Annotated in this window: 56 protein-coding genes (2 of these 56 running past the window's edge); 36 read left to right on the forward strand and 20 right to left on the reverse strand. The window is 56.6% G+C overall.

What is annotated here, in order from left to right:
• Positions 1–214, forward strand: the end of a protein-coding gene (gene topA, locus NYE85_RS15295; RefSeq protein WP_259005591.1) for a type I DNA topoisomerase. 2,384 nt of this gene lie to the left of the window's left edge; 214 of the gene's 2,598 nt are visible here — the last part of the coding sequence; its start codon lies beyond the left edge, outside the window; it ends in the stop codon at positions 212–214.
• Between the two features lie 365 nt (positions 215–579).
• On the forward strand, positions 580–1,554 hold the full coding sequence (cysB, locus tag NYE85_RS15300) for an HTH-type transcriptional regulator CysB (RefSeq protein WP_259005592.1): 975 nt from the start codon (positions 580–582) through the stop codon (positions 1,552–1,554).
• Positions 1,555–1,811: 257 nt separating this feature from the next.
• Here cysB and gstA read toward each other — a convergent pair whose 3' ends face one another.
• Positions 1,812–2,444, reverse strand: a complete 633-nt coding sequence (gene gstA / locus NYE85_RS15305; protein ID WP_259005593.1) for a glutathione transferase GstA — start codon at positions 2,442–2,444, stop codon at positions 1,812–1,814.
• Between the two features lie 110 nt (positions 2,445–2,554).
• Between gstA and NYE85_RS15310 the strand changes: the two genes are divergently transcribed.
• Both NYE85_RS15310 and acnA read left to right on the forward strand, forming a co-directional pair.
• Entirely contained in the window at positions 2,555–2,899 is a 345-nt protein-coding gene (locus NYE85_RS15310) for a helix-turn-helix domain-containing protein (RefSeq protein WP_259005594.1), read from the forward strand.
• 232 nt (positions 2,900–3,131) lie between these two features.
• Positions 3,132–5,804 (forward strand): aconitate hydratase AcnA, encoded by a 2,673-nt coding sequence (gene acnA / locus NYE85_RS15315; protein ID WP_259005595.1) that lies wholly within the window; start codon positions 3,132–3,134, stop codon positions 5,802–5,804.
• A 49-nt stretch (positions 5,805–5,853) separates the two neighbouring features.
• Here acnA and ribA read toward each other — a convergent pair whose 3' ends face one another.
• On the reverse strand, positions 5,854–6,447 hold the full coding sequence (gene ribA, locus NYE85_RS15320) for a GTP cyclohydrolase II (RefSeq protein ID WP_259005596.1): 594 nt from the start codon (positions 6,445–6,447) through the stop codon (positions 5,854–5,856).
• A gap of 266 nt (positions 6,448–6,713) precedes the next feature.
• On the opposite strand from ribA, the gene pgpB reads away from it, so the two are divergent.
• Positions 6,714–7,478 (forward strand): phosphatidylglycerophosphatase B, encoded by a 765-nt coding sequence (gene pgpB, locus NYE85_RS15325; protein ID WP_259005597.1) that lies wholly within the window; start codon positions 6,714–6,716, stop codon positions 7,476–7,478.
• Positions 7,479–7,496: 18 nt separating this feature from the next.
• On the opposite strand, the gene NYE85_RS15330 is transcribed toward pgpB, so the two are convergent.
• Complete coding sequence (locus NYE85_RS15330) at positions 7,497–8,291, reverse strand: DeoR/GlpR family DNA-binding transcription regulator (protein WP_259005598.1); 795 nt, start codon at positions 8,289–8,291, stop codon at positions 7,497–7,499.
• A 406-nt stretch (positions 8,292–8,697) separates the two neighbouring features.
• Between NYE85_RS15330 and NYE85_RS15335 the strand changes: the two genes are divergently transcribed.
• The 11 genes from NYE85_RS15335 to lapB all read left to right on the forward strand — a co-directional run bounded on the left by NYE85_RS15335 (position 8,698) and on the right by lapB (position 19,546).
• Positions 8,698–9,501 carry a transketolase gene (locus NYE85_RS15335; RefSeq protein ID WP_259006341.1) on the forward strand — a complete coding sequence of 268 codons (804 nt, stop codon included), beginning with the start codon at positions 8,698–8,700 and terminating at the stop codon, positions 9,499–9,501.
• Between the two features lie 2 nt (positions 9,502–9,503).
• Positions 9,504–10,412, forward strand: coding sequence for a transketolase family protein (locus tag NYE85_RS15340; protein ID WP_259005599.1), 909 nt, complete (start codon positions 9,504–9,506; stop codon positions 10,410–10,412).
• Between the two features lie 10 nt (positions 10,413–10,422).
• Positions 10,423–11,223 (forward strand): GolD/DthD family dehydrogenase, encoded by an 801-nt coding sequence (locus NYE85_RS15345; RefSeq protein ID WP_259005601.1) that lies wholly within the window; start codon positions 10,423–10,425, stop codon positions 11,221–11,223.
• 62 nt (positions 11,224–11,285) lie between these two features.
• Positions 11,286–12,218 carry a D-ribose ABC transporter substrate-binding protein gene (locus NYE85_RS15350; protein WP_259005602.1) on the forward strand — a complete coding sequence of 311 codons (933 nt, stop codon included), beginning with the start codon at positions 11,286–11,288 and terminating at the stop codon, positions 12,216–12,218.
• A gap of 62 nt (positions 12,219–12,280) precedes the next feature.
• Positions 12,281–12,910, forward strand: coding sequence for a DUF2291 family protein (locus tag NYE85_RS15355; protein WP_259005603.1), 630 nt, complete (start codon positions 12,281–12,283; stop codon positions 12,908–12,910).
• Positions 12,907–14,406: a sugar ABC transporter ATP-binding protein gene (locus NYE85_RS15360; RefSeq protein ID WP_259005604.1), complete on the forward strand. Its 1,500-nt coding sequence runs from the start codon at positions 12,907–12,909 to the stop codon at positions 14,404–14,406. The genes NYE85_RS15355 and NYE85_RS15360 overlap by 4 nt, the downstream gene beginning before the upstream one ends.
• Positions 14,407–14,416: 10 nt before the next feature.
• Positions 14,417–15,481, forward strand: a complete 1,065-nt coding sequence (locus tag NYE85_RS15365) for an ABC transporter permease (protein WP_259005605.1) — start codon at positions 14,417–14,419, stop codon at positions 15,479–15,481.
• Positions 15,474–16,991, forward strand: a complete 1,518-nt coding sequence (locus NYE85_RS15370) for an FGGY family carbohydrate kinase (RefSeq protein WP_259005606.1) — start codon at positions 15,474–15,476, stop codon at positions 16,989–16,991. The genes NYE85_RS15365 and NYE85_RS15370 overlap by 8 nt, the downstream gene beginning before the upstream one ends.
• Positions 16,988–17,785, forward strand: coding sequence for an SDR family oxidoreductase (locus NYE85_RS15375; protein ID WP_259005607.1), 798 nt, complete (start codon positions 16,988–16,990; stop codon positions 17,783–17,785). The genes NYE85_RS15370 and NYE85_RS15375 overlap by 4 nt, the downstream gene beginning before the upstream one ends.
• Before the next feature lie 279 nt (positions 17,786–18,064).
• Entirely contained in the window at positions 18,065–18,367 is a 303-nt protein-coding gene (locus NYE85_RS15380; RefSeq protein WP_259005608.1) for a LapA family protein, read from the forward strand.
• Between the two features lie 6 nt (positions 18,368–18,373).
• Entirely contained in the window at positions 18,374–19,546 is a 1,173-nt protein-coding gene (gene lapB / locus NYE85_RS15385) for a lipopolysaccharide assembly protein LapB (RefSeq protein WP_259005609.1), read from the forward strand.
• Between the two features lie 38 nt (positions 19,547–19,584).
• Here lapB and NYE85_RS15390 read toward each other — a convergent pair whose 3' ends face one another.
• Positions 19,585–19,881 (reverse strand): Arc family DNA-binding protein, encoded by a 297-nt coding sequence (locus NYE85_RS15390; RefSeq protein ID WP_259005610.1) that lies wholly within the window; start codon positions 19,879–19,881, stop codon positions 19,585–19,587.
• Between the two features lie 163 nt (positions 19,882–20,044).
• Positions 20,045–20,305, reverse strand: coding sequence for a YdgH/BhsA/McbA-like domain containing protein (locus NYE85_RS15395; RefSeq protein ID WP_259005611.1), 261 nt, complete (start codon positions 20,303–20,305; stop codon positions 20,045–20,047).
• A gap of 327 nt (positions 20,306–20,632) precedes the next feature.
• Between NYE85_RS15395 and pyrF the strand changes: the two genes are divergently transcribed.
• Both pyrF and yciH read left to right on the forward strand, forming a co-directional pair.
• Entirely contained in the window at positions 20,633–21,361 is a 729-nt protein-coding gene (gene pyrF, locus NYE85_RS15400) for an orotidine-5'-phosphate decarboxylase (RefSeq protein WP_259006342.1), read from the forward strand.
• Between the two features lie 11 nt (positions 21,362–21,372).
• Positions 21,373–21,699 carry a stress response translation initiation inhibitor YciH gene (gene yciH / locus NYE85_RS15405; protein ID WP_259005612.1) on the forward strand — a complete coding sequence of 109 codons (327 nt, stop codon included), beginning with the start codon at positions 21,373–21,375 and terminating at the stop codon, positions 21,697–21,699.
• 188 nt (positions 21,700–21,887) lie between these two features.
• On the opposite strand, the gene osmB is transcribed toward yciH, so the two are convergent.
• Positions 21,888–22,106 (reverse strand): osmotically-inducible lipoprotein OsmB, encoded by a 219-nt coding sequence (gene osmB, locus NYE85_RS15410; RefSeq protein WP_004962538.1) that lies wholly within the window; start codon positions 22,104–22,106, stop codon positions 21,888–21,890.
• A gap of 399 nt (positions 22,107–22,505) precedes the next feature.
• Here osmB and araD point away from each other — a divergent pair, with 399 nt between their 5' ends.
• Positions 22,506–23,201 (forward strand): L-ribulose-5-phosphate 4-epimerase, encoded by a 696-nt coding sequence (araD, locus tag NYE85_RS15415; RefSeq protein WP_259005613.1) that lies wholly within the window; start codon positions 22,506–22,508, stop codon positions 23,199–23,201.
• A gap of 42 nt (positions 23,202–23,243) precedes the next feature.
• Here araD and NYE85_RS15420 read toward each other — a convergent pair whose 3' ends face one another.
• On the reverse strand, positions 23,244–23,990 hold the full coding sequence (locus NYE85_RS15420) for a DNA-binding transcriptional regulator YciT (protein ID WP_259005614.1): 747 nt from the start codon (positions 23,988–23,990) through the stop codon (positions 23,244–23,246).
• 335 nt (positions 23,991–24,325) lie between these two features.
• Here NYE85_RS15420 and fsa point away from each other — a divergent pair, with 335 nt between their 5' ends.
• A complete protein-coding gene (gene fsa / locus NYE85_RS15425; RefSeq protein WP_259005615.1) occupies positions 24,326–24,991 on the forward strand; it encodes a fructose-6-phosphate aldolase in 666 nt (221 codons plus the stop codon).
• Positions 24,992–25,225: 234 nt separating this feature from the next.
• Positions 25,226–26,209: a 2-keto-3-deoxygluconate transporter gene (kdgT, locus tag NYE85_RS15430; RefSeq protein WP_259005616.1), complete on the forward strand. Its 984-nt coding sequence runs from the start codon at positions 25,226–25,228 to the stop codon at positions 26,207–26,209.
• 108 nt (positions 26,210–26,317) lie between these two features.
• Here kdgT and NYE85_RS15435 read toward each other — a convergent pair whose 3' ends face one another.
• From NYE85_RS15435 to NYE85_RS15445, 3 genes are all read right to left on the reverse strand, one after another.
• Positions 26,318–28,384: a carbon starvation CstA family protein gene (locus NYE85_RS15435; RefSeq protein WP_259005617.1), complete on the reverse strand. Its 2,067-nt coding sequence runs from the start codon at positions 28,382–28,384 to the stop codon at positions 26,318–26,320.
• A 250-nt stretch (positions 28,385–28,634) separates the two neighbouring features.
• The gene (locus tag NYE85_RS15440) at positions 28,635–30,569 is read right to left on the reverse strand and encodes an exoribonuclease II (RefSeq protein ID WP_259005618.1); all 1,935 of its coding nucleotides are present in this window, start codon (positions 30,567–30,569) and stop codon (positions 28,635–28,637) included.
• A 136-nt stretch (positions 30,570–30,705) separates the two neighbouring features.
• Complete coding sequence (locus NYE85_RS15445) at positions 30,706–33,012, reverse strand: FdhF/YdeP family oxidoreductase (RefSeq protein ID WP_259005619.1); 2,307 nt, start codon at positions 33,010–33,012, stop codon at positions 30,706–30,708.
• Positions 33,013–33,273: 261 nt separating this feature from the next.
• Here NYE85_RS15445 and dacD point away from each other — a divergent pair, with 261 nt between their 5' ends.
• Positions 33,274–34,443, forward strand: a complete 1,170-nt coding sequence (gene dacD / locus NYE85_RS15450) for a serine-type D-Ala-D-Ala carboxypeptidase DacD (protein WP_259005620.1) — start codon at positions 33,274–33,276, stop codon at positions 34,441–34,443.
• A gap of 63 nt (positions 34,444–34,506) precedes the next feature.
• On the forward strand, positions 34,507–35,403 hold the full coding sequence (locus NYE85_RS15455) for a LysR family transcriptional regulator (RefSeq protein WP_259005621.1): 897 nt from the start codon (positions 34,507–34,509) through the stop codon (positions 35,401–35,403).
• Here the strand turns inward: NYE85_RS15455 and NYE85_RS15460 are convergent.
• The 7 genes from NYE85_RS15460 to sapA form a co-directional block, all read right to left on the reverse strand.
• Positions 35,395–36,597, reverse strand: a complete 1,203-nt coding sequence (locus NYE85_RS15460; RefSeq protein WP_259006343.1) for a peroxidase-related enzyme — start codon at positions 36,595–36,597, stop codon at positions 35,395–35,397. The two genes, NYE85_RS15455 and NYE85_RS15460, sit on opposite strands and share 9 nt — an antisense overlap.
• 225 nt (positions 36,598–36,822) lie before the next feature.
• On the reverse strand, positions 36,823–37,611 hold the full coding sequence (gene fabI / locus NYE85_RS15465; RefSeq protein WP_259005622.1) for an enoyl-ACP reductase FabI: 789 nt from the start codon (positions 37,609–37,611) through the stop codon (positions 36,823–36,825).
• A 43-nt stretch (positions 37,612–37,654) separates the two neighbouring features.
• Positions 37,655–38,467 carry a putrescine export ABC transporter ATP-binding protein SapF gene (sapF, locus tag NYE85_RS15470; RefSeq protein WP_004962583.1) on the reverse strand — a complete coding sequence of 271 codons (813 nt, stop codon included), beginning with the start codon at positions 38,465–38,467 and terminating at the stop codon, positions 37,655–37,657.
• Position 38,468: 1 nt separating this feature from the next.
• Positions 38,469–39,461 (reverse strand): putrescine export ABC transporter ATP-binding protein SapD, encoded by a 993-nt coding sequence (gene sapD / locus NYE85_RS15475; RefSeq protein WP_004962587.1) that lies wholly within the window; start codon positions 39,459–39,461, stop codon positions 38,469–38,471.
• A complete protein-coding gene (sapC, locus tag NYE85_RS15480; RefSeq protein ID WP_259005623.1) occupies positions 39,461–40,351 on the reverse strand; it encodes a putrescine export ABC transporter permease SapC in 891 nt (296 codons plus the stop codon). The genes sapD and sapC overlap by 1 nt, the downstream gene beginning before the upstream one ends.
• Positions 40,338–41,303, reverse strand: coding sequence for a putrescine export ABC transporter permease SapB (gene sapB, locus NYE85_RS15485; RefSeq protein WP_259005624.1), 966 nt, complete (start codon positions 41,301–41,303; stop codon positions 40,338–40,340). The genes sapC and sapB overlap by 14 nt, the downstream gene beginning before the upstream one ends.
• A complete protein-coding gene (sapA, locus tag NYE85_RS15490; protein WP_259005625.1) occupies positions 41,300–42,955 on the reverse strand; it encodes an ABC transporter substrate-binding protein SapA in 1,656 nt (551 codons plus the stop codon). The genes sapB and sapA overlap by 4 nt, the downstream gene beginning before the upstream one ends.
• 217 nt (positions 42,956–43,172) lie before the next feature.
• Between sapA and folE2 the strand changes: the two genes are divergently transcribed.
• Positions 43,173–44,102: a GTP cyclohydrolase FolE2 gene (gene folE2, locus NYE85_RS15495; RefSeq protein WP_259005626.1), complete on the forward strand. Its 930-nt coding sequence runs from the start codon at positions 43,173–43,175 to the stop codon at positions 44,100–44,102.
• Positions 44,092–44,652 carry a carbonate dehydratase gene (locus tag NYE85_RS15500; RefSeq protein WP_259005627.1) on the forward strand — a complete coding sequence of 187 codons (561 nt, stop codon included), beginning with the start codon at positions 44,092–44,094 and terminating at the stop codon, positions 44,650–44,652. Before folE2 ends, NYE85_RS15500 begins: the two co-directional genes overlap by 11 nt.
• Before the next feature lie 270 nt (positions 44,653–44,922).
• Here the strand turns inward: NYE85_RS15500 and pspF are convergent, their stop codons facing one another.
• On the reverse strand, positions 44,923–45,957 hold the full coding sequence (gene pspF, locus NYE85_RS15505) for a phage shock protein operon transcriptional activator (RefSeq protein ID WP_259005628.1): 1,035 nt from the start codon (positions 45,955–45,957) through the stop codon (positions 44,923–44,925).
• 184 nt (positions 45,958–46,141) lie between these two features.
• On the opposite strand from pspF, the gene pspA reads away from it, so the two are divergent.
• The 7 genes from pspA (at position 46,142) to tyrR (ending at position 52,207) form a co-directional block, all read left to right on the forward strand.
• A complete protein-coding gene (gene pspA, locus NYE85_RS15510; protein WP_259005629.1) occupies positions 46,142–46,807 on the forward strand; it encodes a phage shock protein PspA in 666 nt (221 codons plus the stop codon).
• Positions 46,808–46,867: 60 nt separating this feature from the next.
• On the forward strand, positions 46,868–47,095 hold the full coding sequence (gene pspB / locus NYE85_RS15515) for an envelope stress response membrane protein PspB (RefSeq protein WP_039992081.1): 228 nt from the start codon (positions 46,868–46,870) through the stop codon (positions 47,093–47,095).
• Positions 47,095–47,454, forward strand: a complete 360-nt coding sequence (gene pspC / locus NYE85_RS15520) for an envelope stress response membrane protein PspC (RefSeq protein WP_004962613.1) — start codon at positions 47,095–47,097, stop codon at positions 47,452–47,454. Before pspB ends, pspC begins: the two co-directional genes overlap by 1 nt.
• Positions 47,455–47,544: 90 nt before the next feature.
• Complete coding sequence (pspD, locus tag NYE85_RS15525; RefSeq protein ID WP_259005630.1) at positions 47,545–47,787, forward strand: phage shock protein PspD; 243 nt, start codon at positions 47,545–47,547, stop codon at positions 47,785–47,787.
• Positions 47,788–47,867: 80 nt separating this feature from the next.
• Positions 47,868–49,265, forward strand: a complete 1,398-nt coding sequence (locus NYE85_RS15530) for a YcjX family protein (RefSeq protein WP_259005631.1) — start codon at positions 47,868–47,870, stop codon at positions 49,263–49,265.
• The gene (locus NYE85_RS15535; RefSeq protein WP_259005632.1) at positions 49,262–50,323 is read left to right on the forward strand and encodes a YcjF family protein; all 1,062 of its coding nucleotides are present in this window, start codon (positions 49,262–49,264) and stop codon (positions 50,321–50,323) included. Before NYE85_RS15530 ends, NYE85_RS15535 begins: the two co-directional genes overlap by 4 nt.
• Before the next feature lie 312 nt (positions 50,324–50,635).
• Positions 50,636–52,207, forward strand: a complete 1,572-nt coding sequence (gene tyrR / locus NYE85_RS15540) for a transcriptional regulator TyrR (protein ID WP_259005633.1) — start codon at positions 50,636–50,638, stop codon at positions 52,205–52,207.
• Positions 52,208–52,245: 38 nt separating this feature from the next.
• On the opposite strand, the gene tpx is transcribed toward tyrR, so the two are convergent.
• Positions 52,246–52,749 (reverse strand): thiol peroxidase, encoded by a 504-nt coding sequence (gene tpx, locus NYE85_RS15545; protein WP_259005634.1) that lies wholly within the window; start codon positions 52,747–52,749, stop codon positions 52,246–52,248.
• Between the two features lie 209 nt (positions 52,750–52,958).
• On the opposite strand from tpx, the gene ycjG reads away from it, so the two are divergent.
• The gene (gene ycjG, locus NYE85_RS15550) at positions 52,959–53,933 is read left to right on the forward strand and encodes an L-Ala-D/L-Glu epimerase (protein WP_259005635.1); all 975 of its coding nucleotides are present in this window, start codon (positions 52,959–52,961) and stop codon (positions 53,931–53,933) included.
• Positions 53,934–53,951: 18 nt separating this feature from the next.
• Here the strand turns inward: ycjG and mpaA are convergent, their stop codons facing one another.
• A complete protein-coding gene (mpaA, locus tag NYE85_RS15555; RefSeq protein ID WP_259005636.1) occupies positions 53,952–54,659 on the reverse strand; it encodes a murein tripeptide amidase MpaA in 708 nt (235 codons plus the stop codon).
• Between the two features lie 173 nt (positions 54,660–54,832).
• On the opposite strand from mpaA, the gene NYE85_RS15560 reads away from it, so the two are divergent.
• From NYE85_RS15560 to NYE85_RS15570, 3 genes are all read left to right on the forward strand, one after another.
• Positions 54,833–55,783 carry an NADP-dependent oxidoreductase gene (locus tag NYE85_RS15560; RefSeq protein ID WP_259005637.1) on the forward strand — a complete coding sequence of 317 codons (951 nt, stop codon included), beginning with the start codon at positions 54,833–54,835 and terminating at the stop codon, positions 55,781–55,783.
• Positions 55,784–55,847: 64 nt separating this feature from the next.
• On the forward strand, positions 55,848–56,198 hold the full coding sequence (locus NYE85_RS15565) for a hypothetical protein (protein ID WP_259005638.1): 351 nt from the start codon (positions 55,848–55,850) through the stop codon (positions 56,196–56,198).
• A gap of 155 nt (positions 56,199–56,353) precedes the next feature.
• Positions 56,354–57,000: the start of an ABC transporter substrate-binding protein gene (locus NYE85_RS15570; RefSeq protein ID WP_259005639.1), read on the forward strand. Its footprint extends 985 nt past the window's final position; only the first 647 of its 1,632 coding nucleotides appear in the window; the start codon lies at positions 56,354–56,356; the stop codon falls past the right edge of the window.

Consider the following 57,000-nt stretch of genomic DNA (forward strand, 5'->3'; position numbering starts at 1 on the left):
GCTGGTGGAAGAGTTGCAACGCTTCAAGGATCGCCTGCCAGAAAAGCTGCGCTACCTGGCCGATGCGCCGGTTGCCGATCCGGAAGGTAACAAGACGCTGGTGCGCTTCAGCCGCAAGACCAAGCAGCAGTATGTTTCTGCCGAGAAAGATGGTAAGGCTACCGGTTGGACCGCATTCTATATCGACGGCAAGTGGGTTGAAACCAAGAAATAAGTGTTGCTGATGGCAACAATCTTAAAAACCAGCCCGCGAGGCTGGTTTTTTTTGACTTGAAAAGAGCGTCCAGGGTATGGCCCGATTGATTTTCGTGCCTGCTCGGCAGTTTGCGCGTTGATAACCATGCGGATTAATCGTTATCATTGTGTGACGGGGATCTATACTTGAAGCTGTAGCATGTTATAGTAGTTATATAAAAACATTTCTTATGATTAAAGCTTATTAACAACGGCGTTTTCTTCAGCATCTGGGTAAACACTGTGTTTATAGCGCGTAAACTCATCAGCCTTCAGCATACCGGGAAACACCGATATATCTGATTGCGGCCCGGCCGCAGTGTTTAACCTAGGATGGTATAAGTTATGAAATTGCAGCAGCTTCGTTACATTGTGGAAGTGGTTAATCACAACCTGAATGTGTCTTCGACAGCAGAAGGGCTTTATACCTCGCAACCCGGTATCAGTAAGCAGGTGCGGATGTTGGAGGACGAGCTGGGCATTCAGATTTTTGCCCGTAGCGGCAAGCATCTGACCCAGGTGACGCCAGCTGGTCAGGAAATCATACGCATCGCGCGTGAAGTGCTATCTAAGGTAGAAGCGATTAAAGCCGTCGCCGGCGAGCATACCTACCCGGACAAAGGCTCGTTGTATGTTGCTACCACTCATACGCAGGCACGATATGCGCTGCCGAACGTCATCAAAGGCTTTATCGAACGCTACCCGCGCGTTTCGCTGCATATGCATCAGGGCTCACCGACGCAGATCGCCGAAGCGGTGTCCAAGGGCACGGCTGATTTTGCCATCGCCACCGAAGCGCTGCACCTGTATGACGATCTGATCATGCTGCCATGCTATCACTGGAACCGCGCGGTGGTGGTGAAACCCGATCACCCTCTGGCCGGCAAAAGCCAGATCACCATCGAAGAGCTGGCAGAATACCCGATTGTTACCTACACCTTCGGTTTTACCGGTCGTTCGGAGCTGGATACCGCCTTTAACCGTGCCGGTCTCACGCCGCGTATCGTTTTTACCGCCACCGATGCCGATGTTATCAAAACTTATGTGCGGCTGGGGTTGGGGGTTGGAGTGATCGCCAGCATGGCGGTGGATCCGGTTCAGGATCCGGATCTTGTCACCGTTGATGCGCGTGATATCTTCACCTACAGCACCACCAAGATCGGCTTCCGCCGCAGCACCTTCCTGCGTAGCTACATGTATGACTTCATTCAGCGTTTTGCACCGCATTTGACCCGTGACGTGGTTGATACCGCCGTTGCACTGCGTTCGAACGAAGACATTGAAGCGATGTTCAAGGACATTGTGCTGCCAGAAAAATAAGCCGTTAAATCAACGGCTATATCATGCTTCAATCATCTGGCGTGCTCAGCTGTTTCGATTTGCTTGATCTCGCAGGGATGCCGGATTCAACGGGAGAGGCGTTCAACTCTCCCGATACCACTTTACGTTAGCGCTTTTTACCCCTCTTGTTGACCCCGTTATTCCTTTTCAGCTATTCCTCGCGTTACCCCGCTAACGTGGCGACGCTAAAGCGGTTTGCGGCCAGAAAAATAATCGCCGCGGCCGCGGCCGACATCTCACAACGCCAATCCTTCCGCCTTGATTGCCGCCTGCACCGTCGGTCGGCGCATGATTCTGCTGTGCCAGGCTGCCAGATGGTCGAGCGAGGACAAGTCCAGCTCTAACCCATATACCGATACCATCCAGTCGGCCTTTGCCCAGTTGGTCAGGGCAAACAGGTAACAGTCGGCAATGCTGAAACGGTCGGATGACAGATATTCTCGCTGCGCCAACTGTCCGTCTAGCCATTTAAATTGATTAAACAGCTTCCGTTGTGCGATGGCAAAATAGCTGCCCGCGCTGGCGCCATGAAAAATGGGCACAAATCCCTTATGGATCTCGCTGGTAAGAAAGTTCAGCCATTCAAGTAACCGATAGCGTTCGATGGTGCCATTGGCCGGTGCCAGGCCTGAGGTTGGCGCCAGATCGGCAATATATTGAATCAGCGTTACGCCTTCTCTGAATACCTCGCCGTTTGCCAGCTCCAGCGCCGGCACGTAGCCCAGCGGATTGATTTGATAATAATCCTTGCCGCCATCATAGGTGTGGGTTTTGGTATCTACCGGTACCAGAGTAAATGCCAGGCCGGCTTCGCGTAGCGCAATGTGGGGGGACAGCGAGCAACTTCCTGGGGCGATGTAGAGCTTCATGTATCTTCCTTATCCGTATCAGTGCGACCGCAGCTTAACAATGCTGGTTGTTATTAGGAAGAAGGCACATTAATGTAGCGTAGGTACAAAAAGTATACTTGGTGAAAAACATGAAACAGGTTATTTCCGGTTGTTCAATCGAAGAGGCGATGAATCTGATTGGTGGGCGCTGGCGTTTGCTGATCGTTTCCTATCTGTTCGAACGACCAAAGCGCTTTAGCGAACTACGACGCGATATTCCGTCGATTTCCCAGCGCATGTTGACGATGGATCTACGGGCGTTGGAGGCCGCTGGCATCGTGCTGCGTACGGTATATCCTGAAGTGCCGGTGCGGGTGGTTTACAGTCTGACGTCTGAGGGGCGACGGTTGGAAAAGGTGGTCGATGCGGTGAAGGAACTGGGATTATGGCTGAAAACAAGGCCGGCAGAGACTCGCTCAGAGCACCATGATTAGATTGGGGTTAATTTGAGCCGAATGCCGCTGCAACGCAATCGTCGCCGGTATTGCCTGCGGCGGCCTAGCGTGCTAAGCCATTATCTTTGCTGAAGATTAACGCCGTTAATTGCTATTGCCTATCACTGTGATCAAATCGTGTTGTTATCAAAACGTTACGGTCTGTATGTGTTATCTTTAAACAAGACCTCAGTGATTACCCTGTTTTAGACATAATAAAAATGGAGGAGCTATGTCGTCCGATCTTCGTGAAACGAGTATGGATACGCTGGTTGCGCTGAATAGTAAGTATCACTATTACAGCTTGCCGCTGGCGGCAAGAACCTTAGGTGACATTGATCGGCTGCCAAAGTCGATGAAGGTGCTGTTGGAAAACCTGCTGCGCCATATTGATGGTGAAACGGTACTGGAACAGGACTTGCAAGCGCTGGTCGACTGGCTGCAAACCGGTCATGCCGATCGTGAAATTGCCTACCGTCCCGCACGCGTGCTGATGCAGGACTTTACCGGCGTACCGGCGGTGGTCGACCTGGCGGCGATGCGTGAAGCGGTACTGCGTCTGGGGGGCGATGTCGAACAGGTGAACCCGCTGTCGCCGGTCGATCTGGTGATTGACCACTCGGTAACCGTCGACGAGTTCGGCGATGACCAGGCGTTTGATGAGAACGTCCGTATCGAAATGGAGCGTAACAACGAGCGTTACACCTTCCTGCGCTGGGGGCAAAAAGCCTTCAACCGCTTTCGCGTGGTGCCGCCGGGCACCGGTATCTGTCATCAGGTAAACCTCGAATATCTGGGGCAGACAGTGTGGCATACCGAAGAGCAGGGTAAACGGATCGCATATCCGGACACCTTGGTCGGTACCGACTCGCATACCACCATGATTAACGGCCTGGGTATCCTTGGCTGGGGTGTCGGCGGTATCGAGGCCGAAGCGGCGATGCTGGGACAACCGGTATCAATGCTGATCCCCGACGTGGTCGGTTTCAAGCTTACCGGCAAGCTGAGTGAAGGCATCACTGCAACCGATTTGGTATTGACCGTTACGCAAATGCTGCGCAAACATGGCGTAGTGGGCAAGTTTGTAGAATTTTACGGCGACGGGCTGGCGCAGCTGCCGTTGGCCGATCGCGCCACTATCGCCAATATGGCGCCAGAATATGGTGCGACCTGCGGTTTCTTCCCGGTGGATGAAGTGACCCTAGGCTATCTGAAACTGAGCGGCCGGAGCGAAGAGCAAATCGCGCTGGTAGAAGCCTACGCCAAGGCGCAGGGTATGTGGCGTTATCCGGGCGATGAGCCGGTGTTTACCAGTTCGCTGGCGTTGGACATGGCAACGGTAGAAGCCAGTCTGGCCGGGCCGAAGCGGCCACAGGATCGGGTGGTGCTGTCCGGCGTGCCGCAGGCGTTTGCCGCTGCCACCGAACTGGAAATCAGCACGCAGAAGAAAAAAGCCGAATCGATGCCTTTTACCCTCAATGGGCAGACGCATGAGTTGCATAACGGCGCGGTGGTCATTGCGGCGATCACCTCTTGTACCAACACCTCGAACCCCAGCGTAATGATGGCGGCGGGTTTGCTGGCGAAAAACGCGGTGAAGAAGGGCCTGCGGGTCAAACCCTGGGTGAAAACCTCGCTGGCACCCGGCTCCAAAGTGGTTACCGACTATTTCGACAGCGCAAAACTGACCCCTTATCTGGAAGAACTGGGTTACAACCTGGTGGGCTACGGTTGTACCACCTGTATCGGCAACTCCGGCCCGCTGCCGGATCCGATCGAACAGGCGATCCGCGCAGGAGATTTGACGGTCGGCGCGGTGCTATCCGGCAACCGTAATTTTGAAGGGCGCATCCACCCGCTGGTGAAAACCAACTGGCTGGCATCGCCGCCGCTGGTGGTGGCCTATGCGCTGGCCGGCAGCATGAAGGTGAATCTGGCTAGCGATCCGCTGGGCATTGGCCGCGACGGCAAACCGGTCTACCTGAAGGACATCTGGCCGAGCAATACCGACATCGCCCATGCGGTGGAGGAAGTACGTACCGATATGTTCCATAAAGAGTATGGCGAAGTGTTTGACGGCGACGAGATCTGGCAGTCGATTCAGGTTGCCGGCTCGGCAACCTACCCATGGCAGGAAGATTCCACCTATATACGCCATTCGCCGTTCTTCAGCACCATGCAGGCGCAGCCTGATGCGGTACAGGACATCAAATCGGCACGCATCCTGGCGATTCTGGCCGACTCGGTCACCACCGATCATATTTCGCCGGCCGGTAATATCAAGCGCGACAGTCCGGCGGGACATTACCTCAGCGATCGTGGGGTGGAAGCCATCGATTTCAACTCCTATGGTTCACGCCGCGGTAACTATGAGGTGATGATGCGCGGTACTTTTGCCAACATCCGTATCCGCAACGAAATGGTACCGGGGGTTGAGGGCGGTTATACCCGTCATCTGCCATCGCAGAACCAGATGTCGATTTACGATGCCGCAATGCAGTATCAGCAGGAGCAGGTGCCGTTGGCGGTGATCGCTGGCAAGGAATACGGCTCGGGGTCCAGCCGTGACTGGGCAGCGAAGGGGCCGCGATTGCTGGGCGTTCGGGTGGTGATCACCGAGTCGTTCGAACGCATTCACCGTTCGAACCTGATTGGTATGGGGATTTTGCCACTGGAGTTCCCGCAGGGGGTGACGCGCAAAACGCTGGGTTTGACCGGGGATGAGCTGATTAGCGTCAGCGGCTTGCAGAACTTGCAGCCGGGCCAGACGGTGCCGGTGCACATCACCTATGCCGATGGCCGGGAAGAGGTGGTGAATACCCGTTGTCGCATTGATACCAACACCGAATTAACCTACTACAAGAATGATGGCATTTTGCATTACGTCATCAGGAAAATGCTGTAAAGCAACAGGGCACCGCAAGATGCCCTGATTGTTTTTTGCGTCAGGTTGACTATTTCTGGTCCAGCAAATGACCCATTTTGGCGGCCTTGGTCGCCAGGTAGCGCTCGTTCTTCGGGTTGCGGCCGACGATCAGCGGCACCCGTTCGATAATGTTGATGCCGGCCTCGGTCAGGATTTCGACCTTCTTCGGATTGTTGGTCAGCAAACGTACCGCATCGACGCCCAACAGCTTGAACATGTCGGCGCACAGGGTAAAGTCGCGCTCGTCGGCGGCAAAGCCGAGCTGATGGTTGGCCTCAACGGTGTCCGCGCCCTTGTCTTGCAGGGCATAGGCGCGGATTTTGTTCAGCAGGCCGATGTTACGGCCTTCCTGGCGGTGATACAGCAGAATGCCACGGCCTTCTTCGGCGATGTGTTCCAGCGCCGCCTCCAGTTGGAAACCGCAGTCACAGCGCAGACTGAACAGCGCATCGCCGGTCAGACATTCTGAATGGACGCGTGACAGCACCGGCGTGTCGCCGGCAATATCACCGAAAACCAGCGCCAGATGATCGTGCCCGGTGGCCAATTCTTCGAATCCCACCATCAGGAAATCGCCCCAAGGTGTCGGCAGTTTAGCCTCTGCCACCCGTTTAAGCTGCATGTTTCTCTCCACAAACCTGTTCGATTAAATCGCTGCGCCGCATGGTACGTCCGGCGTGGCCGCCTGACCAGCACTAAAATCCGCGCTCGCGATTCACATGTCGTTATTATCGGCTATTTTGCCATAACTTCTTACCAGGTGGTGCTCAGCAAAGCAGCATCCGTGGCTATCATTGCCATCATCGATCTTATGCACTTAATTTTTCGCGTATTATTGATATTGCAAGATTGTTACACTGCCAACTGGGCTTATAAGAGGGACGATGCATGTTTGAGATAGCTAAACGTACTGCGGGTGGGGCAATCGTGCTGCTGTTGATGCCGCTGGCAGCGTGGTTTTCCGGCTGGCTATGGCAGCCGGGCGGTAATGATACGCTATTGAAAGTGATGTTCTGGCTGACAGAAACGGTAACCTCACCCTGGGGCATTCTCACCAGCGTTCTGCTTTCCGCCTGGTTTCTGTGGTGCCTGCGCTTTCGCCTCAAGCCGGCAATCGGTCTTTTTTTGCTGCTCAGCGCGGCAATTCTGGTTGGGCAGGGGGTGAAATCCCTGATCAAGGAGCGGGTGCAGGAACCGCGGCCCTTCGTGGTGTGGCTGGAACAGGCGCACGGCATTGATGAAAAGTATTTTTACTCGCTGCACCGTAGCGCACGAGGGGCATTGGTAAAGGAACAGCTGACAGAACAGACGCTGGTGCCGGAATGGCTGCGCAAGCATTGGCAGTTTGAAACCGGTTTTGCGTTCCCGTCCGGCCATACCATGTTTGCTGCCAGTTGGGCGCTGCTCGGTGTCGGTTTGCTATGGCCGCGTCGCCACTATAAAACCGTAGCGGTGCTGATGCTGTGGGCTACCGGCGTCATGGGCAGCAGACTGTTGCTGGGCATGCATTGGCCACGCGATCTGGTGATGGCAACCGCCATCGGCTGGTTATTGGTGACCATCGCCTGTTGGCTGGCACAGCGCTGGTTCGGGCCATTGACGCCCCCACCGGAAGAGCAACGGGAAATTGCTCAGCGAACACCACGCCATTGATAACCTTGCGGGCGTCTCTTAGGCGCCCGCGATCAGCACTTTCACGCCGAGTTTTTCAAACGCTGCAATCGCTGCCTCGCTGATGCCGTTATCGGTGATCAGATAATGGATATGTTGCCAATCGCACGGCAGTGCAAACATCGACACTTTATCAATCTTGCTGGAGTCGGCCACCACATACACGGTATTGGCTGCGTTGATCATCGCCATTTTTACCTTGATATCGGTTTCGCTCGGGTAGCTCAATCCCAGCCGCGGCGAGATGCAGGCGGTTGCCAGAAACAGCTTTTGCGCCAGCACGTTTTCGAAGAAGCTGGCAGCCTTGTCACCGGAGGTCGACAAGGTGGGGAATTTAAAGGTACCGCCGGTCAGCAAAATGTTCACCCCGGGCTCGCCGCCGAGTTGCAACGCGATGTTGACGGCGGTGGTGGTAACCGACAGCTTCTTGATATGGCTGAGATGATTGGCGATGGCAGTAGTGGTAGTGCCGGAATCGAGAATGATGGTATCGCCCGGTTCGATAAAACTGGCGGCCAGTTTGCCAATACTGTCTTTTTCCGCCAGATGGGTTTGCCGTTCAAGCATCAGCGCATGGGTATTCTGCTTGCCGTCGACCAGCGTGGCACCGCCATGAAAACGCTGCACATAGCCTTGCTGCTGCAACACGCGCAAATCGGTGCGAATGGTAGCTTCGGTCAGGTTAAAGGCCTCGGTGAGCATTTTGACCGTCGCCGAGCCGTCTTCACGGATCATGTCGAGGATCTTCTCTCGCCGTTGTTGCATTTCCACCAGCTGTTCACTTTTGCTTTTCAATCGAAACACTCCTTTGCCGTCGGGGTGTTTTCTTGCCCCCGCCACGGCCACTGACACGTCAATCCCGACCAATATCGCTGAATTCTAGCTTGCCAATAGTGATAAAGCCATTGATAAACCGTCTGTCATTGTTTGTTTTCATATGAAAATTATTGTTGGATAAGCGATTACCATTTCACGACGATGTGATCGTTATCCAGACGATTTTGCCATTTGGTGACGATTTACGCACGCTACCTTTCCGGTTAACACCAATCAATTATCGATTCATTTTTGTTTAAACTTTGATCTGGCGCTCAATAATTATCGATATTGGCATATATGATTTCATTCGAAAACCAATTGATGATTTTTGCGCCGTCTAGCAGTTAAAACGGCAATCATATCAAGCCAAGACGAGGTGATGATGGACTTTCAGGCGATTAAAAACACGGCGCGGCAGGCGCGCCGCTACGTCGTGACCATGAACCATAAAGCGGGCAAGGGCCACACCGGCGCCGATTTGTCGGAAATCGATATCATCTGCACCCTGTATATGGCGGTGATGGATCGCAGCCAGACACGCCCGGATCAGGACCGTTTCATTTTGTCCAAGGGGCACGGGGCGGGCGGATTCTATTGCAGCTGTGCGGCAATGGGATTGCTCGATCCGGCGGTACTGGATCAGTTTATGGGCGATGACACGTTGCTGGCCGGGCATCCGGTGCATCAGAAGCTGCCGGAGCTTATCGAAATCAACTCCGGCGGGCTGGGGCACGGTTTGCCGATTGCCGTTGGGTTGGCGTTGGGCAATAAGCTGGCTGGCCGCGCGCATCGGCGTGCCTTCGTGCTGCTGGGTGATGGTGAGCTGGCGGAAGGCTCCAACTGGGAAGCGGCGATGGCCGCCAGCAAATTCAAGTTGGACAACCTGATCGCCATCGTCGATCGCAACCGGCTGCAACTGGCAGGCAAAACCGAAGCCATCATGCCACTGGAGCCATTGGCAGAAAAATGGCAGGCATTCGGTTTTGAAGTGATTGAATGCGACGGCCATGACCCGGCGTCGCTGGTTGAGGCGATTACTCGCGCTGGGCAAGACCAGCCGCGGGTGATTCTGGCGAATACCGAAAAGGGACATGGTGTGTCGTTTATGGCGAACGTTGCCGCCTGGCATCACGCGGTACCTGACGATCAACAGCTGGCGCAGGCGCTGGCGGAACTGGAGAACTGATCATGCAAGATTTACGTGACGCAGTGGTTGCGACGCTGATCGAACAACAGCAGGCCGGCGCGGAGCTGAGTGTGATGGTTGCCGACTCGACCTCAACCTCCAAAATCGCGCCGTTCGAAAGCGCGTTCCCCGAACGCGTGATCAACGTGGGGATTGCCGAACAGAATATGGTTGGCATGGCAGCCGGTATGGCGTTGAGCGGCCGCACGGTATTTACCGCCAACGCGGCGCCGTTTCTGTTCGCTCGTTCCAATGAGCAGATGAAAAATGACGTTTGCTATTCGGAAACCAATGTGAAGATGCTCGGCCTGAACGCCGGGTTTGGTTATGGGGCGTTGGGAGCGACGCACCATTGCATGAACGATATCGCCATTGCCCGCACCTTGGGCAATCTGGCGATTTATGCACCTGCCGACGCGCGCCAGGCCGCGGCGATTGTACGTCATGTCATCGCTCATCCAGGGCCGGCGTATATACGCATGGACAGCGACAAGTTGCCGCTGCTGCACGACGAGGATTACCGTTTTCGCCCCGGCCAGCCGGAAGTGTTGCATCAGGGCAACGGCGCGTTGGTGTTCTGCCTGGGTACCCTGGCGCATGAGGCGTTGCGTGCGGTGGCCCAAGGTGATAACCCGACCGTGGTATCGCTGCCGTCGCTGTGGCCGTTGGACGAACTGTCGGTAATGGCGCTGATCCGCGAACACCAGCGGGTGATCACCCTGGAAGAGCATGTGCTGAGTGGCGGGCTGGGCACCATTATCGGCGAGATCATGCTGAAGTATCAGCTGGCGCAACCGCTGACCACCCTTGGCGTTCCACCGTATCAATTCACCCACAGCAGTAGCCGCGCCGCGCTGCGTCGGCAATACGACATTGACGCCGCTGGGCTGCACCAGCATTTGAACAACTAAGGGGAATCGGATGAGCCACAACGAATACGACGTAAATTTACGCTACGGTGTCGACAGCCAGATGTCGCTGGTCGGCAAAACGGCGGTGATTACCGGCGGGCTGGGCGGCATTGCGATGGCGACCAACCGCATGCTGTTGGAAAAGGGCGCACGGCTGGTGCTGATGTACCCGGAGTTCGAACAGCACAGCCTGGTAGAGGCGCAGCGCGAACTGGGGAACTCGCAGGTGGCGTTTCAGCCGTGTGACGTTACCGACCCGGCGTCGGTGCATACCGCCTTCGCCGCAGCGCAGTCGCACTTTGGTCAGCTCGATATTCTGGTCAACTGCGCCGGTTACGTCAATCTGCAACCGGCAACGGAAATTACGCTGGCGGAATGGCAGCGGCATATTGCCGTTAATCTGACCGGGCCGTTTTTGTGCGCGCAGGAAATGGCGCGGCGTGCGATCGCCGGTGGGCACGGCGGCAAGATCATTAATATCGCCTCGCAGGCGGCATCGATTGCCATTGACCATCACTGTGCCTACACCTCGGCCAAAGCCGGACTGCTGGGCATGACCAAAGTGATGGCCAAGGAGTGGGCGCCGCTCGGCATTACCGTCAATACCCTGTCGCCGACGGTGGTGTTGACTCCGATGGGCGAAAAGGCCTGGCGCGGCGAAAAGGGTGAAGCGATGAAGAAACTGATCCCTCTGGGGCGTTTCGCCTATACCGATGAAATCGCGGCGGCGATCCTGTTCTTTGCCAGCAACGGCAGCGACATGATTACCGGCGCAGACCTGATGATCGACGGCGGATTTACCATTTGGTAAGCGGCACCCCGCAGATTGCAAACACCAGAAGATGTTCAACACAACGATAAGAGAACACCATCATGAGAAAGATAGCAACGATCCTGACGTTATTCGCCGGTATTGCCACGTTGTCCGCGCAGGCGGCAGAAAAGGGCACCATCGCCATTCTGGTCAATTCGCTCGATAACCCGTATTACTCTGCCGAAGCCAAAGGGGCGGCAAACAAAGCCAAGGCGCTTGGCTATCAGACCCTGGTGCTGTCGCACGGCGAGGACGTCAAGCGCCAGGGGGAACTGATAAGCCTGGTGATTGGCCGTAAAGTGCAGGGCATTCTGTTGGATAACGCCGACTCACAGGCCAGCGTCGCCGCGGTGCAACAGGCAAAAAATGCCGGTATTCCGGTGGTGCTGATCAACCGCGAGATCCCGGTTGATGGCGTGGCGCTGGCACAGATCACCCATAACAACTTCCAGGCCGGCTCTGATGTGGCTAACCAGTTTGTTGAAAAAATGGGCGAAGCCGGAAAATATGCCGAACTGACCTGTAACCTGGCAGACAACAATTGCGTTACGCGATCCAAATCGTTCCACAACGTGATTGATCAATATCCGGATATGGTCAGCGTGGCGCGTCAGGATGCCAAGGGAAACCTGCTGGAAGGTAAACGCATCATGGATAGCATCTTGCAGGCGCACCCGGACGTCAAGGGTGTGATATGCGGCAACGGGCCGGTGGCGCTCGGGGTAGTGGCGGCGCTGAAGGCCGCTGGACGTCAGGATGTCACGGTGGTTGGCATCGACGGCAGCAATGATGAGCGTGATGCGATAGTTAATGGCGATCTCTACGCCAGCGTGATGTTGCAGGCGCAGGCGATTGCCAGCCAGGGCGTGGAAATCCTTGACGCTTACTTCACTTCCGGCAGCTACAGCGGCAAGGAACGCATCATGTTCCGCGGAATACCGATCGACAAAAACAATGCGCAGAAGGTGAAAGACTTCAACTTCACGCCATAAACCGCTGCGAAATCTGTTTCAACGCCCCGCCCAGGCGGCGGGGTGCGACGGGAGGTGTTGTTATGTCCATGCGCATTGCGCTGGCGGCCGCGGTCATGCTGACGCTGAGCGGCTGTCGTATCGTTTCACAACAAAAGCTGGCGGAGCTGCAATCGCCGGTCAATCCCCATCTGGCGCAGGCCGGCGAGATTTATCGTCAGCAGATTGCGCCGCAGGCCATTAACAGTGCGTTGCCATTGGCAGAACTGATGAGGCGTATTGAACAGGCGAAAGATTTCGACGGTGCCTGCCAGCAGTTGGGCTATCGCGCCCAGCCGCAATTCCCTTGTCACTTCACCACCGTGGTCAGCGGTGAGATCGTTACCATCAATAGCCGTTCGCGCAGCGGGCGGGTAACCATCAGGCCGGACGGCGTGCCGTTGGGCGCGGTGGAGGTGCAGATTGGCCCGGTGTATCGCGGCACCGTATTGCGTGATAACTATCGCGGGTTGAACTATGGCGATTTCAACGATCAAACGCTGTTTGGCGAATTCGGCAAGGCGATTAATCAGGCGTCGCTCGCGGAACTGGGCGGCTTCAAGCCAACGGTCGGCGAAAAAATCACCGTGTATGGCGTATTCAGCAGTTGGCAGATGCCTGCCGAACCCTTGCTGCTGACGCCGGTGCGCATCCAACCGCAGGGGGGGCTATGAACAATCCGGTCATCATTGAAACCCATAACGTCTCGCGGCTCTACCCTGGGGTTATCGCGCTGGATAACGTCAACTATCGGGTGTTGCGTAATCAGGTCAACGTACTGATTGGTGAAAACGGCGCCGGTAAATCCACCATGATGAAACTGTTGGCCGGCGTTGAACGGCCCTCGTCCGGCACCATAGAACTGGACGGCGAGCGCATTGAACTGTCGTCTACCCAGCAGGCGGAAAAACACGGCATCAGCATCATTTTTCAGGAGCTGAATCTGTTTCCCAATCTGTCGGTGATGGACAACATCTTTATGGCCAACGAATTCTTTCAACGCGGGCGTATCAACGTCGACTACCAATATCAGTTGGCAAAGACGCTGCTGGCGAGGCTGGAGCTGGATATCGATCCGCATATGCCGCTTGGCAGCCTGGCGATTGGCCATCAGCAGTTGGTGGAGATCGCCCGTGCGCTGGCCAAGGATACTCGAGTGTTGATCATGGATGAGCCGACCTCGGCACTGAGCCAGGCGGAAGTTCGCACCTTGTTTAGCGTGATTGCAGATTTGAAGAAACGCGGCGTGACGCTGATTTATATCTCCCACCGGCTGGAGGAACTGATGGAGATCGGCGATCACATTACGGTATTTCGCGATGGCCGCTTTGTCGCTAGCGAACCGGTGGCCAACGTCAGCATTCCCTGGATTATCGAAAAAATGGTCGGCGAGAAGAAAAAGCAGTTCGATTACCAGCCTGCACCCCAGGGGGACGAAGTTTTGCGGGTTGAACATCTGACCCTGCCACATGAAAACGGCGGCTACCGGCTTAATGACGTCAGCTTTTCGCTGCGCAAAGGGGAAGTGATCGGCATTTATGGCCTGTTGGGCGCGGGGCGCACCGAACTGTTCAAGGTGCTCAACGGCGTGATGCGCCAGAGCGAGGGGCGTATTTTTCTTAACGGCAAAACGGTTGAGCGCCTGAGCTTCCGCCAGAGAATGGCCGACGGCATGGTGATGGTACCCGAGGATCGCCAGGCGGAAGGGCTGGTACAGATGATGTCAATTGGCGCCAATATGACGCTGGCCAGCCACGGCTGGAACGCCATTGCGCCAATTCGCCGTACTGCCGAAGCAGCGGCGCTCAACGGGATGATCGACAAGCTGGCGATAAAAGTCAGCGATGCAGGCCTGCCCGTGACCTCGCTCAGCGGCGGCAACCAGCAGAAAGTGGTACTTGGCAAGGCACTGTTGACCGGGCCGCAGGTGGTGTTTCTGGATGAGCCGACGCGCGGTATCGACGTTGGCGCCAAGACTGACGTCTATCATCTGATTGGCACCATGGCCCGGCAGGGATTGGCGGTGATGTTTTCCTCTTCGGAACTGGATGAAGTGGTGTCGCTGGCCGATCGGGTGATGGTGATGGCCGACGGCAGGTTGACTGCCGATTTACCGCGTGAACAGGCCGATCGCGAAACGCTGATTCGCGCCTCAACCCCGCACGCATAAGGATCACAAGATGCAAACCAAATATCGGTTGTATATGTATTTGTTACAGGCGCGCACCTTTATTGCATTGCTGCTGGTGGTGCTGTTCTTCAGCAGTATGGTGCCTAACTTTCTGACGGTATCCAATCTGTTGATCATGACGCAGCACGTCGCCATTACCGGTCTGCTGGCAGTGGGCATGACGCTGGTGATCCTCACCGGCGGCATCGATCTGTCAGTCGGCGCGGTGGCTGGCGTATGCGGCATGATCGCCGGCGCGCTGCTGACGGTTGGCGTGCCGTTGTGGGGCGACAATCTTCTGTTTCTTAACGTATTTGAAGTGTGCGGCGTGGTGGTGTTGCTGGGGCTGTTTTTCGGTCTGGTTAACGGTGCGCTGATTACCAAACTGGGGGTTGCGCCGTTTATCTGTACCCTGGGCGCCATGTATGTGGCGCGCGGTGCGGCCCTGCTGACCGCCGACGGTAAAACCTACCCCAATCTGGTGGGCGTGGAGGCGCTTGGCAACACTGGCTTTGCTGCTCTGGGATCCGGCTCGCTGCTCGGTATTTACAATCCGATCTGGCTGATGATGGCGGTGGTCGTGCTGGGCATCTATATCACCAAGAAAACGCCGCTTGGCCGTTATATCTATGCCATCGGTGGCAATGAACCGGCGGCGCGGCTGTCCGGTGTACCGATCGTCAAGGTAAAACTGTTTGTTTATGCCTTCTCTGGCATGTGCGCCGCGCTGGTCGGGCTGGTGATCGCCTCTCAATTGCAAACCGCTCACCCGATGACCGGCAACATGTTCGAGATGGATGCCATCGGCGCCACGGTGCTGGGAGGCACTGCGTTGAGCGGCGGCCGTGGGCGGGTATTTGGTTCGATCATCGGCGCGTTTGTCATCGTCTTTCTGGCGGATGGTCTGGTGATGATGGGCGTTAGCGAATTTTGGCAGATGGTCATCAAAGGGCTGGTGATTGTTACGGCGGTAGTGATAGACCAATTCCAGCAACGTTTGCAGAGTAAGGTCACGCTGATGCAACGTCACGAAAAAAAGGCCGCGCAGCCATTAACGGAGGTGAGCCATGGCTAGCAAGGATTGCATTATCGCGCTGGATGAAGGTACCAGCAACGCCAAGGCGGTGGTGGTGAATGCCCAGGGACAGGCGATTGCCAAGGTCAGCCGTGCGCTGCAGTTGCAGACGCCGCAGCCTGGATGGGTAGAACAGCATGGCGAAGAGCTGCTGGCGGCGTCGCTGGCGGTGTTGCGCGAAGCGATGGCCGAGGTGGGCAGTCAGCGTATCGCGGCCATCGCCATCAGCAATCAGCGGGAAACTGTGCTCGGCTGGTTACGCGCAAGTGGCCAGCCGATCGGACCGGCACTGAGCTGGCAATGCTCGCGTTCGGCACCGTTTTGCCAACAGCTGCGGCGCGATCGGCAGGAGCAGCCTATCCGCCAGATCACCGGTTTGCCACTGGCACCGCTGTTTTCCGCCAGTAAGATGCGCTGGTTGCTGGATAACACCCCTGATGGACAGCAACTGGCTGACAGTGGCGAATTGTGTCTGGGTACCATCGATGCCTGGTTGCTGTGGCAACTGACCGATGGTCAGTCCTTCTGCTGCGATCAATCGAACGCGGCGCGTACTCAATTGCTGAATCTGGCTACCGGCAACTGGGACGAAGAAATGCTGACGCTATTCGGTATTCCGCGTGCGGCATTGCCACAAGTCTGTCCGTCGAGCCATCGGTTTGGTGTTACCCGAGGCATTGATGGCATCGCCGACGGCATTCCGATCTGCGCGATGATTGGCGATTCCCATGCGGCATTGTATGGCCATGCGCTGGGGCAGGCCGGGCGGGTCAAGGCCACCTATGGCACCGGATCGTCGGTAATGGCGCCGGTTGAAGATATCGTTCAGGGGATGACCGCGCTGGCGACCACCATCGCCTGGCATGACGGCAAACGTCGGCAGTATGCGCTGGAAGGCAATATTCCCCATACCGGCGATGCGCTGGCCTGGATGCTGTCGATTACCGGCGATGCCAAAGGACAGCTGCTCAATGAGCTACCGGCCAGCGTAGCGGATACCGACGGCGTTTATTTTGTGCCAGCGCTCACCGGCACCGGCGCTCCCTGGTGGGATGACCGGGCGCGTGGAGTGATTTGCGGGCTGAGCCGCAGCAGTCAGCGGGCGCATTTGATTCGCGCTGCGCTGGAGTCGGTAGCGTACCAGATAGCCGACGTGATAGCGGTGCTGCGTCGTCAGCCGGGCTTTAACCTGCAGCAATTGATGGCCGACGGCGGGCCAAGCCGCAACGACTGGCTGATGCAGTTTCAAGCCGATCTGCTCGGCTGCCCGGTAGTGCGTAGCAACACAGCGGAACTGTCCGCTTTGGGGGCGGCGCTGCTGGCGATGCGGCAGTTATGGGGCTGGGATCGAGACCGACTGCGGGCCGTGTTGCCGCAACACGATGAGTTTACCCCGGACATGCAGCGTCATCAGCAGCTGCAACACAGTTATCTGGGTTGGCAGCAGGCGGTGCAGCGCACGCTATGGCAGCCCGAAACGGTATTAACTTCTGGAGATCAAGCGAGATGAAACGTGATTTTAGTGGAAAAACCGTGGTGATCACCGGCGCTTGTCGCGGGATCGGCGCTGGCATTGCCCAACGATTTGCCGAACAGGGCGCCAATCTGGTGATGACGTCTAATGCCGAGCGGGTGCATGCGACCGCTGAGCGGCTGCGCCAGCAGTATGCGACGAATATTCTGGCGCTCAACGCCGATGTTACCGACGAAGCGCAGGTCGGCGATGTTTATCGCCAGGCATGGGAAACCTTTGGCAGCATCGATGTCTCGATACAGAATGCCGGGGTAATTACCATCGATCGCTTTGATCAGATGCCGAAAAGCGACTTTGAAAAAGTGCTGGCGGTGAACACCACCGCCGTGTGGCTGTGTTGTCGTGAAGCGGCGAAATATATGGTGAAACAGCGGGGTGGCAGGTTAATCAATACCTCGTCCGGCCAGGGGAGGCAGGGTTTTATTTATACGCCACACTATGCGGCTAGCAAAATGGGGGTGATTGGCATAACGCAAAGTCTGGCGTTGGAGCTGGCAGCTCATCACATCACGGTAAATGCCTTTTGTCCGGGCATCATAGAAAGTGAAATGTGGGATTATAACGATCGCGTCTGGGGCGAAATCCTCAGCACGGCGGAAAAACGCTACGGTAAAGGGGAACTGATGGCCGAATGGGTCAAAGGTATCCCGCTCAAGCGTGCCGGACAGCCGCAGGACGTTGCCGGGCTGGTAGCGTTCCTGGCCTCCGAAGACGCAGCCTATATCACCGGCCAGACCATCAACGTTGACGGTGGTTTAATCATGTCATGACGTGACGGCGTCACAAAAACTGCGACGTCATCGGCGTCGCGGTCCCCCCGGTTGCAATTTGTCATTTCGTCCCCATTTATTATTGATAAATCCCGCCTTTTGAGAAGCTTTCTCATTAATTTATCCGGGAGAATTATTTATTGCTGAATATGCCACCATCGCCAAGGATTTATCGCACGCCAGGGTTTCCCTGCCACGATGGGAAATGCTAACTTAATGGTTAGGGACGCCACGTATGGGCATAATTCATCCGATTAACTCGGCATCGCGGGAAAGAATGTGAAATATTTGCTTATTTTTTTGCTAGTTCTGGTGATCTTCGTGATTTCCGTCACATTGGGTGCGCATAACGACCAGGTCGTGACGTTTAACTATTTGGTTGCGCAGGGCGATTATCGCGTTTCTACGCTGCTGGCTGCGCTGTTCGGTACCGGGTTTGTGCTCGGCTGGATTATTTGCGGCCTGTTTTATCTGCGTACGCGCATTGCGCTGGGTCGCGCCGAACGCAAGATCAAAAGGCTGGAGCTGCAGCTTGAATCGCCTGCTGAACCAGCGGCTCAGCCCGTTGTCAGCAAGGAATAACCTTCTATGTTAGAGCTGCTGTTTCTGTTGCTGCCCGTCGCCGCCGCCTATGGCTGGTATATGGGCCGCAGAAGCGCTCAGCAGGATAAACAGCAAGAGGCCAACCGACTGTCGCGCGAATACGTCGCTGGGGTCAACTTCTTGCTTTCCAACCAGCAGGACAAAGCGGTCGATCTGTTTCTCGATATGTTGAAAGAGGATAGCAACACCGTCGAAGCCCACCTGACGTTGGGTAACCTGTTCCGTTCGCGTGGTGAAGTCGATCGCGCCATTCGTATCCATCAGGCATTGATGGAAAGCGCCTCGTTGACCTTCGAACAGCGTTTACTGGCGGTGCAGCAACTCGGACGCGATTACATGGCCGCTGGCCTGTACGATCGCGCCGAGGACATGTTCAGCCAGTTGACCGACGAAACCGATTTCCGTATTTCCGCGCTGCAACAGTTACTGGTCATCCATCAGGCGACCAGCGACTGGCAGAAGGCGATTGACGTGGCGGAAAGGTTGGTCAAACTGGGTAAAGACAAACAACGGATTGAAATTGCGCACTTCTACTGTGAACTGGCGTTACAGGCGATGGGTAGCGACGATCTCGACAAGGCGATGGGCCTGTTGAAGCGCGCGGCGTTGGCGGACAAGCAGTGCGCGCGCGTTTCGATCATGTTCGGCCGCATCTACATGGCGCAGGGAGAGTTCACTAAAGCGGTGGAATCACTCAAGCGCGTGCTGGATCAAGACAAGGAACTGGTCAGCGAAACGTTGCCGATGTTGCACGAATGCTATGAGCAGTTGCCGCAGTTGCAGGGCGCATGGGCTGAATTCCTCAAGCGCTGCGTGGAAGAGAACACCGGCGCCACCGCCGAACTGATGCTTGCCGAGATCATCGAACAGCATGAAGGGCGCGATGTGGTGCAGGTTTATATCAACCGACAGTTGCAACGTCACCCCACCATGCGGGTGTTCTATCACCTGATGGATTACCACCTGGCGGATGCCGAAGACGGGCGGGCCAAAGAGAGCCTGTTGCTGTTGCGCGACATGGTCGGTGAACAGATCCGCACCAAGCCGCGTTATCGCTGTCACAAATGCGGTTTTACCGCGCACTCGCTGTATTGGCATTGTCCATCATGCCGCGCCTGGGCGTCGGTGAAACCGATTCGCGGTCTGGATGGCCAATAAAAACGGGGCGATAATTCGCCCCGTTTTGTTTGATTCGCTTATTTCTTCTTGCTGCTCTTCACGCCGGTTTTTAACAGTTGGCGCAACTTCTTGAGTTCTTTCTGGCTTAACGGCTGTTCGATGGCTTCTTCGGTTTCCTGATTATCAATTTCGCCGTGGTGCAGCGCGTTTGCCTTTTTGCTGGCCGCGTCGGCATTGACTGCTGCGGTAAAGCTGTCTTCCAGACGTTGGCATACCTCGGCGCTTAACGAGAGTTGGCTCTCCAGGGCCGCAGCTTTGATTTTTTCTTTTAATTCCAGAGGAATTTTAATAGTCAGTGTCGATATCTCGCTCATTTTGAAGCCTTTCTGCGATTAGAAGATCTCAAGCTAAGCCAGTAACCTTTCACTGTCTAGTGTGTAATAAAAATTTAATATATATGTAACATTTGGCGCGGGGGGCTAACGGCGGGGGACAATCAGGTAGGGCCCAGTGAATCGGGCCCTATACCAACAGCTATTATTTATAGATAACTGCGGTACCGTGCATCAGGTTATTGCCGGTGGTTGAGGTAATGCGATAGCCGTTGGCACCCTGAGCTTCCGCTTTGGCTGCCAGTTTGGCCTCCAGACCGCTGAGGGTCGATGCATGGCCGGCAGAAACTACGCCTGCGGCGGTCAGGTTTTCAGCTTGTGACATATCAACCGGCTCGGCGGCAACGGATGCAAAAGAAGTCATAGCGATAACCGCAGCTGCTGCAAAATATTTGATGTTTTTCATGTTGCTCTCCAGATGTATTTTTCAGTTTGGAAGCGGCTTGCTTCCGATAAGTTAAATGATATAGCAGCCAGAAAAGAATAAAACCGGATATTGCTGAGTATCTTTATCAAATAATTTGATTGATAATTTACCCATCTTGACGCTGCTTTACAGCAGGTGGGCTAGGTCAAAAACGCTTCCTGACCAGCAATGACAGAATGTGGCGTAAGATTACCTTTATCGTCGGGGCGGTTGCGGCTGGGATTTCGGCTGGCTGGCATGTAGAATGCGGCGGTCGGTTTTTACGGGTGATGACCATCCATGTCCATTTTACAGAAGGGTGAACAAATGAAGTCGGAAAATAAAACCAATAACAAAGGCTTAAAATCGTCGCCGATTATCGTTGCGTTGGATTACGCCGATAAAAATGCGGCGCTGGCCTTTGCCGATCGCATTGACCCGCAACACTGTCGGTTAAAAGTGGGCAAAGAGATGTTCACGCTGTTCGGGCCACAGCTGGTCAACGACCTGCACCAGCGCGGCTTTGAGATCTTTCTTGATTTGAAATTCCATGATATTCCCAATACTACCGCGCGCGCGGTGGCCGCTGCTGCAGAACTGGGTGTGTGGATGGTCAACGTGCATGCCAGCGGTGGGGCTCGCATGATGACTGCCGCCAAAGAGGCGCTACAGGCTTATGGCGCCGACGCGCCGTTGCTGATTGCGGTTACCGTATTGACCAGCATGGAGGCCGACGATCTGCGCGGCGTTGGTATCGATCTCGAACCGGCGGCGCAGGCGGAGCGTCTGGCCCGTCTGACGCGCGACTGCGGTCTGGATGGCGTAGTCTGTTCCGCGCAGGAAGCCGAACGGCTGAAGACCGCCTGTGGTCGCGAGTTTCAACTGGTGACGCCGGGGATCCGCCCGGTCGGCAGTGCCGCTGGCGATCAGCGCCGGGTGATGACCCCGCAACAGGCATTAGCTGCCGGTGTCGATTATATGGTCATTGGCCGGCCGATCACCCAGTCAGCCGATCCGGCTGCGACGCTGGCCGCCATTGGCGCCTCATTGGCATAAAGGAGCCTGCAATGAATGACAACAATAGCCGCCTGGTGTACTCCACCGACGGTGGACGCGTCAAGGAAGCAGAACCGCAACCACAGCGCGCCAAAGGTGATGGTGTGGTGCGCATTCAGCGTCAAACCAGCGGTCGCAAGGGTAAGGGGGTTTGCCTGATCTCTGGCGTCGAACTGGATGATGGCGGATTGGAAAAGCTGGCGGCGGAGCTGAAGAAAAAATGTGGTTGCGGTGGTTCGCTGAAAGACGGTGTGATAGAAATCCAGGGCGATAAACGCGACCTGCTCAAACAACTGCTTGAGGCCAAGGGTATGAAGGTCAAATTGGCAGGTGGTTAAGCACTGTGGCCATGCCGCAGTATACGGCTGCGGCATGGTATAGGGTGTTGCTTGGGCGTTGGCCCGGATCTGCAGCAAGACGCCGCAGATGAAGTGTAGACAGACCTGTAATTGTTATTGCTTGTTAATGCGTCAAAGCGTTATCGCTTTTGCCCGCCTTTGCGGCAGCGGTCTCATCCATCAAAGGCTTATTTGCCGACCTGATGACCGATGATCCCACCGACTGCGGCACCCCCCAGCGTCCCTAATGCGCTACCATCGGTCAGCACTGCACCGCCGACTGCACCGGCACCGGCACCGATTGCGGTGTTACGGTCACGTTTGGACATGTTGGAACAGGCGCTCAATGAAAACGCCAGGGTAATAGCCAGAGCGGCTGTGGCAAAACGTTTGGTGATAATCATCATGACTTCTCCTTAGCATTGGCTATATGGAAGTGCCTTAATAAGTATAGGCGTGATCCATCAAATAAGCCTGCTACTAACACCCATACAGTATCGAAATAAAACTTGGCATTTTTTGCTCAAAGCCAAATAAATAAAACCTGACGGCAGTATTGCCGCCGTTAATTAGTATAAATACCCACACAAATATTCACAGGTAAAAAATCTTAAATTCCTTACTAACTGCGCGTGATTTGCGTTTTTTATCGGCAAGCCGCGATCGGTGGAGAGGGACGAGGGGCATCAAGCGCGCAGAAACGCTTTTCCAGCAGAAATCTGCGCGGTCTTTAGCGAGTTTTGCCATACCTGCCGCCGCGGTCGCCTTTGACAATAGGTCAAGAATACGCGATTGAGGAATAGCCGATGCTTAACGAACTAAAACAACAGGTGCTGGAGGCCAATCTGGCATTGCCGCGCCATAACCTAGTTACTTTTACCTGGGGCAACGTCAGCGGTGTCGATCGCCAGTCAGGACTGATGGTGATAAAACCGTCCGGCGTTGAATATCCGGCAATGACGCTCAGCGACATGGTGGTCGTGGAACTGGAAAGCGGCAAGGTGGTGGAGGGCAGTAAAAAACCCTCTTCCGATACTGACACCCATCGCGCACTGTATCTCGACTTCGCATCGATTGGCGGCATTGTGCATACCCATTCTCGTCATGCCACCATCTGGGCGCAGGCCGGTCTGGACATTCCCGCCTGGGGGACCACTCACGCCGATTATTTTTACGGCGACATCCCCTGTACCCGCATGATGCATGATGACGAAATCGACGGTCGTTACGAATGGGAAACCGGCCGGGTGATTATCGAAACCTTTAACCAGCGCCAGCTGGATGCGGCGGCGGTACCGGCGGTACTGGTGCATTCGCACGGACCATTTTCCTGGGGAAAAGACGCCGACACCGCGGTGCACAACGCGGTAGTGCTGGAAGAAATTGCCTATATGGGGATTTTTTCGCGTCAGCTGGTGCCCGGTTTACCGCAGATGCAGCAAATCCTGCTGGATAAACATTACCTGCGCAAGCACGGTAAAAACGCCTATTACGGTCAGTAAACCGTTTCAGCAAACTCGGGCATACGACTATGCCCGAAGTCATCATTCGTTGACCAAATCGAAGGCAATACCGCTGCGCTTTAACTGGTGCTGATAATCCAGCGACAGGCGCGAGTCGGTGATCACGCGCCCAATCTTGGCCAACGGCCTTAAAGGGTTGGGTTGAATCTGCCCAAATTTGGACGAGTCGGTCAGGATAATGTTTTCCACCCCTTTCTCCAGCACTGCATTTACCACGTCGGCGCGCATCATATCGCGACCGGTGAAGCCGGTTTCTGCATGGTAGCCGTCAATGCCTATAAACGCCTTGTTGAAATGCACCTGCTGAATGCACATACGGGTTAGCGGGCCAACCACGGTTTCGCTTTTTTTCTGGTAGATACCGCCGAGTACGATCACTTCGCACTCGGTTTCCTTGAGTAGATTGGCGATGTAATGGCTGACGGTGATCAACGTGACGTGTTTGCGTTCGGCCAGGTAGCGTGCCAGCAGGGCGTTGGCGCTGCCGCTTTCGATAAAAACGGTCTCGCCGTCATTGATCTGCGTGGCGGCATAGTGCGCCAGTTTTTGCTTGAGGATGAAGTTGGACATCATGCGTGCATCGACGTCGTCACTTTCCAGCGCCAGTGCCGAGCCGTGTACGCGTTTCAGGTAGCTGCGCTTTTCCAGCAGGTTCAGATCCTGGCGGATGGTGACCTCGGAGACGCCAGCAGCACGAGCCAACTCGCCGACGCTGATGCGCCGACGGTCGTTGACCAACTGTAAAATGGTTTGTTGTCTTGAATTCATAATAGCCTGATGGTGCGATTGCCAACGGGCAACCGCAAAGATAAAAGTATAAATAATCAGTTTTGTTCACGCGATAGCGGTAGCGACGCATTAAGGGATAATGCGGTAAAGATGAGCGAATTTCCAGCCATGTGCATCACTAAATCATGATATGGGTCAAGAAGTTGCCCATAGCCGGTTGGTGATCGACTGGCCACAAGCCGGCATATCGCATCGATGCCATGCCGCTCGGCGCTGGCGGTTGCGAGCCAAACCGCATTAATCAGCGCCTCGTCGCCCCGATCGTTTATGATGGTGTGAACACGGATAAACTCACAACGATTCAGGAGGCTTAAATGGAGCTTTACCTTGATACCGCCGATGTCAGTGCGGTGAAACGCCTGGCGCGTGTGCTGCCGCTGCACGGCGTGACCACCAATCCGAGCATTGTGGCACAGGCAGGAAAACCGATTTGGGAGCTGTTGCCGGCGTTGCGCGACGCGCTTGGCGGTACCGGCAAACTGTTCGCCCAGGTGATGGGCGGTGATGCCGAACGCATGGTGGCGGAAGCGGTGTTGTTGCACCAGCGCGTACCGGGTCTGATCGTCAAGGTTCCGGCCACCGCCGAGGGGCTTGCGGCAATCAAGAAGCTGAAGAGTATGTCGATCCCGACGTTGGGTACTGCCGTTTACGGTGCAGCACAGGGGCTGCTGTCGGCGTTGGCCGGCGCCGAATATGTAGCACCTTACGTTAACCGCGTCGACGCCCAGGGTGGCGATGGTATTGTCATGGTACGCGAACTGCAGCAGTTGCTGACGTTGCATGCTCCGCATGCCAAGGTGCTGGCCGCCAGTTTCAAAACGCCACGCCAGGCACTGGAATGCATGCTGGCCGGCTGTCAGTCGCTGACGCTGCCGGTTGAGGTGGCGGAGCAGTTGCTTGCCATGCCGGCGGTGGACGCCGCGGTAGCAAAGTTCGAACAGGATTGGCAGAGCGCGTTTGGTAGCCACGTGCCTGGTTAAGGTGCGAGGCGATAGCCACAGGCGGCGCTAAGCCGCCTTTATTGTATGTTGCGTCTATTTTGAAATGAATAATCTTAAATATTGAAACGCCGTTTTGATATTATGCGTTCGATCACTTTAATTCAGTAGTTGAACAGTTAATCTGCGCAACGAAAACATCAACGAAGCCTGCCCAAGTCGGTAGCTGTCGGCGATGCGTTGCTGTAACCCGTTCAAATTAAAGTGGAGTAGGTAATGCAGATTAAACGTGCGATAGACAAGATCCCAGGCGGCATGATGCTGGTGCCGCTGTTCATTGGTGCGGTGTGTCACACCTTCGCGCCGGAAGCGGGCAAGTATTTCGGCTCGTTCACCAACGGATTGATTTCCGGCACCGTACCGATTCTGGCGGTATGGTTCTTCTGCATGGGCGCCTCGATCAAGTTGAGCGCCACCGGCACCGTATTGCGCAAATCAGGCACCCTGGTGGTCACCAAAATCGCCGTAGCCTGGCTGGTGGCAGCGGTTGCGTCGCGTTTGTTGCCAGAGAACGGCGTAGAGATCGGCTTCTTTGCCGGATTGTCCACGCTGGCTCTGGTTGCGGCGATGGATATGACCAATGGCGGTCTGTATGCCTCGATCATGCAGCAGTATGGTACCAAAGAGGAAGCCGGCGCCTTTGTGCTGATGTCGCTGGAATCCGGCCCGCTGATGACCATGGTCATTCTGGGCACTGCCGGCATCGCCTCGTTCGAGCCACACGTGTTTGTTGGCGCAGTGTTGCCGTTCCTGGTGGGCTTTGCCTTGGGCAATCTCGATCCGGAACTGCGCGAGTTCTTCGGCAAGGCGGTGCAAACCCTGATTCCGTTCTTCGCCTTCGCGCTGGGTAACACCATTGACCTGGGCGTCATTGCGCAAACCGGTCTATTGGGGGTGTTGCTGGGGGTATCGGTGATTGTCGTTACCGGCATCCCTTTGATTATTGCGGACAAACTGATCGGTGGCGGGGACGGTACCGCCGGGGTGGCGGCATCCAGCTCGGCTGGTGCGGCGGTCGCGACGCCGGTATTGATTGCTGAAATGGTGCCGCAGTTTAAAGCGGTTGCGCCGGCGGCCACCGCCTTGGTTGCCACCTCGGTGATCGTCACTTCGGTGTTGGTGCCAATCCTCACCGCCATGTGGTCACGGCGGGTGAAAGCCAAGGCGGCGATGCGTGAACAGATAGCAGTGGTTAAATAAAACGAAGGGCGTCGATGGCGCCATCAGACGGATAACAATCCTCCCTGCTTTGTCAGCAAACAAGGGCGCCGAAGGCGCCCTTGTTAATGCTGCCTATTTACCGTGGGTTCAAATGCGCCCGGTTTGCTCGCGTAGCATCACCTCGGATTCCTGCACCGTCGGGGTGCTGGAGTTCAATGCCCTGCGCACCACGAAAAAGGCAGAAACCAGCATCGTCACCGCCACCAGCATAAAGAAGGCGCACAGCGCGGCGTTGATCTGATTGCTGAACACAATGGTTTCCATGTCTTTCAGCGTTTTGGCCGGCGCGATAATGGTGCCTTGTTCGATGCCGGCCGAGAATTTCTTCGCCTGTGCCAGGAAGCCGATGCTCGGTTTCTCATGGAAAATCTTCTGCCAGCCGGCGGTCATCGACGTGATGAACAGCCACACCGTCGGTACAATGGTCACCCAGGCATAGCGTTGCTTCTTCATTTTGAACAGCACCACGGTACCGAGGATCAGCGCCATCGAAGCCAGCATCTGGTTGCCGATGCCGAACAGCGGCCACAGGGTATTAATCCCGCCCAGCGGATCGACCACCCCCTGATAGACAAAGAACCCCCAGCCGGCGACCGCCACCGTGGTACCAGCCAGGTTGCCGAACCAGGAGCGGTTGTTGGCCAGGCGCGGTACCGCCACGCCGACCAGATCCTGCACCATGAAACGGCAGGCGCGGGTTCCGGCGTCGACGGCGGTCAGGATGAACAGCGCTTCGAACAGAATGGCGAAGTGATACCAGAACGCCATCATCCCACGGCTATTGAATACCTCGCTGATGATATGTGCCATGCCAACGGCAAAGGTCGGCGCACCGCCGGCGCGTGACAGCACCGAATTTTCGCCGACGTCTTTGGCGATCAGCGTCAGCGTTTCCGGGGTAACGATAAAGCCCCAGCCGTTAATCACCTGCGAGGCGTTTTCTACCGTGGTACCGATCAGCGCTGCCGGTGAGTTCATGGCGAAATACACGCCCGGATCGAGCACCGAGGCGCAAATCAGCGCCATGATGGCCACGAAGGACTCCATCAGCATGGCACCGTAGCCAATAAAGCGGATGTGACTTTCGCGTTCAACCAGCTTCGGAGTGGTGCCGCTGGAGACCAGCGCATGGAAGCCGGAAATGGCGCCGCAGGCAATGGTAATGAACAGGAACGGGAACAGGGCGCCGGCGAACACCGGTCCGGTACCGTCAATAAAGCGGGATACTGCCGGCATCTTCAGCTCCGGCATGGCAAACACGATCCCCACCGCCAGGCCGATGATGACGCCGATCTTCATAAAGGTAGAAAGGTAATCTCGCGGCGCCAGCAGCAACCACACCGGCAGTACCGACGCGACAAAACCGTAAATCACCAGTACCCAGGTCAGCGTGGTGCCGTGCAGGGTAAAGAACGGGCCCCAGTAGGGGTGTTGCGCCACGTTACCGCCGTAAATAATTGCCAGCAACATCAGCACGAAGCCAATCACCGAAATTTCCGCGATCTTTCCCGGGCGGATAAAGCGCATGTAGATACCCATGAACAGCGCGATCGGGATGGTGGCGGCGATGGTGAACAGACCCCACGGGCTGTCTGCCAGTGCCTTGACTACCACCAATGCCAGTGCCGACAGGATGATGATCATCACGCCAAGCGCGCCGAGCATGGTGATCACGCCGGCAAAGGCACCCAGCTCCTGCTTGGCCATTTCACCCAGTGAACGGCCATCGCGACGGGTGGAAATGAACAGGATCAGAAAGTCCTGCACTGCACCGGCCATCATCACGCCGACCAGTATCCAGATGGTGCCCGGCAGAAACCCCATCTGCGCCGCCAGAATAGGCCCCACCAGCGGTCCGGCACCGGCGATGGCGGCAAAGTGGTGGCCGAACAGTACCCATTTATTGGTGGGAACGTAATCCAGCCCGTCGTTGTGGCGCTCCGCCGGGGTCAGCCGTCGATCGTCCAGTTCGAAGACGTTTTTGGCGATAAACAGACTATAAAACCGATAGGCAATGCTGTAACAGGCAACGGACGCCACCACCAGCCAGACCGCGTTGACATGCTCGCCGCGGCTGAGCGCCAGCATCGCGAAGGCAAACGCCCCGACCAACGCCACCGCTAGCCAGATTATTCCGGACTTGACGTTCTTCATGGTTAACAACTCCTTGGTGTGCAGAGTAGTGAGAGAGGCAATCAATGTTGTTATGAAAGTAAACACCAAGTTAAAAATAGGAGGTTTACGCGCGAAGAGAAACCGCACGGATAAGAAATGTGAGCTCAGGCGAGTATTAGTGAAAAAACAAGGTGATGTAGCCGCGTTGGCCTACTGGCCGCATGACTGACCCAGCGCAAAAAATCGGGCGCCATAAAGGCGCCCGACAAGCAGCGTAGTGCGCGGGAGGTTACGGCGCCGGGCGGGCGATCACGCTGCGGGTTTCCATCCGCACTTCGGCGATGGTGACCTGCAAACTGTCGCTCTGGCGATAAACCACTTCGCCTTTTACCTGCACGGTGCCGGTATCCTGGCTGCACACCAGCTCGTCGCGCACCGCGTGGATGAACGGCGCAGGAATGAACGCCACTGCGCCATTTTCCAGCAGACGAACGCGCAGTCCGCCGCGGGTGACGTCGATGATTTCCGCCTTGAAGGGGGTATCGGTACCGGCCTTGTCTTTCAGGAAACGGGCATACAGCCAATCGCCGACGTCGCGTTCTGCCATACGGTTCAGACGGCGACGTTCCGCCAATTGAACGGTGATCTCTTCCTGAGGTTTCTGCGCGGCCTGTTCGCTGATAATGGCTTTCAGCAGGCGGTGGTTGACCATATCGCCGTATTTACGGATTGGTGAAGTCCAGGTGGCGTAAGCCTCCAGCCCGAGGCCAAAATGCGGGCCCGGTTCGATGCTGATTTCGGCGAAGGTCTGAAAACGGCGAATACGGCTGTCGAGAAATTGCGTCGGCTGCGCGTCGAGATGACGGCGCAGTTCGCAGAAACCTTCCAGCGTCAGCAGTTTTTCGGCTTCGGCTTGTACCCCGTTGGCCTGCAGTACGCTGACTGCCTGTTCCACCAACGCCGGGTCGAAGCCGGTGTGCACGTTATAGATGCCGAACCCCAGACGGTCGCGCAGCACCACGGCGGCGCAGACGTTGGCGGCAATCATGCACTCTTCGACGATGCGGTTGGCGGTGCGGCGTTGTTCGGTGATGATGTCCAGCACCTCGCCTTTCTCGCCGAGGACAAAGCGATAGTCCGGCCGATCCTTGAACACCAGCGCATGCTGGTGGCGCCAGCCGTTGCGTACATCACAGACCCGCTTGAGCAGGGTAATCTGCCGAGCGATGGCCTCGCTTGGCGGTTGCCAGCCGGCAATGCCGTCCAGCCAGTCGGAGACCTCGTCGTACACCAGTTTGGCTTTCGACTCGATTTCGGCGGCGAAGAAATGGATATCGCTGCCCAACGCGCCGTCTGCGGCGAGGGTTACGCGGCAAGCCAGTACCGGGCGACGCTCATTGGCGCGCAGCGAGCACAGGTTGTCGGACAGGTCGCGCGGCAACATTGGGATGTTGAAGCCCGGCAGGTAATTGGTAAAGGCGCGTTTGCGGGCAATGTCGTCCAGCGCGCTGCCCTGATCGACGAAGGCGGTCGGGTCGGCGATGGCGATGGTCAGTTGCAGGGTGCCGTCGGCATTCTCCTGAACGTACAACGCATCATCCATATCTTCGGTGCTGGCGCTGTCGATGGTGACAAAATTCAGACCGGTCAGATCTTCACGTGCCAGCGCCGTCGACGGCTGGTGGGTAGCGGCCATTTCTGGCGCTTCCTTTTCCAGATTATGACGTGCCAGTGTGACCCACCATGGCGCGAAATGGTCGTCGGCGTCGGTAATGAAATGCGTCAGCTCGGCATGAAAGCTACGGTCACCTTTCAATGGGTGGCGGCGCATTTCCGCCACCGCCCAATCGCCGGCCTGGAAGTCATGCGTCAGTTCACGTCCTGGACGACATTGAATCGCATCCTTCAGCAACGGATGATCCGGCACGATTGACAGGCGATCGTCTTTCTTCTGCACCCGGCCGACAAAACGTGATAAAAATGGCTCGACCAGGGTTTCCGGCTCGGCGATTTCGCGTTCTTTCTCGGTATGGATGGTGGCGACGATGCGGTCACCGTGCATGACTTTTTTCATGTACGGCGGCGGGATGAAATAGCTCTTTTGGCCATCGACCTCTAAAAAGCCAAAGCCTTTCTCAGTCCCTTTTACTACGCCTTCAACACGCGGGGTTTGAGAGTGAAGTTGCTGTTTAAGCTGCGCCAGCAGCGGGTTATCTTGAAACATATCGTCCAGTGAATGGGTTGTGAGTGGCAAGATTTGCGGCTGACAGTTTTACGCGAATCACCCGCTGCGGGCAAGCCTGATATCACGCTTTTCCACGCCGGCGGCGCGTTTTTTTAGCGATATCAGGCCTGCTTACTCAGGCAATGCGCAGCGAGGCTGGCGCAGGCTTACGACGTATCGCCACCGGGATCGACTTGGAGGTTGGCGTGCCGGTACCGTCGCCAAAGCTGGCCAGCGGTACCAGCGGGTTGGTTTCCGGGTAGTAGGCCGCCAGGTTGCCGCGTGGAATAGCATAGCTCACCAGTTTGAAGCCGCTGACCTTGCGCGTCACGCCGTCATTCCACAGGGTTTCAATCTCGACCCGTTCGCCGTCCTGCATCCCCAATGCGGCAAGATCGTCCGGGTTGATAAACAACACCTCACGCTGACCGTAAACGCCGCGATAGCGATCGTCGAGACCATAAATCGTGGTGTTGTACTGATCGTGGGAGCGCAGGGTTTGCAGGGTGAACGGCGCCGTCTGCCCGCTCAGCTGTGGGAACAGGCTATCGGGCAGCGCTGCGGCACCAAATTCCGCCTTGCCGCTTGGGGTGGCGAAGCGCAGTTCGGCGGCGGCGTTACCGAGATAAAAGCCGCCCGGCAATTCGCAGCGCTGGTTAAAATCGTCGAAACCGGCAATGGTGGCGGCGATGTGATCGCGGATCAGCGAATAGTCATCCGCCAGTTCTAGCCAGTTTAGTGGCTGATTACCCAGTACCGCATCGGCAATGCCGCAGACGATCGCCGTTTCCGAGCGCTGACTGTCTGATAGCGGTTTGCCGATGCCTTCAGAGGCATGCACCATGCTGAATGAATCCTCGACCGTAATAAACTGCGCTCCGCTGGCCTGCATATCCTGTTCGGTACGGCCGAGCGTTGGCAGGATAAGCGCGTCTTTACCGGTAATCAGATGGCTGCGATTCAATTTGGTGCTGATGTGTACCGTCAGTCCACAATTGCGCAGCGCCTGTGCGGTGCGTTCACTGTCCGGCGCCGCCGCTGCCAGATTGCCGCCGAGCGCAATCAGTACCTTGACCTCGCCGCGCAGCATCGCTTCGATCGCTTCTACCGTGTTGTGACCCGGTTCACGGCGCGGCGAAAAGTTGAAATGCTTCGCCAGGCTGTCAAGCAGCGCCGTCGGCGCTTTTTCATCAATGCCCATGGTGCGGTTGCCCTGCACGTTACTATGGCCGCGCACCGGACACAGGCCGGCGCCCGGTTTGCCCAATTGGCCAAACAGCAATTGCAGATTGGTGATTTCACGCACCGTGGCCACCGAATGCTTATGCTGGGTGACCCCCATTGCCCAGGTGCAAATCACCCGCGGTGCCGAGCGGTAAATCTCTGCGGCTTCACGCAGCTGCGTTTCGCTCAGCCCTGACTGCTGGGTGATTTTCGCCCAGCTGGTGGCGTCAACCTGCGCCAGATAGGCGTCGACCCCGACGCAGTGCTGCTCGATAAACCGCAGGTCGAACAGGCCAGTCTGGCCGGCAGCCAACTGCTGTCGATGGGTTTCCAGCAGCGCCTTGACCATCCCGCGGACCGCTGCCATATCGCCGCCGAGGTTGGGCTGGTAATAGGCAGAACTGATCGGCGAGGAGGTGGGCGTCAGCATCTGAATCGGGTTCTGTGGATCGGCAAAGCGCTCAAGCCCGCGTTCGCGCAGGGTGTTGAAGCTGACGATGCGCGCGCCGCGGTGGGCGGCATGTTTCAGGCTGTGCAACATGCGCGGGTGGTTGGTACCGGGGTTTTGACCAAACACGAAAATCGCGTCGGCCCGTTCGAAGTCATCCATGCGGATGGTGCCTTTGCCGACGCCAATGCTCTGTTTCAGGCCGATGCCGCTGGCTTCATGGCACATATTGGAACAGTCGGGGAAGTTGCTGGTGCCGAGCATGCGCCCGAACAACTGATACAGATAGGAGGCTTCGTTACTGGCGCGGCCGGAGGTATAGAGTTCGATTTGGTTGGGATTATCCATCCGCTTGATGTGCTGTGCAATCAGCGCCAGCGCATCCGGCCAGCTGATGGGCTGATAGCGATCGCTGCTGGCATCGTAGCGCATCGGTTGGGTAAGGCGGCCCTGATATTCAAGGAAATAATCGCTCTGTTGCAGCAGCATGCTCACGCTGTGGGTGGCAAAGAACTCCGCTGTAACCGCATTGCGGGTGGCTTCCCAACTGACGGCCTTGGCGCCGTTTTCGCAAAAGCTGAAGGTACTGTGATTGTCATCGCCCCAGGCGCAGCCGGGGCAGTCGAAGCCGCGTACTTTATTGACGCGCATCAGATTGCGCAGATTTTTCAATGCTTGCTTGCTGTCCAGCACGTAACGGGTGGTGGCTTCCAGTGAGCCCCAGCCGCCCGCCGCACCGGTATAGGGCTTGATAGACGGTTTAAATTTCATCGTGTTCTTCGCAGGTGATTGTTGTCAAAAGGTGAACGCTTTATTAAGCGTTTTGAGTCTTTATGTCACAAGTCTAGGGGGGCGCGGTGCTAGCGTCTAATCGAATAGGGCAATGATGGCATAGAGCAGGTTTATCGCGCGCGACTGACATACAAATGGTTGCATTATGTTATTCGCTGCAAAAGTCTAACGATACCGCCCGGCGACGCTTTAGTGCAGTCTATGTCACGGATTTATATTGCATTATCTGAGGAAGAGTGAGTGAAACGTTCAGTATCGGCTGTGGTAATCGGGACGTTGCTGCCGTTGGCGGCGCAGGCGGCAGACACGGCGGGCGATATTCCCTCGCTAACACCGCCGCCAATTGATGCGGCATCTTATGTATTAATGGATTACGCCAGTGGCCAGATTATGGCGCAAAACAATGCCGACGCGCGGCGTAACCCGGCCAGCCTGACCAAATTGATGACCGGGTTGGTGATTGACCATGCGCTGGATCGGCACAAAATCAGCCTGGATGACGTAGTGACGGTGGGCAAGGACGCCTGGGCAGCGGGCAACCCGGTATTCAAAGGATCGTCGCTGATGTTTTTGAAACCCGGTGACAGGGTCACTGTACGTGACCTGAGCCGCGGTATAATCATTGATTCCGGCAACGATGCCTGCGTGGCGATGGCTGATTACGTCGCCGGCAGCCAGACGGCATTTGTCGACCTGATGAACAACAAAGCGGCGCAGCTGGGATTGAAAAATACCCATTTCGAAACCGTTCATGGCCTCGATGCTCCGGGGCAATACACCTCGGCCAGCGATCTGGCGGTGATTTCACGCGCCATCATCATGAGCGAACCGGCGGAATACCATATGTACAGCGAAAGATCGCTAACCTGGAACGGCATTACCCAGCAGAACCGCAACGGGTTACTGTGGGACAAAGCGCTGCACGTCGACGGACTGAAGACGGGTCATACCGAATCGGCCGGTTTCAATATCATCGCCTCCGCCACCGAGGGCGATCGTCGGTTGATCGCGGTAGTGATGGGGGGGGAAAGCCCCAAAGGGCGCGAAGAACAGGCGCGTAAACTATTGAGCTGGGGGCTGCGCGACTTTGACAGCGTGCAGGTATTCAAGGCCGGTCAGCCATTGGGCAATGAGGCGGTATGGTACGGCGATCGGTCGCGGATCTCGGTTGGCGTAGCGCAGGATCGCTACCTGACGGTGCCAAAAGGCGAAGCCAGCAAGTTGAAGGCGCAATACGTGCTTAATGTCCCACGTCTTGAGGCGCCGTTGCCTCAGGGGCAAACCATTGGGGAAGTACGTCTCAGCGATAACGGCAAACTGTTGGCAACGCTGCCGCTGGTCACCTTGCAGCCGGTGGCGTCTGGCAGCGTATTTTCACGCCTGAGGGATTATCTGCGGCTGAAGGTCTGATAGCGTCATCCGATGCGTTGGTGATGATATACTCCGCGTAGTAATCATTATTTGAGCCAATACATGGATATTAAGCAGCTGATCTACCTGTGTAATCTTGAGCGCGAAAGGCATTTCGGCCGGGCAGCGGAGGCCAGCTTCGTCAGCCAGCCGACGCTGTCGATGCGCTTGAAAAATCTTGAGAAAGAGCTGGGCGTGGCGTTGATCAATCGCGGCAACAATTTTGAGGGATTTACCGCCGAAGGCGAACGGGTGCTGGCCTGGGCGCGGGAGATTGTCTCGGTCTATCAGGGGCTGAAGCTGGAGGTGGAAGCCCTCAAGCATGGCCTGAACGGCACCTTGCGCATTGGCGTGGTGCCGCAATGCAGCATTACCCTGGCGCAAATGCTCAAGGCGGTGAGTGAAAAATACCCGCAGCTGGATTACCGGGTGGCGGTGCTCAGCGCCGATCAACTGCTGGAAGCGCTCACCGCTCATACGGTGGATGTGGGCATCGGTTTCTTTGAGTTACCGACGCTAAAAGAGCTGCATTTTCAATCGCAGCCGTTGGCCGATAGCGGGGTAGAACTGGTGTTCCATCCGCAGTATTTTCCGCAGCTGGTTGGCGACGCGCCGCTGACGCTGGCAGAAGTGGCTGCGTTGCCGCTGTGTCTGGCAGAACCGACCCGCTATTTCCGCCGCTATCTCGATCAGAATTTTCGTGAGGCGGGGCTGTCGTTGCAAGCGCGGGTGGAAACTACCTCAATCTTTCAGCTACTGCAGTGCATTTTTGTCGGCCTGGGGTGCGGGTTGTTCCCGCATGGCAATCTGCTGCCGGAAATGACGCCGCAGCTGCTGCGTCGACCCATCGACATTACGCCAATGTCGCGTCACGCGGCGGTAGTGATTGCCGAGCCGGGGCGTGCCACGCCGCTGGCGCAGCACTTCTTCGACGCGGCACAGGGCTGGCTGTTAGGCTAATGGCGCGGCAGCCGGACACCGTTGTGCAGTCAGCGTGTCGCCGAGGCTGTAGCGCAGGCGGTTTTCCCAGGCATACAGCGCGCTGGTCAGGATCGCCTCCAGCGCCTGCGCCTGACTCAAACCAAGGTTGAACAACGGCTGCACGTTCTGCGGAGTAAATTTTTCCGGTGAGCGCGTCAGATCGGCGCTGACCTGTATCAGTGCCACACTCAACCGATCGTCCAGCCGTTGCTGCGTTTGAGCGATATCGTCAAACAACGCCAGCACCAGCTGCGGTTGCGCCACAGCAGCCGCCTGCTCGGCGGCGCAATAGCTGCTGCCATTGATGCGCGAGGTGACCAGCGCGCTGAGTGCCTTCAAGCGCGGTGACAGACCATATCCCGTCTGGCTGATGGTATTGAACACGCCATTGCGTTCGCGCAGCGCGGCGGCGTCGTGTGCCAGCAAGCGGTAATAGGGCTCGTCACGTGCATTCGGGTGGCTTTGGTCCAGGACGTCCAGTTGTTCGGCGCCGGCCGTGGTTAAATCGACCAGCGGCAAGCGGGGCTGCCAGCTCAACGGCTCGAGGCTGAACTCCGCACCCGAGGCATCGTCGATGCTTGGAAAGCCGGGTACCAACGCCGTCGGTCTGCCGGCCAGTGCCGCCACGCCGGCCACGACCCGCGCCTGATAGCTGACAAAACCAATAATCTGCGTGAATGAGACTATATCGCCGATGCTGAGGCCAACCTCAGACAGTTGCTGCAGGGCTTTACGGCAGATCAGCGTGGGATGGGTGGCGAGCTGGCGGGCGTACTGGGTAATCTGTGCTAAACGAATATTGCTTTCTCGGGAGGCGTCGGGGCTGTCGAGCGGAGCAAGGCGGGCAGCGTAGTGGCTACACAGTGCCTGAACGCCGGTCACCTGTGCCACGGTCAAGGCGGTACACAGGCGATCGTAAGGTGACAGCGTCACGTAGCGTGACAGCGCCACCTGCTCCGGAAACAACACCCGACAGCTGTCCAGCGAGGCGCTGAATACCGGCGCGCGGGCAATCAGGGCGTTATTGAGGGCGGCGTCGGCAAATTCACCAAGGCCGAGTAAAAAACGATCGCGCACACCGGCCGCTTGCGGTTGCAACGGCGAGTCGCCGCGTACGCTGCTCTGGGTTTCATGATACCACTGGTTGTGGTGAGAGCGGCGTAGCGCTTCCATTGGGCTGGGGTTGCTCATCAGTGCGATATCCTGTCGTTTGATCTGCTCAACGTAGGGGATATCCTCACCGATTCGATTAGCGAGATAAAATAATGTTACGTGCTAATCCATAACTGAAAAGAATAAAATATAATTTTACTGCGCAAAAATGTAATTAGTATTTGCGATTATTGACTAACGCAGCGCCGGCGGGCAATGGCATCGGCCCGCAGCGCGTGACAACGATCATTTCAATTCGAGTTCATTCATCGCCGCAATACTGAAGCCGCCGTCGACATGAACAATTTCACCACAGATGCCGGCGGCCAGATCCGAGCATAAAAAGGCGGCCGTGTTGCCGACGTCTTCGATGGTGACGGTGCGGCGGATCGGCGTAACCGCTTCGCAATGCGCCAGCATCTTGCGGAAATCCTTGATGCCGGATGCCGCCAGCGTACGGATTGGCCCGGCGGAGATACCATTGACCCGTATGCCGTCCGGCCCCATGGCGTTGGCCATATAACGCACGTTGGCTTCCAGCGAAGCCTTGGCCAGACCCATGACGTTATAGTTGGGGATGGCGCGCTCGGCGCCGAGGTAAGACAGCGTCAGCAGCGCCGAGCCGGGGTTGAGCATGCCGCGGCAGGCTTTGGCCAGCGCGACAAAACTGTAGCTGCTGATATCGTGGGCAATGCGGAAGCCCTCACGGTTGACGGCGTTGAGGTAGTCGCCGTCCAGCTGTTCGGCGGGGGCAAAACCGATGGAATGCACCAATCCGTCAAAGGACGGCCAATCGGCCGCCAGCGTGGCGAACAGTGCGTCAATGCTGGCATCCTGCCCGACATCGCACTCCAGCACCAGCGTCGAGCCCAATGCGGCGGCGAACTCCAGCACGCGCGGCTTCAGTTTGTCATTCTGATAGGTAAAGGCCAGTTGCGCGCCTTCACGCTGCATCGCCTGCGCAATGCCATAGGCGATCGACAGTTTGCTGGCCACGCCGGTAATCAGTATGCGTTTGCCGTTGAGAAACCCCATAGCAATGATCCTCCTGGTGGTTGAGACAGACAGCGCCGTGCGGCTAGAACTTACCGCCGTCACGCCGCCAGGCATCGGCGGTCAGCGCTTCGCCGAAATGGCTGGCAATCAGGCGGCGGGTGAGATCGTGCAGCGGGGCGGCCAGCACTTCGGCAGTACTGCCGCGCTCAACGATTTCACCTTCGTGCATTACCATCACCTGATCGCTGATGTGTTTCATCATGCCCAGATGCTGGGTTACATAGATGTAGGCGATGCCGTGTTTTTCCTGCAATTCGAGCATCAGATTGATGATTTGCGAACGCATCGACATATCCAGTGACGCCAGCGCTTCGTCGGCGACGATCACTTTCGGTTGCAGGATCAGCGCGCGTGCCAGCGCGACCCGCTGTTTTTGGCCAGAGGCCAGCATATGTGGATAATAATAGGCGTGATCCGGCAGCATGCCCACTTGGCGCAGCGTCTGGTTAATGCGTTGTTCACGCTCCGATGCTTCCAGATCGGTATTCAGGCGCAGCGGGGCGTCGAGCAACTGGCCGATGCGCTGGCGCGGATTGAGCGAGGTGCTGGGATCCTGGAAAATCATGCGTATGCGCTGGCTGCGATAGCGGTAATCGCCAAAGGCCAGCGGATGATCGTCGATCAGCAATTCTCCGGCGCTCGGCTCCACCATGCCAGACAGCATTTTCGCCAGCGTTGACTTGCCGGAGCCGTTTTCGCCGATGATGGCCAACGTCTGGCCCTCACGGAGGGTAAAGCTGACCGATTTAACCGCCTCGACGTGCTGACGACGGAACAGCCCGGTGCGATAGCGATAGGTCTTGCTCAGGTTACGCACTTCCAACAAGGTTTCCATGCTATTGCTCCTCCATGTTCAGCGGGAAATGGCAGGCAAAAAGATGGTTTTTCACCGGACGCAGGCGTGGAGTTTCGATGCATTTCTTTTGCGCGTAAGGGCAGCGCGGCCCCAAACGGCAACCGATCGGCAGGTGCTCCAGCGAGGGAATTGCCCCCGGCAGCGTGTTCAACCGGCTTTTGTGCGGCAGTGAACGACCAAAGTCAGGCATCGCGCGGATCAGCGCCTGAGTATAAGGGTGGTGCGGCGTCGCCAGCAAATCTTCGCATTGCGCACTTTCCACCGTTTGACCGCAGTACAGTACATTTACCCGATCGGCCCACTTGCTCATCATCTGCAAGTCATGGCTGATCAGCAAAATGGTCGTGTTGTTGTTTTGATTTAGCCGCGACAGCAGACGGAAAATCTGCGCCTGGGTGGTGGGCTCCATGGCGTTGGTCGGTTCGTCGGCAATCAATAACCGCGGCTGGTTGGCCAGCGCGATGGCAATCATCACCTTCTGGCATTCACCTTCGGTCAACTCGTAGGGGAAACTGCCCATAATGTCATCGTGATCCTTGATGCCGACGCGGTGCAGCAGTTCGATGGCGCGGCGCTTGCGCCAGTTGACGCGTTGCCACCAACGCCCCTTGAAGGTCCAGCCGGGGATCGCCTGCGCCAGCTGACGTCCGATGCTTTCGGACGGATCCAGACAGGACTGCGGTTCCTGAAAAATAATCGATACGTTATGGCCGACCAGGCGGCGTCGCTCACGTGGCGTTAATTGCAACAGGTCGATATCGTCAAAGCGGAAACGATCGGCGGTGACGCGCCAGTTGTCTTTGGTTACGCCGCAAATCGCTTTGGCGATCAGGCTTTTACCTGAGCCTGACTCACCGACCAAGCCACGGATTTCACCTTCGCTCAGCGTCATGCTTACGCGATCCACCGCCTTGACCGGCCCGTCGGCGGTCATAAATTCAATCGTCAGATTGCGGATATCGAGTAACGGCATTATTCCACTCCCGCATTGATTGCGCGGCGCATGCCGTCGCCCAATAGATTGGTCAGCAACACGCTCAGCATGATCGCCGCCCCCGGCAACATCACCGTCCAGGGCGCGACATACACCAGTTCCAACGAATCGCCGAGCATTGCACCCCATTCGGGCGAGGGTAACTGCGCGCCAAGATCGAGGAAACCAAGCGCGGCGATATCCAGGATCGCCATTGACAGCGCACGGGTAAATTCGGTCACCAGCACCGCGGCGATATTCGGCATCACCGCAAACCACAAAATCTGCAGCGTGGTGGCGCCGTCAAGGCGCGCTGCCACAACGTATTCTTTTTCCAGCTCGTCGTGTACCGCGCTGTAAATAGTGCGCACCATACGTGGCAACAGCGCCAGCCACACTGCCAGCATGGCGTGCTCGAGCTTGGGCCCGATAAATGCCACCACCACGATAGCCAGCAACAGCGACGGGATTGACAGCAGGGTGTCGAGAATATGGTTCAGCACCGCCGAGCGCAGGCCGCGCGTCACCCCGGCGAACACGCCGAGGATCACGCCGATAACGGCAGCGGCAAGGGTTACCAGCAGCGCCGAGCCATAGGTGGCGGCGGTGCCGGTCAGCAGGCGACTGAGAATGTCGCGGCCCAGATCGTCGGTACCAAGGAAGAACGATACGTTGCCGTAGCGCGACCATGACGGCGGCAGCAGCTGGTAGCCCAGGAATTGCTGATCAAGTGCATAAGGTGCCAGCAGGCTGCCGAACAGCGACAGCAGGATCAGCGCAATCACGCCGTAGAAGCCGATCATCGCCAGCGCATCACCATAAAAAATCCGCCAGGTGTAACGCAGCGGGCTGGGCATTTTCTTTTCACGGTATACGTTATCGAAGGGCATACCATTCCTTATGTTTCAGTGGGTTGGTTGCCGCACCGAGGATATCGGCCAGGACGTTGATGGTAATGACCAGCGTACCGACCAGCATCACCCCGGCAGAAATCGCCGCGTAGTCCTGCTGGCGGATGGCATTGATCAACCAGCGACCCAGTCCGGGCCAGCTGAACACCATTTCGGTGATCATCGCCAGCGTCAACATGGTGGAAAACTGTAATCCGAGCTTGGGAATGATTGGCGGCAGCGCATTGTGCAGCACGTGACGACGAATGATGGTAAAGCGCGACAGGCCGCGCGTCGCCGCCGCCTTGATGTAGTTCTGGCTGAAGACATCGTCGGTGCTGATACGCATCAGGCGTACCACTTCGGTGGTTGGCGCCACCGCCAGTGCTGCGATGGGCAAAACCATATGGCGCAGGGCGCTGGCGATCATCTCGGCACGGTAGGGAGAATCAGATAGCCAGGCGTCGATCAGCGCAAAGCCGGTGACGTGTTTCACCTGATACAGCAGATCGAAACGGCCGGATACCGGCAGCCAGCCCAGATGCAGCGAGAAGAACAGCATCATCAACAGCGCCAGCCAGAACACCGGCATGGAAAAGCCCAGCAGCGCAAAAGTGCTGATGGCGGTGTCTTGCCATTTACCACGCAACACGCCGGCGATGATGCCCAGCGGAATACCCACCAGCAATGCCAGGGTAAACGCCAGAATGCACAGTTCCATGGTGGCGGGGAAGACTTCGCTGAGCTGTTCGCTGATCGCCTGGCCGTTAATGCTGGACACGCCAAAATCCCAGTGCAGCAGACTGACGAAATAGAATTGATAGGCGTCCCACAGACCGGCGCCGTTGAGCGGCGCACGCGGGGTAAAATAGCTCAGGCTGAAGCTGACCAGCGTCAGCAGGAACAGCGTGATGACCAGCAGTAAAAAGCGACGTAGGGTAAAAATAATCACTTTTTCGTTCCCTCCGCGGCTTCCCGGTACACGCCGGCAAAGGACGCGTTACCGAACGGGCTCAATACCAGCCCTTTGATATCGTAACGGTAGGCCTGTAGACGGAGTGATGATGCCAACGGCAGCACCGGCAACTGTTGTTCCAGAATTTTTTGCGCCTTTTGATAGTTTTCGATGCGTTGTGCCAACTGCTGGGAAAGCAGGGCGTTTTGTAATACCTCGTCGAAGCCCGGATCACACCAGTGAGCATAGTTGGTTTGCGAGCGGATTGCCGCGCAGCTCAGCAGTGGCCGGAAGAAACTGTCCGGATCGTTACTGTCGGTGGCCCAGCCTGTCAGGGTAAGATCGTGATTCATTTCCATCAGCCGGGCTTCCTGGAAACGCCCCTCTACCGGCACGATGGTGACGTTAACCCCTACCTGAGCCAAGTCGGCCTGGATCAGTTCAGCGGTTTTCAGCGGGCTTGGGTTGTAAGACTGCGACGCGGTTGGCACCCACAGTTTGAGGTTCAGGTTTTCAATGCCTGCCTGCTTTAGCATTTGCCGCGATTTGGCCGGGTTGTATTCGGTAATGTGCGCTTCGTTGTCGTAGGCCCATGACGCACGAGGCAAAATCGACGCGGCGGTTTCGGCAGTACCGTAGTAAATCGACTGCATTAGTCGCTGGTTGTTGATCGCCAGTGAAATTGCCTGCCGTACCTTCAGATCGTTGAACGGCGGCTTGCGGGTATTGAATGCCAGATAGGCGATGTTCATGCCCGGACGCAGCGTCAGGCGCAACCGCGGATCGTCACGCAGGATAGACAACTGGCTGGCCGCCGGATAGGCCAGTACGTCGCATTCGCCGGTCAGCAGTTTCGACAATCGCCCGGTACCGCCGGCGCTCATGTCGATTACCACCTGCGCCATGCGCGGCTTGCCCTTCCAGTAGGCGTCATTGCGCGCCAGCCGGATGTATTGCCCGGAGCGGTATTCATTGAGCAGGAATGGCCCGGTACCGACCGGCTCGCGGTCGATCATTTCCTGCTTGCCGTCCTGCGACAGCTTATCGGCGTATTCGGCCGACAGCACCGGAGCATAGTGAGTGGCCAGATGCCACAGGAAGGAGGCGTCCGGCGCTTGCAAACGGATTTCGACGGTGTAGCTATCGAGCTTTTTCACGCTCTGCACCGAGTCGCCGAATTGCAGGCTGTCAAAGTAAGGGTATTCGCCGCCGTTGACATCATGGTAGGGGTGCTGCTGGTTAAAGACCCGCTGGAAGCTGAATACCACGTCGTCGGCATTCAGACGGCGCGTCGGGGTAAACCAGTCGGTGGTCTGGAACGATACATCCTTGCGCAGGTGAAAACGGTAGGTTGCGCCGTTGTCCAGCACCTCCCATCTTTGCGCCAGTTCGGGAATCAGACGGTAGGTGTATGGGTCAACGTCCAGTAAGCGATCGTACAGCTGGGCAGCCAGCGTATCGACCGTCAGGCCACTGCTGGCCATTTGCGGGTTGAAGGTGTTCAGTATGCCGCTGACGCAATAGACGAAACCATGTTGCCGAACGTCAGGTAGAGGCGCTGCGGCGGCAGTCGTTGATACCGGAGGGACAGCCGCAACGGCCGAGCCGCCAAGGCACAACGTCAATATCCAAAGGGGTAAACCACGCATAGAAGCTCATGGGTTAATAAGCAATAAGGTTAGTGTACCGTACTCTGACGATCTGCCCAATTCCTAGCATGCAATGACCGTATTTTTTGCCGATGGATTAAGCGCTTCGCTCGCTTGCAGGGGTGGCGTTGACCTGAACGGCAACAATGGATATGTTATAACATAACATAATCTTGTTGCGTTTTCGCTAAATCCACACTAATGAGTCAGAGGAAGCATGGAAAAAACAGATACATCCAACCTACCGCCATTGCCGGATGTACAGGCCTGGCGCGCTGAGCAGGGGCTGATTGGCCTGGATTGGGTCGGGATGCAGGGCATTGCATTGCCGTTGGAGCTGGCCGGGCGACCGCTGGCGGCGCAGATCGATGCCAGTATCAATCTGCGCGGTAGCCAGGACGGCGCGCGCGGAATCCATATGTCGCGCCTTTACGCCGCGCTGGATGGCCTGACCCAAGGGGAGTTGACGCCTCAGCGTATCGCCACCACCCTGAGAGAATTTTTGCACTCGCAGCCAGCGCATAGCGATCGTGCGCGGTTATCCATCAATGGCGAGCTGCTATTGTCACGCCCGGCGCTGGTCAGCGCGCAACGCGGCTGGAAAAGCTATCCGCTGTGTATTGAGGCGCAGCTGGCCACGGCGCCAAGGCTGACGCTGAAAGTCGGTGTGCCGTATTCATCAACCTGTCCCAGCTCTGCCGCGCTCAGCCGTCAGGCCGCACAACAACAGTTTTTGGTTGATTTTGACCTGGAGTCAACCAGCCTTGACCGCCAGAGGGTGGCTGAATGGTTGGGTGTGCACGGAATGCCGGCCACGCCGCACAGCCAGCGCAGCTGGGCCTGGGTAACGGTTGAGCTGTCGTGCGATGAGCCAATCTTACCGGTGGTCGAGCTGATCGAGCGCATCGAACACGCGTTGGGGACGCCGGTACAAACGCTGGTCAAGCGGCTGGACGAGCAGGCTTTCGCTCTGGCCAATGGCCACAACCTGATGTTTTGTGAAGATGCAGTGCGGCGGTTGTATGGCGCGCTGCGCGCATCCTGCCGTTATCGTGCTTGCCAGGTGATGGTTGAACATCAGGAGAGTCTGCATGCCCACAACGCGGTAGCGCAACTGAGCTGGCAGGAGGATGACGATGTTGCGTAAAAACCCCAGCGGCCATTTGCCACAGGTATCGCCAAAGGCTTATATCGATCCGACCGCCATTATCTGCGGGCGGGTGATGATTGGTGATTATGTTTATGTTGGTCCGTACGCGGTGATCCGTGCCGATGAGCTCAATCCCGACGGTGAGCTGGAACCGATCGTCATTGGTGCCCATTCCAACATTCAGGACGGGGTGGTGATTCATTCCAAGGGCGGGGCGGCGGTCACCATCGGCAGCTACAGCTCGATCGCCCACCGCGCCATTGTGCATGGTCCCTGTCGCATAGACGATCGGGTGTTTATCGGTTTCAATAGCGTGCTGTTCAATTGCCATGTGCGCAGCGGCTGCGTGGTGCGTTACAACGCGGTGGTAGACGGCGTGACGCTGCCGGAAAACCGTTATATCCCCTCAACCGAGCGCGTCGGTATCGACAGTGATTTATCGCGCTATGCGGCGGTGGACCGTGATGCGCTGCAATTTTCCGAAGAGGTGGCGGCCACCAATATCGCACTGGTGCGCGGTTACCAGGCACTACGCAATGAATTTTGATCTGCACTGGCTGGTCGCTAATTGCACAATATTAGTGTGGTAATGAGAAAAATTCTCAACAAATCGCTTTACAGATGATACTGAGAACCATTATCATCGCATGGCAGTTCACGGAAGGCCGCGCCTTGCGGCTCGACGTGGAAGGCACGACATTGCTCACATTGCTTCCAGTGTTTCTTAAGCCAGCTCGGGTGCTGGCTTTTTTTTTGTCTATCGCCGAGGTCTGTTGACCATTGCCCAGCCAACCACAACATGCCGCATTTCAGGCCGCTATTCACCCTCTGTCGGTGAGACGAAATGCTCTTCTTCGAGCCGATCGTTTTGCAGTAGCGCGTGTTTTTTTAACATACCGCGCAGCTGATGATAGGTCAGCCCCAACAGTTGTGCTGCCTTGCGTTGATTGAATCGCCCTTGCTGCAATGCAGATTCCAGCAGCTTTTTCTCCTGCTGATTCTGCCAGTTCTTCAAATCCAGTGGCAGGTCGGGCAACGTGTCGCCGTGTGGCGGGCGGGTGGTTGGCGAGGGGGCGACGTGCTGGGCAAAGGGATTGATGATGATCTCATCCAGCGCGCTGCTGCTGGTGCCATGTCGATATACTGAACGCTCTACCACGTTTTTGAGTTCGCGCACGTTGCCCGGCCAGGCGTAACTCATCAGCGTGTCACGGGCGCGTTCGGTAAAGCCGGGGAACAGCGCCAACGACAGCTCTCTGCACATCTGAATGGCAAAATGTTCAGCCAGCAGCATGATGTCCTGCTGACGTTGGCGCAGCGGCGGCAGTTGCACCACATCGAACGCCAGTCGATCGAGCAGATCGGCGCGGAACTTGCCAGCCGCCGCCAAAGCTGGCAAATCGTCGTTGGTGGCGCACACCAGCCGTACGTCGACCTGCAGTGGCTGGCTTCCACCGACGCGCTCCAGATGGCCGTATTCAATCACTCGCAGCAGCTTTTCCTGTACCAGCATTGGCGCCGTGGCCAACTCGTCCAGAAACAGCGTACCGCCGTCGGCGCGTTCAAAACGCCCGAGATGACGTTTTTGCGCGCCGGTGAAGGCGCCAGCCTCATGACCAAACAATTCGGAATCCAGCAGGTTTTCGTTCAGCGCCGCGCAATTTAGCGAAATGAACGGCCCTTGCCAGCGGTTGGAAAGATAATGCAGACGATGGGCGATCAGCTCCTTGCCGGTGCCACGTTCCCCTATCACCAATACCGGTTTATTCAACTTTGCCAGTTGTGAAACCTGCTCCAATACTTCAATAAACGCATTCGCTTCTCCCAACAGGTTTTCGATCTGCTCGCTCATGATGAAATTCGCCAATAGTTAGTGAGTATAATCACTTTACAGGATGCTGGTGCTGAGTCAAAAATAAATAGTTATTGATTTTCAATTACATAAAAGTTGGCACGCGTTTTGATTGTATCTCTGCGTAATCCGTTACCCCTAACGTGGCGCTTGAGACGCCATCGACACCAAGAGGAAGTAAATTATGGGCATTTTTTCTCGTTTTGCCGACATCGTGAACGCCAACATCAATACGCTGCTGGATAAGGCAGAAGATCCGCAAAAACTGGTGCGACTGATGATTCAGGAAATGGAAGACACTCTGGTAGAAGTGCGTTCCACTTCTGCGCGTGCGCTGGCGGAGAAAAAGCAGCTGCTGCGTCGCATTGAGCAGGGCGAAACCCAGCTTAACGACTGGCAGGAAAAAGCCGAACTGGCGCTGCGCAAGGACAAAGAAGATCTGGCCCGTGCGGCACTGATCGAAAAACAGAAGGTCGCCGATCTGATCGCCACCTTGACACAGGAAGTTGCCACCGTTGAAGAAACGCTGGCGCGCATGAAAAGCGAAATCGGCGAACTGGAAAACAAACTGACCGAAACACGCGCACGTCAGCAGGCGCTGACCTTGCGTCATCAGGCGGCATCTTCCTCGCGTGAAGTGCGTCGCCAATTGGACAGCGGTAAACTGGATGAGGCGATGGCGCGTTTTGAGCAGTTCGAACGCCGTATCGACCACATGGAAGCAGAAGCCGAAAGCATCAGCATCGGCAAAAAGAAATCGCTTGATCAGGAGTTCGCCGAACTGAAGGCTGATGATGCCATCAGCGAGCAACTGGCGGCGCTGAAAGCGAAAATGAATCGTTCAGAGTAATGCTCCAGCGGCCGCCGGTATGGCGGTCGCCGATCAAAGACGACATAAGAAGGAAAAAAAATGAGTGCTCTACTCCTTGCCATTCCGTTGACGATTTTTGTGCTGTTTGTCGCACCGATTTGGCTTTGGTTGCACTACAGCAATCGGCAGCAAAGTGGCATTCAGCTTAGCCATCAGGAAATGCAGCGTCTGGCGCAGTTGACCGACGATGCCAAACGCATGCGCGAACGCATCCAGGCGCTGGAAGAGATTCTCGATGCCGAACACCCGAACTGGAGACAGTCTTGATGAACAATACGCTGGGCAGTAAAAAACTGTATCGCGTGCCGGAAGAAGGCATGGTAAAGGGCGTCTGTGCCGGCCTGGCGCATTATTTCGACGTGCCGGTGCGCCTGATCCGCGTTATCGTGGTGCTGTCGATGATTTTCGGTCTGTTCTTCCTGACGCTCATCGCCTACTTTACGCTGGCCTTCTTGCTGGAAGACGCGCCGGCCAGCCGTTTCGACGGCGAGCATCAACGCACGCCGCGCCAGTTGCTTGACCGGCTGGAATACGAACTGGGCAGCGGTGAGCAACGCCTGCGTCAGGTTGAGCGCTACGTCACCTCCGATACCTTCGGCGTGCAAAGCCGTTTTCGCAAGCTATAACATCTTGCTCGTACCTTTCCGTACCGATCTGCGCAGCGCAGGTCGGGCATCTCGCCTGTTATCTCTTACTTTCTTGCCGGAGGGCACTCGATGAACAAAACTTCAGCTATTAATGGCCCAAAATCCGCCACGTTCAAGCGAGGAGCAGGTGCAATGTTGAAGACATTGTCTAAAGTCATCATCATAGGGTTAATGAGTTATGGGCCGGCGGGGGCAACCTCATGGCTGCTGAAGACCGTCAGCCGTAAACCGCTGCGTCTGCTATTGGCAGTGGTACTGGAGCCGTTGTTGCGCAAAGGGCTAAACAAGCTGTTCGGGCGTTATACCCGCTAGCGGCGAGCGTTGGCCCGCGGCGCTTGGCCAACCGGTAATGCTGCGCTTTGCAAGGTAAAAGGTATCTGCCAAGGAGAAGAATGAAACGTTTGCAAAATGAGTTAACCTCGCTGGTCAATCGCGGTATCGATCGTCATCTTCGCCTGGCGGTGACCGGCTTGAGCCGCAGCGGCAAAACGGCGTTCATCACGGCTTTCGTCAACCAATTGCTTCATGTGCACAGCGGTGCCCGCATGCCGCTGTTTTCACCGGTGCGCGAAGAACGGCTGCTGGGCGTGAAGCGCATTCCCCAGCGCGATCTGGGCATTCAGCGCTTTACCTATGACGAAGGGCTGGCACAGCTGTATGGCACGCCACCGAGCTGGCCGACGCCGACGCGCGGCGTCAGTGAAATCCGCCTGGCATTACGCTACCGCTCCAACGATTCGCTGTTGCGTCATTTTAAAGAGACCTCGACCCTGTATCTGGAAATCGTGGATTATCCGGGGGAATGGTTACTCGATCTGCCGATGCTGGAACAGGATTATCTGGCCTGGTCGCGGCAAATGACCGGCCTGTTGCAAGGCGACCGCGCCGAGTGGGCCAAGCCGTGGCTGGCGTTGTGCGACACCCTCGATCCTTTGGCACCGGCGGATGAAAACCGATTGGCGGCGATTGCGCAGGCCTACACCGATTATCTGCTGCGTTGCAAGACCGAAGGGCTGCATTTCATTCAGCCGGGCCGTTTTGTGCTGCCGGGCGATATGGCTGGCGCGCCGGCGTTGCAATTTTTCCCGTGGCCGAAGGTCGACGCCAACGGCGAATCTCGGCTGGCGCAGGCTGACAAACACACCAATATCGGCATGCTGCGCACGCGCTTTAACTATTACTGCCAGTCGATCGTCAAAAACTTTTATAAAGAGCATTTTTCCCGCTTCGATCGCCAGATCGTGCTGGTTGACTGTCTGCAACCGTTGAACAGCGGGCCACAGGCCTTCAACGATATGCGGCTGGCGCTGACGCAGCTGATGCAAAGTTTCCACTATGGCAAGCGCACGCTGTACCGTCGTCTGTTTTCCCCCACCATCGATAAACTGATGTTCGCCGCTACCAAAGCCGACCATATCACCGCCGATCAGCACGCCAATCTGGTGTCGCTGTTGCAGCAACTGGTGCAGGAAGCGTGGCAGAACGCCGCGTTTGAAGGCATCAGCATGGACTGCGTCGGACTGGCCTCGGTGCAGGCGACCGAAAGCGGCATCGTGGATCATCAGGGACAGCGCATTCCGGCGCTGAAGGGCAGTCGCCTGGTTGACGGTGCGCCACTGACGGTGTTCCCCGGCGAAGTGCCGGCGCGTTTGCCCGGCCCGGCCTTTTGGCATAATCAGGGGTTCCACTTTGACGAGTTTCGTCCGCAGGCGATGAGCGTGGACAGCCCGTTACCGCATATTCGTCTGGACGCGGTGATGGAGTTTTTGTTGGGAGATAAATTGCGATGAACGAACCGTTAAAACCGCGTATCGATTTTGAACAACCGCTGCAAGCGCCGCAAGAGCCGGTGCTGCGTGCCGGTATGTCCTTTGATCAACGCCAGGCGGAAAACTTCCTGCCGGTAGCGCAGGAGCTGGATGCGAGCGAAGAAGAAGGGCGGGCGGAAGGCATCATTAATGCGGCGTTGAAACCGAAGCGCAGCCTGTGGCGCAAAATGGTTACCGCCGGACTGGCGTTGTTCGGCGTCAGCGTGGTGGCACAGGGGGGGCAATGGCTGCACAACGCCTGGCTGCAGCAAGACTGGATTGCCCTCGGCGGTGGCATAGCGGGTGGGTTGATTGTCTGCGCCGGCGTTGGCTCGGTCGTGACCGAGTGGCGCCGCTTATACCGTTTGCGCCAGCGCGCGGAAGAACGCGACGTCGCGCGCGAGCTGCTGCACAGCCATGGCCTGGGCAAAGGGCGGGAATTTTGCGAGAAACTGGCGCGTCAGGCCGGTCTGGATCAGGGGCATCCGGCGTTGCAACGCTGGCAGGCGTCGCTGCATGAAACGCAGAACGACCGCGAAGTAGTGGCGCTATACGCCAAACTGGTGCAGCCGGTACTGGATAATCAGGCGCGCAGGGAAATCGGCCGTTCGGCGGCGGAATCAACGCTGATGATTGCCGTCAGTCCGTTGGCGCTGGTGGACATGGCGTTTATCGCCTGGCGCAATATACGGCTGATCAACCGCATTGCGGCGCTGTACGGTATCGAACTGGGTTACTTTAGCCGCTTGCGGCTGTTCAGACTGGTATTGTTGAACATTGCCTTTGCCGGCGCGTCGGAACTGGTACGTGAAGTGGGCATGGACTGGATGTCGCAAGACCTGGCGGCGCGGCTTTCAGCGCGAGCGGCGCAGGGCATTGGCGCTGGCTTGCTGACCGCGCGTCTCGGCATCAAGGCGATGGAGCTATGCCGTCCGCTTCCCTGGCTGGAGGGCGATAAACCAAAACTCGGGGATTTCCGTGGACAGTTGGTCAACCAACTGAAGGACACCATGAAGAACAACAGCAAGAAAGAAAAATAATCCTGCCGGCCGCATCGTTATCGATGCGGTCACCGTCGCCAAGGCGTAAGCCTCGCTTGACGAAAGCATTTCCCGCTATGCTTTGTTGATAATTATCCAAAAAATCCCTGCTGACTATGATAATCCACCAAGAGTAAGCTAAAATGACGCCGATGGTGTTATTCAGTTGCGTTTAAACTCATCAATGACAACGATAAATCAGAGCCCTGTCAACTTTTGCTGACAGATCGCTTCTTCCGTCCGGGATGAGAGAGTATCATGGTCGCCAATCATCCCGCGTACGTAAAACCTGCAAAAATAAGGCCACTACTGATGCGTTTGGAAGTATTTTGCGAAGACCGGCTCGGTCTGACTCGAGAACTACTCGATCTTTTGGTATCGCGCAGCATTGATTTACGTGGCATCGAAATCGATCCTGTCGGCCGCATTTATCTTAATTTTTCACAGCTTGATTTCGATACCTTTCGCGCGTTAATGGCCGAAATCCGCCGTATTGACGGCGTTACCGACGTACGTACCGTCAATTTCATGCCGTCCGAGCGCGAACATCGCGCATTGCGCGCGCTGCTGGAGTCGATGCCGGAACCGGTGTTCTCCATCGACATGAAGGGCAAGGTCGAGCTGGCCAACCCCGCCGCCCAGGCGCTGTTCAGCCTGAACGAAGACAGGATTCGCAATCAGACTGCCGGTCAGCTGATTGGCGGCTATAACTTTACCCGCTGGTTGGAAAATGAACACGCGGCACCGCATTCAGAACGGGTCGTGATCCGCAGTCAGGACTTTCTGATGGACATTACGCCAATCCACCTCGAAGATGAAAACCATCAGCACGATACCGTGGGTGCGGTGGTGATGCTGAAATCGACCGCGCGCATGGGGCGGCAGTTGCAAAACCTGTCGGTCAATGATGATACCGAGTTTGATCATATCATCGCCGTCAGTCCGAAAATGCGACAGGTACTGGAGCAGGCACGCAAGCTGGCGATGCTCGACGCACCGTTGCTGATTATCGGCGACACCGGTACCGGTAAGGACATTCTGGCGCGCGCCTGCCATTTACGCAGCCCGCGCGGCAAGCAGCCATTTCTGGCGCTTAACTGCGCCGCTCTGCCGGATGACGTAGCGGAAAGCGAACTGTTCGGCCATGCGGCGGGCGCCTATCCCGGGGCGACCGCTAGCAAGAAAGGCTTTTTTGAGCAGGCGAACGGTGGGTCGGTGCTATTGGATGAAATCGGCGAAATGTCGCCACGCATGCAAACCAAACTGCTGCGCTTTCTTAATGATGGCACCTTCCGACGCGTTGGCGAAGATCACGAAGTGCATGTTGATGTCCGCGTGATCTGCGCTACCCAGAAAAACCTGATCGAACTGGTACAGCGCGGCGAGTTCCGTGAAGACCTGTATTACCGCCTGAACGTATTGACCATTACCATTCCACCGTTGCGTGAACGTCCACAAGACATCATGCCACTCACCGAACTGTTTGTAGCGCGCTTTGCCGACGAGCAAGGCGTGGCGCGGCCGAAACTGGCGAGCGATCTGGGTGCTTTCCTCAGCAAATACGGTTGGCCTGGCAACGTTCGCCAGTTGAAGAACGCCATTTACCGTGCGCTGACGCAAACCGAAGGCTTCGAGCTGCGGCCGCAGGATATCGTTCTGCCGGAATTTGAAGTGGAAATGACATTGGGCGACGAAGTGCTCGACGGTTCGCTCGACGATATCAGCAAGCGTTTCGAACGCTCGGTGCTGACGCGTCTTTATCGTACCTATCCGAGCACGCGTAAATTGGCCAAGCGGTTGGGGGTATCACATACCGCCATCGCCAATAAACTGCGGGAATACGGCCTCAGCAGCCGCAAACCGGTGGAAGACGGCGAAGAGTAAAAAAAGCCCGATGCTTACATCGGGCTTTTTTATTGGCGTTACTTCAGCGTGGCCAGTGCGGCTTCGTAATTCGGCTCGGTGGTAATTTCGTTTACCAGTTCACTGTACAGGACATTGTCCTGACCATCGAGCACCACTACCGCGCGAGCGGTCAGACCGGCCAATGGGCCGTCGCTGATTTCTACGCCGTAAACCTGCTTGAACTCAGCGCCGCGCAGGGTCGACAGCATCACCACGTTGCTCAGGCCTTCCGCGCCGCAAAAGCGTGACTGGGCAAACGGCAGATCGGCAGAAATGCACAGCACCACGGTATTGTCCATTTCGCTGGCAAACTGGTTGAACTTGCGCACCGAGGTGGCACAGACGCCGGTGTCGATGCTTGGGAAAATGTTCAGCACTTTGCGTTTACCAGCGAAGCTGCTCAGCGTTACGTCTGAAAGATCTTTGGCAACCAGTGAAAACGCCTTGGCGTGATTGCCAGCCTGCGGCAATTGGCCGGCAACGGCTACCGGGTTACCTTGAAAATGTACTGTCTGAGTCATGACTTGGTTCCTTTTAAAGGGTTTGATACAAAGGTATGAACCTAATTGAGTGGCCATCAGGTTGACATTTAACATTAGGTTCACACCCTGTCGACAGTTTAAGTCAACAATGGCTACTTGGATATATAAAACTGGCTAAATAGTTGTATATATTAGAATACATCTGCGTACCGGCGTGACACGGTGCGTTTCTTCCTTCAGGAGCCATTATGAGAAGCATGCGTTTTTATCCCCAAACCTGGCCATTGCGTAGCGCGTTTGTTATCGCGCGCGGCAGCCGCACGCAGGCCGACGTGGTGGTGGTGGAAATCGAACAGCAGGGAATGTGCGGTATCGGTGAATGTACGCCATATCCGCGCTACGGTGAAAGTGAAGGTTCCGTGATGGCGCAGTTGGCGGAGATGGTATCGGCGATCGAAGGTGGTGTAACGCGCACTCAGTTGCAACAGCTGATGCCGGCCGGCGCGGCGCGCAACGCGGTGGATTCGGCCTTGTGGGATCTGGAATGCCGCCTGAAGGGCGAAAACCTGTGGCAGCGCAGCGGTATCAGCGCGCCGCAGCACATTACCATGGCGCAAACCGTCAGTATCGCGACGCCGGAGGCGATGGCCTTTGCCGCCCTGGAGCTGTACCAGCAGGGCGCTACGCTGTTGAAAATCAAACTGGACGACCATTTAATCAGTGAGCGGTTGGTGGCCATTCGCGGCGCGGTGCCGGAGGCGACGCTTATCGTCGATGCCAACGAGTCGTGGCAGGCAGAAGGGCTGGCGGCGCGTTGCCAACTACTGGCAGATCTGCAGGTGGCGATGCTCGAGCAGCCGCTGGCGGCCAGCGATGACCATGCGTTGGAAAACTTCATCCACCCGTTGCCGATCTGCGCTGATGAAAGTTGCCATACCCGTGCCGATCTGCCGACACTGGTTGGGCGGTACGAGATGGTGAATATCAAGCTGGATAAAACCGGCGGGCTGACCGAGGCACTGGCGTTGGCGGCGCAGGCGCGTCAACGGGGGCTGGCTATCATGCTCGGCTGCATGTTGTGCACTTCGCGGGCGATAAACGCCGCGTTACCGTTGGTGCCGGGAGCGCGTTTTGTCGATCTGGACGGGCCGACCTGGCTGGCGCAGGACGTTGAACCGGGGCTGGATTTTGCCTGCGGCGCTATTCGTCTGGCAAGTGACTAACGCCGCCGTTGGTCGCCGTTAGTCCGGATAAACCAGCAGGTCGATCATGGCGTCCAGGTATTTTTCGCTGGCTTCATCGGCCGAAATGGGCGGGAATTCAGCGGTGATGCAGGGCAATGACAGATCGGCGCACCAACTGCCGAACGAGCCTGGGGTTTCATAACCAACGCTGCTGACCAACGGCAGGGCGAATTTATGCGACAGCCATACGCCAAGATGCGAGCTGTCAGGATCTTCGATACAGGCCAATGGTTCATGAAAAGACACCACCCAGCGGGGTTTCAAGCGGTGAATCAAATGGCATAACGCCTGGGTTTCCGGCTCGGAACCAGGGCGACCGCCGGTAGAAAGTTTGACATCGCGGCTAGATGCTGCGCTGTTCCAGCGATAAACCGTATCCCCGGAACGCCAGTTGGCGGCCGGGAAGTTGCGGTTGAGATCGACACCGTTGGCATTGGCACGCAGACCCAGCTGGCAACCGTCCGGATTGACCGCCAAAATGACGTGATGCCGCAACCTGGCCGGCGAAATGCTGCGCAGCGCGCAAGATAGCGTAACCACCGCGGCATTCTCATCGCCATGCGTTCCGGCGATCACCAGCCCTGTTTCCGGACCACTGACCGCTGCCGGAAAATACAGCAGTGGTGCGCCTAATAACGATTTTCCGTAACTTTCCCCTGCAACGGCCAATTGGCCACGTTCACTGCGTGGTCGCTGTTGAATCATGATGTGTCCCGTAGTGCCAATTAAGTTAAGACGATTGTTATTTTATTCAGTGTATTACGCTTTTGTGTATCTTTCCCAGCGCAATGTTTCACCTTGATGGAAATCCTTGTCCATAATGTAAACAGTGTTACTTTGCTGACGGTATTATCACTCACCGAGACCGAGGAGCGTTGATGAAAGCGATAGCCGTGACAAGAATCGGCGCTGAACCACAGGAAATCACGCTGGAGAAACCGGTTGTCAAACCTGGCCAGATCCTGGTGAAACTGGCGGCGGCCGGGTTGAATCCGTTCGACTGGCGGGTGGCCGATGGCTTGCTCAACGGCAAGCTGCCGCACATTTTTCCCTTGGTGCTGGGCGTTGACGGCGCCGGTGAGGTGGAAGCAACCGCGTCGGACGTCACGCGTTTCCGGCCCGGCGATCGCGTTGTCGGCAGCTTTTTGTTCGGCGTGGTGGGCGCCGGCAGTTATGCGCAATATGCGGCCATCGATCAGCATGCGGCGTTGGCGATGGTACCGGATGCCGTCAGCCTGAACGCTGCTGCCGCACTGCCGGTGGCCGCCGGAGCGGCGTTGAAAGCGCTTGAAAAACTGGCATTACCGGCAGGTTCGCAGGTGGTTATCGTTGGTGCCAGCGGCGGCGTAGGGCGCTTTGCCGTGCAGTTGGCCAAATTGCAGGGGCTGACGGTGATAGCTACCGGCGCAGCGGATGCCAGCGCCAGTCTGCATACGCTGGGCGCCGACGTGGTGCTCGATCACCATCAGGCGCCGCTGGCGCAACAGTTGCAACAGCATTATCCGCAGGGCGTCGATGGTATCATCGATCTGGCAAGCGACGCTGACGGTTTCAGCGCGTTATTGGTCAGCGTGAATCGCGGCGGCGCGGCGGTCAGTACCCTGGGGGCGGCACAGCCCGAACGGCTCAGGCAGCGTGGGTTGCACGGCGGCAATCTCAACGCCCAGATTAACGCCGAAGAACTGGCGTTGTTGGTAGAAAAAGTGGCGCGCGGCGAATTGCAGATCCCGCTGGAACGTATTGTGTCCATTCGTCAGGCGCCGGCAATGTTGGCTGCCAACAAGGCAGGCGGCGCGCGCGGCAAAACCGTGCTGAACATTGACTGGTAGCGCCGGCATCGTGGCTTGATATACTGATGACATGCTAAGCCGATAACCAGAAAGAGGATTTTATATGCCAGTTGCCCGAGTAATTGCCCATTACAGTGAAAATACCAAGGACACTATTACCCTGCTATGCGGCGTCGATGATGAAAATCAGATCCGTCAGGGCGAGTGGTTTGGCGTGGTGAAGAATGACGACGGTCGTGGTGATGAATCCAACTATCCATTTACCCTGCACGTGGATTACCAACAGAACGCGTTCTATCTTGATTATGGCTATGACGACGTGGACGCGCGTCAATTGCAAAATACCGATATTCATCAACGCCCGTTGGCGGAAAAAGGCGTGTTTACCATTTTCGATGAAGAAGAGGATGAAGAGTTCACTTATCAGATTACCAGCGTGCATCTGTACGATTGATTTTTCTGCCCGCCATACCGATGCCCGCGCCTGTCGCGGGTATTTTTTATCGTTTGTCGCCCAGTTTTTAAATCTAGTTGCTCACTGGCTATAGGTCTGCGGGATCTTGTGCTATATGATAAATAATTCAGATGGTTAACTCGGGATGATTGATGATGGCGATAAAAATAATTCAACAGGGTTTTCGTTTGGCGTGGTGTGCCGTGGCAGTCAGCGCCAGCTTTAGCGCCGCAGCCGCACAGGTACCGGCCGGCACCGCGTTGGCAGAAAAACAGGAAATTGTTCGCCACATCAAAGATGAACCGGCCTCGCTCGATCCCATCAAAGCGGTTGGTCTGCCGGAAGCGCAGGTTGCGCGCGACTTGTTCGAAGGTTTAGTCAATCAGGACGCCCAGGGCAAAGTAATACCCGGTGTCGCCACCGGCTGGAAGAGCAGCGATAATCAAACCTATATCTTCACCCTGCGTAAAGATGCGCAATGGTCAAACGGTGACCCTGTCACGGCTGAAGATTTCGTTTACAGCTGGCGACGATTGGTCGATCCTGCCAGCCTGTCGCCTTTTGCCTGGTTTGCGCAGCTGGCCGCTATTCAAAACGCCGAGGCGATCATCGCCGGCAAAATGCCTGCTGACCAGTTGGGCGTCACGGCGGTGGATAAATATACGCTGAAGGTGCAGTTAAATAAGCCGGTGCCTTATTTTGTCAGCCTGACGGCTAACTTCAGCTTGTTCCCGGTGCCGAAAGCGGTAGTTGAAAAATATGGCAATGACTGGACTCGAGTCGGCAATCTGGTGGGCAATGG

The sequence above is a fragment of the Serratia sp. AKBS12 genome (assembly GCF_024793895.1).
Lineage (GTDB): Bacteria > Pseudomonadota > Gammaproteobacteria > Enterobacterales > Enterobacteriaceae > Serratia_F.

Bases quoted from the DNA above. Each gene is read 5' to 3' on its own strand.
- pspC (WP_004962613.1), top strand. From the start codon at position 47,095: ATGAACAATACGCTGGGCAGTAAAAAACTGTATCGCGTGCCGGAAGAA.
- cysB (WP_259005592.1), top strand. From the start codon at position 580: ATGAAATTGCAGCAGCTTCGTTACATTGTGGAAGTGGTTAATCACAAC.
- NYE85_RS15395 (WP_259005611.1), bottom strand. From the start codon at position 20,305: ATGAAAAACATCAAATATTTTGCAGCAGCTGCGGTTATCGCTATGACT.
- folE2 (WP_259005626.1), top strand. From the start codon at position 43,173: ATGGAAAAAACAGATACATCCAACCTACCGCCATTGCCGGATGTACAG.
- pspF (WP_259005628.1), bottom strand. From the start codon at position 45,957: ATGAGCGAGCAGATCGAAAACCTGTTGGGAGAAGCGAATGCGTTTATT.
- NYE85_RS15560 (WP_259005637.1), top strand. From the start codon at position 54,833: ATGAAAGCGATAGCCGTGACAAGAATCGGCGCTGAACCACAGGAAATC.
- yciH (WP_259005612.1), top strand. From the start codon at position 21,373: ATGAATGACAACAATAGCCGCCTGGTGTACTCCACCGACGGTGGACGC.
- NYE85_RS15340 (WP_259005599.1), top strand. From the start codon at position 9,504: ATGCAAGATTTACGTGACGCAGTGGTTGCGACGCTGATCGAACAACAG.
- pspD (WP_259005630.1), top strand. From the start codon at position 47,545: ATGAACAAAACTTCAGCTATTAATGGCCCAAAATCCGCCACGTTCAAG.
- NYE85_RS15375 (WP_259005607.1), top strand. From the start codon at position 16,988: ATGAAACGTGATTTTAGTGGAAAAACCGTGGTGATCACCGGCGCTTGT.
- NYE85_RS15360 (WP_259005604.1), top strand. From the start codon at position 12,907: ATGAACAATCCGGTCATCATTGAAACCCATAACGTCTCGCGGCTCTAC.
- lapB (WP_259005609.1), top strand. From the start codon at position 18,374: ATGTTAGAGCTGCTGTTTCTGTTGCTGCCCGTCGCCGCCGCCTATGGC.
- NYE85_RS15435 (WP_259005617.1), bottom strand. From the start codon at position 28,384: ATGAAGAACGTCAAGTCCGGAATAATCTGGCTAGCGGTGGCGTTGGTC.
- NYE85_RS15460 (WP_259006343.1), bottom strand. From the start codon at position 36,597: ATGGAAGCGCTACGCCGCTCTCACCACAACCAGTGGTATCATGAAACC.
- NYE85_RS15530 (WP_259005631.1), top strand. From the start codon at position 47,868: ATGAAACGTTTGCAAAATGAGTTAACCTCGCTGGTCAATCGCGGTATC.
- pspA (WP_259005629.1), top strand. From the start codon at position 46,142: ATGGGCATTTTTTCTCGTTTTGCCGACATCGTGAACGCCAACATCAAT.
- NYE85_RS15445 (WP_259005619.1), bottom strand. From the start codon at position 33,012: ATGAAATTTAAACCGTCTATCAAGCCCTATACCGGTGCGGCGGGCGGC.
- ycjG (WP_259005635.1), top strand. From the start codon at position 52,959: ATGAGAAGCATGCGTTTTTATCCCCAAACCTGGCCATTGCGTAGCGCG.
- sapC (WP_259005623.1), bottom strand. From the start codon at position 40,351: ATGCCCTTCGATAACGTATACCGTGAAAAGAAAATGCCCAGCCCGCTG.
- gstA (WP_259005593.1), bottom strand. From the start codon at position 2,444: ATGAAGCTCTACATCGCCCCAGGAAGTTGCTCGCTGTCCCCCCACATT.
- osmB (WP_004962538.1), bottom strand. From the start codon at position 22,106: ATGATGATTATCACCAAACGTTTTGCCACAGCCGCTCTGGCTATTACC.
- mpaA (WP_259005636.1), bottom strand. From the start codon at position 54,659: ATGATTCAACAGCGACCACGCAGTGAACGTGGCCAATTGGCCGTTGCA.
- NYE85_RS15335 (WP_259006341.1), top strand. From the start codon at position 8,698: ATGGACTTTCAGGCGATTAAAAACACGGCGCGGCAGGCGCGCCGCTAC.
- pgpB (WP_259005597.1), top strand. From the start codon at position 6,714: ATGTTTGAGATAGCTAAACGTACTGCGGGTGGGGCAATCGTGCTGCTG.
- tyrR (WP_259005633.1), top strand. From the start codon at position 50,636: ATGCGTTTGGAAGTATTTTGCGAAGACCGGCTCGGTCTGACTCGAGAA.
- NYE85_RS15350 (WP_259005602.1), top strand. From the start codon at position 11,286: ATGAGAAAGATAGCAACGATCCTGACGTTATTCGCCGGTATTGCCACG.
- NYE85_RS15310 (WP_259005594.1), top strand. From the start codon at position 2,555: ATGAAACAGGTTATTTCCGGTTGTTCAATCGAAGAGGCGATGAATCTG.
- NYE85_RS15365 (WP_259005605.1), top strand. From the start codon at position 14,417: ATGCAAACCAAATATCGGTTGTATATGTATTTGTTACAGGCGCGCACC.
- NYE85_RS15455 (WP_259005621.1), top strand. From the start codon at position 34,507: ATGGATATTAAGCAGCTGATCTACCTGTGTAATCTTGAGCGCGAAAGG.
- fsa (WP_259005615.1), top strand. From the start codon at position 24,326: ATGGAGCTTTACCTTGATACCGCCGATGTCAGTGCGGTGAAACGCCTG.
- NYE85_RS15370 (WP_259005606.1), top strand. From the start codon at position 15,474: ATGGCTAGCAAGGATTGCATTATCGCGCTGGATGAAGGTACCAGCAAC.
- NYE85_RS15500 (WP_259005627.1), top strand. From the start codon at position 44,092: ATGTTGCGTAAAAACCCCAGCGGCCATTTGCCACAGGTATCGCCAAAG.
- NYE85_RS15420 (WP_259005614.1), bottom strand. From the start codon at position 23,990: ATGAATTCAAGACAACAAACCATTTTACAGTTGGTCAACGACCGTCGG.
- pspB (WP_039992081.1), top strand. From the start codon at position 46,868: ATGAGTGCTCTACTCCTTGCCATTCCGTTGACGATTTTTGTGCTGTTT.
- kdgT (WP_259005616.1), top strand. From the start codon at position 25,226: ATGCAGATTAAACGTGCGATAGACAAGATCCCAGGCGGCATGATGCTG.
- NYE85_RS15355 (WP_259005603.1), top strand. From the start codon at position 12,281: ATGTCCATGCGCATTGCGCTGGCGGCCGCGGTCATGCTGACGCTGAGC.
- sapF (WP_004962583.1), bottom strand. From the start codon at position 38,467: ATGGAAACCTTGTTGGAAGTGCGTAACCTGAGCAAGACCTATCGCTAT.
- NYE85_RS15390 (WP_259005610.1), bottom strand. From the start codon at position 19,881: ATGAGCGAGATATCGACACTGACTATTAAAATTCCTCTGGAATTAAAA.
- NYE85_RS15535 (WP_259005632.1), top strand. From the start codon at position 49,262: ATGAACGAACCGTTAAAACCGCGTATCGATTTTGAACAACCGCTGCAA.
- acnA (WP_259005595.1), top strand. From the start codon at position 3,132: ATGTCGTCCGATCTTCGTGAAACGAGTATGGATACGCTGGTTGCGCTG.
- tpx (WP_259005634.1), bottom strand. From the start codon at position 52,749: ATGACTCAGACAGTACATTTTCAAGGTAACCCGGTAGCCGTTGCCGGC.
- pyrF (WP_259006342.1), top strand. From the start codon at position 20,633: ATGAAGTCGGAAAATAAAACCAATAACAAAGGCTTAAAATCGTCGCCG.
- NYE85_RS15440 (WP_259005618.1), bottom strand. From the start codon at position 30,569: ATGTTTCAAGATAACCCGCTGCTGGCGCAGCTTAAACAGCAACTTCAC.
- sapA (WP_259005625.1), bottom strand. From the start codon at position 42,955: ATGCGTGGTTTACCCCTTTGGATATTGACGTTGTGCCTTGGCGGCTCG.
- fabI (WP_259005622.1), bottom strand. From the start codon at position 37,611: ATGGGGTTTCTCAACGGCAAACGCATACTGATTACCGGCGTGGCCAGC.
- NYE85_RS15565 (WP_259005638.1), top strand. From the start codon at position 55,848: ATGCCAGTTGCCCGAGTAATTGCCCATTACAGTGAAAATACCAAGGAC.
- araD (WP_259005613.1), top strand. From the start codon at position 22,506: ATGCTTAACGAACTAAAACAACAGGTGCTGGAGGCCAATCTGGCATTG.
- NYE85_RS15345 (WP_259005601.1), top strand. From the start codon at position 10,423: ATGAGCCACAACGAATACGACGTAAATTTACGCTACGGTGTCGACAGC.
- sapD (WP_004962587.1), bottom strand. From the start codon at position 39,461: ATGCCGTTACTCGATATCCGCAATCTGACGATTGAATTTATGACCGCC.
- ribA (WP_259005596.1), bottom strand. From the start codon at position 6,447: ATGCAGCTTAAACGGGTGGCAGAGGCTAAACTGCCGACACCTTGGGGC.